Source organism: Kitasatospora purpeofusca (genome assembly GCF_042691725.1).
Lineage (GTDB): Bacteria > Actinomycetota > Actinomycetes > Streptomycetales > Streptomycetaceae > Kitasatospora > Kitasatospora purpeofusca_B.
Window position 1 is genome coordinate 6,447,575 of record NZ_CP170483.1, and the last position, 57,671, is coordinate 6,505,245.

Annotated in this window: 44 protein-coding genes, 1 tRNA gene, 2 rRNA genes and 5 pseudogenes (1 of these 52 cut by a window edge); 37 read left to right on the forward strand and 15 right to left on the reverse strand. The window is 73.8% G+C overall.

Translation table 11 applies throughout. From position 1 onward, the window contains the following. The 4 genes and pseudogenes from ACFCLZ_RS27890 to ACFCLZ_RS27905 all read left to right on the forward strand — a co-directional run. Positions 1-282: ribosomal RNA gene (locus tag ACFCLZ_RS27890) — 23S ribosomal RNA — on the forward strand; it begins 2,838 nt to the left of the window's first position. 107 nt (positions 283-389) lie between these two features. After that, positions 390-506, forward strand: a 5S ribosomal RNA gene (rrf, locus tag ACFCLZ_RS27895). 208 nt (positions 507-714) lie between these two features. Continuing rightward, positions 715-1,635, forward strand: a pseudogene (locus ACFCLZ_RS27900) (hypothetical protein); the annotation flags it as partial. A gap of 426 nt (positions 1,636-2,061) precedes the next feature. After that, a complete protein-coding gene (locus tag ACFCLZ_RS27905; protein WP_380280362.1) occupies positions 2,062-2,934 on the forward strand; it encodes a hypothetical protein in 873 nt (290 codons plus the stop codon). Between the two features lie 84 nt (positions 2,935-3,018). Here ACFCLZ_RS27905 and ACFCLZ_RS27910 read toward each other — a convergent pair whose 3' ends face one another. Next, on the reverse strand, positions 3,019-4,389 hold the full coding sequence (locus ACFCLZ_RS27910) for a DUF1015 family protein (RefSeq protein ID WP_380280364.1): 1,371 nt from the start codon (positions 4,387-4,389) through the stop codon (positions 3,019-3,021). 93 nt (positions 4,390-4,482) lie between these two features. On the opposite strand from ACFCLZ_RS27910, the gene ACFCLZ_RS27915 reads away from it, so the two are divergent. Beyond that, complete coding sequence (locus ACFCLZ_RS27915) at positions 4,483-5,124, forward strand: tetratricopeptide repeat protein (RefSeq protein ID WP_380280365.1); 642 nt, start codon at positions 4,483-4,485, stop codon at positions 5,122-5,124. Between the two features lie 85 nt (positions 5,125-5,209). Then, on the forward strand, positions 5,210-6,253 hold the full coding sequence (locus tag ACFCLZ_RS27920) for an HAD-IIA family hydrolase (protein ID WP_380280367.1): 1,044 nt from the start codon (positions 5,210-5,212) through the stop codon (positions 6,251-6,253). 19 nt (positions 6,254-6,272) lie between these two features. Here the strand turns inward: ACFCLZ_RS27920 and ACFCLZ_RS27925 are convergent, their stop codons facing one another. Next, a complete protein-coding gene (locus ACFCLZ_RS27925) occupies positions 6,273-6,620 on the reverse strand; it encodes an SCP2 sterol-binding domain-containing protein (protein ID WP_380280369.1) in 348 nt (115 codons plus the stop codon). Between the two features lie 199 nt (positions 6,621-6,819). Here ACFCLZ_RS27925 and ACFCLZ_RS27930 point away from each other — a divergent pair, with 199 nt between their 5' ends. The 4 genes from ACFCLZ_RS27930 to ACFCLZ_RS27945 all read left to right on the forward strand — a co-directional run bounded on the left by ACFCLZ_RS27930 (position 6,820) and on the right by ACFCLZ_RS27945 (position 9,723). Further along, the gene (locus tag ACFCLZ_RS27930) at positions 6,820-7,647 is read left to right on the forward strand and encodes a hypothetical protein (RefSeq protein WP_380280371.1); all 828 of its coding nucleotides are present in this window, start codon (positions 6,820-6,822) and stop codon (positions 7,645-7,647) included. Continuing rightward, positions 7,640-7,876 carry a hypothetical protein gene (locus ACFCLZ_RS27935; RefSeq protein ID WP_380280372.1) on the forward strand — a complete coding sequence of 79 codons (237 nt, stop codon included), beginning with the start codon at positions 7,640-7,642 and terminating at the stop codon, positions 7,874-7,876. Before ACFCLZ_RS27930 ends, ACFCLZ_RS27935 begins: the two co-directional genes overlap by 8 nt. Positions 7,877-7,921: 45 nt before the next feature. After that, on the forward strand, positions 7,922-8,728 hold the full coding sequence (locus ACFCLZ_RS27940) for a TlyA family RNA methyltransferase (protein ID WP_380280374.1): 807 nt from the start codon (positions 7,922-7,924) through the stop codon (positions 8,726-8,728). A gap of 92 nt (positions 8,729-8,820) precedes the next feature. Then, the gene (locus ACFCLZ_RS27945) at positions 8,821-9,723 is read left to right on the forward strand and encodes an NAD kinase (RefSeq protein ID WP_380280376.1); all 903 of its coding nucleotides are present in this window, start codon (positions 8,821-8,823) and stop codon (positions 9,721-9,723) included. A gap of 37 nt (positions 9,724-9,760) precedes the next feature. Here the strand turns inward: ACFCLZ_RS27945 and ACFCLZ_RS27950 are convergent, their stop codons facing one another. Next, positions 9,761-11,257, reverse strand: coding sequence for a PLP-dependent aminotransferase family protein (locus tag ACFCLZ_RS27950; RefSeq protein ID WP_380280378.1), 1,497 nt, complete (start codon positions 11,255-11,257; stop codon positions 9,761-9,763). A gap of 138 nt (positions 11,258-11,395) precedes the next feature. Here ACFCLZ_RS27950 and ACFCLZ_RS27955 point away from each other — a divergent pair, with 138 nt between their 5' ends. From ACFCLZ_RS27955 to ACFCLZ_RS27975, 5 genes are all read left to right on the forward strand, one after another. Next, complete coding sequence (locus tag ACFCLZ_RS27955) at positions 11,396-12,181, forward strand: YitT family protein (protein ID WP_380280380.1); 786 nt, start codon at positions 11,396-11,398, stop codon at positions 12,179-12,181. Positions 12,182-12,269: 88 nt separating this feature from the next. Further along, positions 12,270-14,003 carry a DNA repair protein RecN gene (gene recN / locus ACFCLZ_RS27960; protein ID WP_380286307.1) on the forward strand — a complete coding sequence of 578 codons (1,734 nt, stop codon included), beginning with the start codon at positions 12,270-12,272 and terminating at the stop codon, positions 14,001-14,003. 224 nt (positions 14,004-14,227) lie between these two features. Beyond that, positions 14,228-15,409, forward strand: coding sequence for a glycosyltransferase family 4 protein (locus ACFCLZ_RS27965; protein WP_380280381.1), 1,182 nt, complete (start codon positions 14,228-14,230; stop codon positions 15,407-15,409). A 243-nt stretch (positions 15,410-15,652) separates the two neighbouring features. Then, positions 15,653-16,600: a helix-turn-helix domain-containing protein gene (locus ACFCLZ_RS27970; protein WP_380280383.1), complete on the forward strand. Its 948-nt coding sequence runs from the start codon at positions 15,653-15,655 to the stop codon at positions 16,598-16,600. A 70-nt stretch (positions 16,601-16,670) separates the two neighbouring features. Further along, positions 16,671-17,027 (forward strand): hypothetical protein, encoded by a 357-nt coding sequence (locus ACFCLZ_RS27975; protein ID WP_380280385.1) that lies wholly within the window; start codon positions 16,671-16,673, stop codon positions 17,025-17,027. Between the two features lie 143 nt (positions 17,028-17,170). Here ACFCLZ_RS27975 and ACFCLZ_RS27980 read toward each other — a convergent pair. Next, positions 17,171-18,874: pseudogene (locus ACFCLZ_RS27980) on the reverse strand (glycoside hydrolase family 15 protein); the annotation flags it as partial. A gap of 105 nt (positions 18,875-18,979) precedes the next feature. Next, positions 18,980-19,177: pseudogene (locus ACFCLZ_RS27985) on the reverse strand (trehalase-like domain-containing protein); the annotation flags it as partial. Positions 19,178-19,996: 819 nt separating this feature from the next. On the opposite strand from ACFCLZ_RS27985, the gene ACFCLZ_RS27990 reads away from it, so the two are divergent. The 10 genes from ACFCLZ_RS27990 (at position 19,997) to ACFCLZ_RS28035 (ending at position 32,799) form a co-directional block, all read left to right on the forward strand. Beyond that, complete coding sequence (locus tag ACFCLZ_RS27990) at positions 19,997-21,640, forward strand: CTP synthase (protein ID WP_380280387.1); 1,644 nt, start codon at positions 19,997-19,999, stop codon at positions 21,638-21,640. Positions 21,641-21,734: 94 nt separating this feature from the next. Beyond that, a complete protein-coding gene (locus ACFCLZ_RS27995) occupies positions 21,735-22,376 on the forward strand; it encodes an NUDIX domain-containing protein (protein ID WP_380280389.1) in 642 nt (213 codons plus the stop codon). 227 nt (positions 22,377-22,603) lie between these two features. Continuing rightward, positions 22,604-24,694, forward strand: a complete 2,091-nt coding sequence (locus ACFCLZ_RS28000) for a tetratricopeptide repeat protein (protein WP_380280391.1) — start codon at positions 22,604-22,606, stop codon at positions 24,692-24,694. 258 nt (positions 24,695-24,952) lie between these two features. Beyond that, positions 24,953-26,068: an alanine dehydrogenase gene (gene ald, locus ACFCLZ_RS28005; protein ID WP_380280393.1), complete on the forward strand. Its 1,116-nt coding sequence runs from the start codon at positions 24,953-24,955 to the stop codon at positions 26,066-26,068. 474 nt (positions 26,069-26,542) lie between these two features. Continuing rightward, positions 26,543-27,610, forward strand: a complete 1,068-nt coding sequence (locus tag ACFCLZ_RS28010; protein WP_376090262.1) for a ParA family protein — start codon at positions 26,543-26,545, stop codon at positions 27,608-27,610. A gap of 41 nt (positions 27,611-27,651) precedes the next feature. Then, positions 27,652-28,272 carry a hypothetical protein gene (locus ACFCLZ_RS28015; protein ID WP_380280395.1) on the forward strand — a complete coding sequence of 207 codons (621 nt, stop codon included), beginning with the start codon at positions 27,652-27,654 and terminating at the stop codon, positions 28,270-28,272. Between the two features lie 88 nt (positions 28,273-28,360). Next, entirely contained in the window at positions 28,361-29,335 is a 975-nt protein-coding gene (locus ACFCLZ_RS28020) for a segregation and condensation protein A (RefSeq protein WP_380280396.1), read from the forward strand. 278 nt (positions 29,336-29,613) lie between these two features. Further along, positions 29,614-30,207, forward strand: a complete 594-nt coding sequence (locus tag ACFCLZ_RS28025; protein WP_380286308.1) for an SMC-Scp complex subunit ScpB — start codon at positions 29,614-29,616, stop codon at positions 30,205-30,207. Positions 30,208-30,270: 63 nt separating this feature from the next. Continuing rightward, complete coding sequence (locus tag ACFCLZ_RS28030; protein ID WP_380280398.1) at positions 30,271-31,611, forward strand: pseudouridine synthase; 1,341 nt, start codon at positions 30,271-30,273, stop codon at positions 31,609-31,611. A 204-nt stretch (positions 31,612-31,815) separates the two neighbouring features. Further along, on the forward strand, positions 31,816-32,799 hold the full coding sequence (locus ACFCLZ_RS28035; protein WP_380280400.1) for a helix-turn-helix domain-containing protein: 984 nt from the start codon (positions 31,816-31,818) through the stop codon (positions 32,797-32,799). Positions 32,800-32,876: 77 nt separating this feature from the next. Here the strand turns inward: ACFCLZ_RS28035 and ACFCLZ_RS28040 are convergent, their stop codons facing one another. From ACFCLZ_RS28040 to ACFCLZ_RS28050, 3 genes are all read right to left on the reverse strand, one after another. Continuing rightward, the gene (locus tag ACFCLZ_RS28040) at positions 32,877-33,239 is read right to left on the reverse strand and encodes a DUF952 domain-containing protein (RefSeq protein WP_380280401.1); all 363 of its coding nucleotides are present in this window, start codon (positions 33,237-33,239) and stop codon (positions 32,877-32,879) included. A 77-nt stretch (positions 33,240-33,316) separates the two neighbouring features. Next, the gene (locus ACFCLZ_RS28045) at positions 33,317-34,888 is read right to left on the reverse strand and encodes a DUF4139 domain-containing protein (RefSeq protein ID WP_380280403.1); all 1,572 of its coding nucleotides are present in this window, start codon (positions 34,886-34,888) and stop codon (positions 33,317-33,319) included. Between the two features lie 2 nt (positions 34,889-34,890). Next, positions 34,891-37,026 (reverse strand): DUF4139 domain-containing protein, encoded by a 2,136-nt coding sequence (locus ACFCLZ_RS28050; protein ID WP_380280405.1) that lies wholly within the window; start codon positions 37,024-37,026, stop codon positions 34,891-34,893. 261 nt (positions 37,027-37,287) lie between these two features. On the opposite strand from ACFCLZ_RS28050, the gene ACFCLZ_RS28055 reads away from it, so the two are divergent. The 3 genes from ACFCLZ_RS28055 to der all read left to right on the forward strand — a co-directional run bounded on the left by ACFCLZ_RS28055 (position 37,288) and on the right by der (position 41,057). Then, positions 37,288-38,373: a prephenate dehydrogenase gene (locus ACFCLZ_RS28055; protein WP_380280407.1), complete on the forward strand. Its 1,086-nt coding sequence runs from the start codon at positions 37,288-37,290 to the stop codon at positions 38,371-38,373. Between the two features lie 324 nt (positions 38,374-38,697). Next, positions 38,698-39,417, forward strand: a complete 720-nt coding sequence (cmk, locus tag ACFCLZ_RS28060; RefSeq protein WP_380280409.1) for a (d)CMP kinase — start codon at positions 38,698-38,700, stop codon at positions 39,415-39,417. 185 nt (positions 39,418-39,602) lie between these two features. Next, positions 39,603-41,057 (forward strand): ribosome biogenesis GTPase Der, encoded by a 1,455-nt coding sequence (gene der, locus ACFCLZ_RS28065; protein ID WP_380280410.1) that lies wholly within the window; start codon positions 39,603-39,605, stop codon positions 41,055-41,057. A 92-nt stretch (positions 41,058-41,149) separates the two neighbouring features. Here the strand turns inward: der and ACFCLZ_RS28070 are convergent, their stop codons facing one another. Further along, a complete protein-coding gene (locus tag ACFCLZ_RS28070; RefSeq protein ID WP_380280412.1) occupies positions 41,150-41,932 on the reverse strand; it encodes a hypothetical protein in 783 nt (260 codons plus the stop codon). Between the two features lie 132 nt (positions 41,933-42,064). Next, on the reverse strand, positions 42,065-42,946 hold the full coding sequence (locus ACFCLZ_RS28075; RefSeq protein WP_380280414.1) for a hypothetical protein: 882 nt from the start codon (positions 42,944-42,946) through the stop codon (positions 42,065-42,067). Positions 42,947-43,569: 623 nt separating this feature from the next. On the opposite strand from ACFCLZ_RS28075, the gene ACFCLZ_RS28080 reads away from it, so the two are divergent. From ACFCLZ_RS28080 to ACFCLZ_RS28115, 8 genes are all read left to right on the forward strand, one after another. Then, positions 43,570-44,370 carry a transglycosylase family protein gene (locus ACFCLZ_RS28080; RefSeq protein WP_380280416.1) on the forward strand — a complete coding sequence of 267 codons (801 nt, stop codon included), beginning with the start codon at positions 43,570-43,572 and terminating at the stop codon, positions 44,368-44,370. 205 nt (positions 44,371-44,575) lie between these two features. Beyond that, a complete protein-coding gene (locus ACFCLZ_RS28085; RefSeq protein ID WP_380280418.1) occupies positions 44,576-45,262 on the forward strand; it encodes an alpha-ketoglutarate-dependent dioxygenase AlkB family protein in 687 nt (228 codons plus the stop codon). A 209-nt stretch (positions 45,263-45,471) separates the two neighbouring features. Beyond that, the gene (tesB, locus tag ACFCLZ_RS28090) at positions 45,472-46,332 is read left to right on the forward strand and encodes an acyl-CoA thioesterase II (RefSeq protein ID WP_380280420.1); all 861 of its coding nucleotides are present in this window, start codon (positions 45,472-45,474) and stop codon (positions 46,330-46,332) included. A 208-nt stretch (positions 46,333-46,540) separates the two neighbouring features. Next, complete coding sequence (locus ACFCLZ_RS28095) at positions 46,541-47,332, forward strand: DUF1684 domain-containing protein (RefSeq protein ID WP_380280421.1); 792 nt, start codon at positions 46,541-46,543, stop codon at positions 47,330-47,332. Positions 47,333-47,520: 188 nt separating this feature from the next. Further along, complete coding sequence (locus tag ACFCLZ_RS28100; RefSeq protein WP_380280422.1) at positions 47,521-47,973, forward strand: nitroreductase family deazaflavin-dependent oxidoreductase; 453 nt, start codon at positions 47,521-47,523, stop codon at positions 47,971-47,973. Positions 47,974-48,069: 96 nt separating this feature from the next. Further along, entirely contained in the window at positions 48,070-48,549 is a 480-nt protein-coding gene (locus ACFCLZ_RS28105) for a MarR family winged helix-turn-helix transcriptional regulator (protein ID WP_380280424.1), read from the forward strand. 86 nt (positions 48,550-48,635) lie between these two features. Beyond that, positions 48,636-49,997: an MFS transporter gene (locus tag ACFCLZ_RS28110; RefSeq protein ID WP_380280426.1), complete on the forward strand. Its 1,362-nt coding sequence runs from the start codon at positions 48,636-48,638 to the stop codon at positions 49,995-49,997. Positions 49,998-50,132: 135 nt separating this feature from the next. Continuing rightward, positions 50,133-50,209: transfer RNA gene (locus tag ACFCLZ_RS28115), tRNA-Pro, on the forward strand. Between the two features lie 388 nt (positions 50,210-50,597). Here ACFCLZ_RS28115 and ACFCLZ_RS28120 read toward each other — a convergent pair. Beyond that, a complete protein-coding gene (locus tag ACFCLZ_RS28120; protein ID WP_380280428.1) occupies positions 50,598-51,848 on the reverse strand; it encodes a tyrosine-type recombinase/integrase in 1,251 nt (416 codons plus the stop codon). Between the two features lie 403 nt (positions 51,849-52,251). Beyond that, positions 52,252-52,617, reverse strand: a complete 366-nt coding sequence (locus tag ACFCLZ_RS28125) for a hypothetical protein (protein ID WP_380280430.1) — start codon at positions 52,615-52,617, stop codon at positions 52,252-52,254. Positions 52,618-52,657: 40 nt separating this feature from the next. Between ACFCLZ_RS28125 and ACFCLZ_RS28130 the strand changes: the two genes are divergently transcribed. Next, positions 52,658-53,182 (forward strand): hypothetical protein, encoded by a 525-nt coding sequence (locus ACFCLZ_RS28130; RefSeq protein ID WP_380280432.1) that lies wholly within the window; start codon positions 52,658-52,660, stop codon positions 53,180-53,182. Positions 53,183-53,796: 614 nt separating this feature from the next. Here ACFCLZ_RS28130 and ACFCLZ_RS28135 read toward each other — a convergent pair. The 3 genes and pseudogenes from ACFCLZ_RS28135 to ACFCLZ_RS28145 form a co-directional block, all read right to left on the reverse strand. Next, the gene (locus ACFCLZ_RS28135) at positions 53,797-54,150 is read right to left on the reverse strand and encodes a hypothetical protein (protein ID WP_380280433.1); all 354 of its coding nucleotides are present in this window, start codon (positions 54,148-54,150) and stop codon (positions 53,797-53,799) included. Between the two features lie 154 nt (positions 54,151-54,304). Beyond that, positions 54,305-55,308 (reverse strand): annotated as a pseudogene (locus ACFCLZ_RS28140) (IS5 family transposase). 91 nt (positions 55,309-55,399) lie between these two features. After that, positions 55,400-57,057, reverse strand: a pseudogene (locus tag ACFCLZ_RS28145) (ISAzo13 family transposase). Positions 57,058-57,671 lie beyond the last annotated feature (614 nt).

Sequence of the window (57,671 nt, forward strand, 5' to 3'; positions counted from 1 at the left end):
CTGTGCGCGTAGGAGTGTTGAGAAGGGCTGTCCCTAGTACGAGAGGACCGGGACGGACGAACCTCTGGTGTGCCAGTTGTTCTGCCAAGGGCATGGCTGGTTGGCTACGTTCGGGAGGGATAACCGCTGAAAGCATCTAAGCGGGAAGCCTGCTTCGAGATGAGCACTCCCACCTCCTTGAGAGGGTAAGGCTCCCAGTAGACGACTGGGTTGATAGGCCGGATATGGAAGCCCTGTGAGGGGTGGAGTTGACCGGTACTAATAGGCCGAGGGCTTGTCCTCAGACGCTCGCGTTCACTGTGTGGTTCCCGGGTAGCGAACAGCTATCGCCGGCGAACAAGAAACACTTATCAATTAAAAAGTGTGTTTCGCTGAATACCCGATAGGGTTTCGGTGGTCATAGCGTGAGGGAAACGCCCGGTTACATTCCGAACCCGGAAGCTAAGCCTCACAGCGCCGATGGTACTGCAGGGGGGACCCTGTGGGAGAGTAGGACGCCGCCGAACAATTATTCAAAGCCGCGGCCCCCAGCGATTCGCTGGGGGCCGCGGCTTTTTTGCGTATGTGCGCAGGTGTGCACGACCGGCAGAACGGGACTTCCGCCCAGACGCGGGGTGTCCCCGGATGCCGGACAATGGAGACGGTGCACGGTCATAAGGCCGGCGCCGAACCGCGTGAGGGCAGTGGTACTGCCCGGTCCGCGGTGGAGATGAAGCAGCAGAAGGAGTCACCACGATGGCGAACCAGCCTCAGGACCGCCCCGAGCGTCGATCGGACGACGGCCGCGGCTACGAGCCCCGGTCTCGCGGGGGCTGGTCGAACGACCGTGGTCCGCGCCGCGACGACCGCCGCGACGACCGTCGCGATGACCGTGGCGGTCCGCGCCGCGACGACCGCCCGTCCGGTGGTTACGGTCGGGACCGCGACGACCGTGGTGGCGACCGCGGTGGTTTCCGTCGTGACGACCGCCCGTCGGGTGGTTACCAGGGCGGTGGCGACCGTGGCGGTTTCCGTCGCGACGACCGCCCGTCCGGTGGTTACGACCGTGGCGGCCGTGACGACCGTGGTGGCGACCGCGGTGGTTTCCGCCGCGATGACCGTCCGTCCGGCGGCGGTGGCTTCCGCCGCGACGACCGCCCGTCGGGTGGTTACCAGGGCGGTGGCGACCGTGGCGGTTTCCGTCGCGACGACCGCCCCTCCGGCGGCGGTTTCCGCCGTGACGACCGCCCCTCGGGCGGGTTCCGTCGGGACGACCGTGACGACCGCCCGCGTCGTGACGACCGTCCGTCCGGCGGCGGTGGCTTCCGTCGTGACGACCGCCCGTCGGGTGGTTACCAGGGCGGTGGCGACCGTGGCGGTTTCCGTCGCGACGACCGCCCGTCCGGTGGTTACGACCGTGGCGGCCGTGACGACCGTGGTGGCGACCGCGGTGGTTTCCGCCGCGATGACCGTCCGTCCGGCGGCGGTGGCTTCCGCCGCGACGACCGCCCGTCGGGTGGTTACCAGGGCGGTGGCGACCGTGGCGGTTTCCGTCGCGACGACCGCCCCTCCGGCGGCGGTTTCCGCCGTGACGACCGCCCCTCGGGCGGGTTCCGTCGGGACGACCGCCCCTCCGGTGGTTACGACCGTGGCGGCCGTGACGACCGTGGCGGCGACCGCGGTGGTTTCCGCCGCGATGACCGTCCGTCCGGCGGCGGTGGCTTCCGCCGTGACGACCGCCCGGGTGGGTTCCGTCGCGATGACCGTGACGACCGTCCGCGTCGTGAGGACCGCCCGTTCCGCGACCGTGACGACCGTGGTGGCGACCGCGGTGGTTTCCGCCGTGACGACCGCCCCTCGGGTGGTTACCAGGGCGGCGGCGACCGCGGTGGTTACCGTGGCGGGCGCGACGAGCGCGGTGGCGACCGCGGTGGCTTCCGCCGTGACGACCGGGGTGACCGTGGCGGCGACCGCGGCGGCTTCCGCGACGGCCGGGACCAGGACGACCGCCGGGGCAACTACGAGCCGGTCAAGCGCCTGCCGATCCCGGAGGACGTCACCGGCTTCGAGATCGACGCGGACGTGCGCCAGGAGCTCAAGAGCCTGCCCAAGACGCTCGCCGACGACGTCGCCCGCAACCTGGTGATGGTCGCCCGCCTGCTCGACAGCGAGCCGGAGGAGGCCTACCAGTACTCGCGCGTCGCGCTGCGGCTGGCCTCCCGTGTCGCCGCCGTCCGTGAGGCGGCCGGCTTCGCCTCGTACGTGACCCAGCGCTACTCCGAGGCGCTGACCGAGTTCCGCGCCGCCCGCCGGATGACCGGCCGGGTGGACCTGTGGCCGGTCATGGCCGACTGCGAGCGCGGCCTCGGCCGCCCGGAGCGGGCGCTGGCGATGGCCGGCGAGCCCGAGGTCAAGCAGCTGGACAAGGCGGGCCAGGTCGAGATGCGCCTGGTCGCGGCCGGTGCGCGCGCCGACATGGAGCAGTTCGACGCGGCCGTCGTCACCCTGCAGAGCCCCGAGCTGGCCTCGCCCGCCGTGCACCCGTGGACCGCGCGCCTGCGGTACGCGTACGCCGAGGCGCTGATCGCGGCCGGCCGTGGCGAGGAGGCCCGCGACTGGTTCGCCAAGGCCGCCGACGCGGACACCGACGGCTCCACCAACGCCGCCGAGCGCCTCGCCGAGATCGACGGTGTGGAGTTCGTGGACGCCCTCGACCCGGAGCTCGCCGAGGAGGAGGCCGAGCAGGCCGCCTCCGAGCCGGCCCGCCGCAAGGGCGCCGAGGCCTCGGACGAGAAGGTCATCTTCGAGGACGAGGAGGACGTCGAGGAGTACTACGACGAGGACGACCTCGAGATCGACGACGACTTCGACGGCGTGGTCCCCGAGCGCGCCTCCGACGCGGAGCGGGCCGAGGAGGCCGACAAGGCCGCCAAGGCCGGGGAGTCCGACAAGTAGGCGTAGAACCTGACGACGAGTGAGGCCCTGCCGCGCCCCGGGAGATCCCGGAGTGCGGCAGGGCCTCACTGCGTGTCGGCCGGGTCAGCCGAGTTCGAGGTTGCGCAGCACCAGTCCGGTGGCCGGCTTCGGGCCGAAGGAGGTGGACTTGCGCGGCATGGTGACGCCCTGCTCGGCGAGCCGGCGGACCACGCTCTCCCGCACCGGGTGCAGCAGGACGGCCGTCCCGCCGGTGCGGGCGGCCTCGCGCTCGGCGGCGACCGCCGTGTGCAGGTAGCCGATGTCGTCGGGGCCGTCGGGGATCCGCCAGGTGTGGTCGAGCAGGGCGGCGTGCAGCACGGTGGCGTCCAGGTGGCGCCACTCCTCGGGCTTGTCGTGCGGCACGGTGGCGTCGAGCAGGGTCTCGTCGGGGTCCCCGACGAGCCGGTAGACGCCGTCCCCGCCGGTCAGCAGGAAGCCGCTGCCGCCGTGCCGCTTCTGCTCGGCGAGGGCCTGCAGGGCGGTCTCCAGCGGGCCGGGGACCTCCTTGACCCGCCACTGGTCGCCGAGCCGCTGCAGGGCCTCGGCGACCGGCAGGCGGTAGAGCACCCGGTGGATGGCCCGCACCCGCAGCGGGTAGCGGGCGGTGTCGACCAGCAGGACCAGGCCGCGGTCCCACGGGCTGCGCGGCAGGTGGCGGTGCTCGCGCTGGAGGCGCAGGTACATCTCCCAGCGGTGGTGGCCGTCGGCGATCAAGGCCCGGCAGGTGGCCAGGTCGCGGCCGACCGTGGAGATCTCGGCCGGGTCGGTGACCGCCCACAGGCGGTGGTGGGTGCCGTCGGAGGTGGTCGTGGTGAGCAGCGGTTCGCCGAGCACCGCGCGTTCGACCACGTCGGACGCCCCGCCGCCGCCGCGGTAGGTGAGCAGCAGCGGTTCGAGGTTGGCCCGGGTGGTGCGCATCAGGCCGACCCGGTCGGCGACCGGCCGGGGCATCACGTCCTCGTGGGGGAGGACCACGCCGGCCTCGCTGCCGCTGACCGCGAGGGCGCCGATGAGCCCGCGCTGCAGCACCTCGGGGGTGTCGCCGGCGGCGGGCACGCGCTGCTCGTAGACGTACAGGGCCGGGACGGGGTCGGCGGCCAGGACGCCCTCGCGCTGCCACTCGCGCAGCAGCCGGGCGGCGTGCCGGTAGCGGGTGTCGCGGTCGGGGCGGTCGCCGGTGTCCTCCGGCTCGGGGCGGGGCAGGATCAGCCGGACGACGTTGTGCGGGTCGGCGGTCTCCAGGTCGAGCCGGCGTCCGGGGTCGACGACGTCGTACGGCGGCGAGGTGACGGCGGCGAGGGCGCCGACCCGGTCGGGGACGTATCTCAGGCCGCGGAAGGGGGACAGGGACAGACCTGCGGTGGCGACGTGCCCGGGATTGCCGGGGCCGCCGTGCGGAGACTCCACTCCGCTTTCTGCACTGGGTGTGCTCATTCTGGGCATCGTAACCGGGTACGCGTTGTTCAGAGATCGGAACACCCGTGCAGATTCGGCGGGCGGGTGTCGTGACCGAGGGCGAGGTACGGCGTGGCCGAGGGCGACGAGCGGGTGGACGACGTTGCAGGTGACGGCGCCGGTGAGGGCGGTGTGCCGGAGCAGCGGAGGTCCGGGGAGCCGGTGGGGGACGTCTACGAGTGGTTCCGCCGGGGGGCGCAGCTGCTCGCCCAGGGCAACCCGGCGGCGGCCGAGCAGCTGCTGGCGCGGGCGGCCGCGGCGGAGCCGGCCTCGCGCAGCATCCGGGAGGCGCTCGCCCGGGCGCAGTTCGACGCGGGCTCGTACGCGGCGGCGCTGGAGAACTTCCGGGCCGTGGCGCTGGCGGATCCGTCGGACGACTACGCTCAGTTCGGGTGGGGTGTGGCGGCGGCGCGGCTGGGGGACTTCGAGACCTCCGCCGAGCACCTGGCGCTGGCCGTGGCGATGCGGCCGGACGCCGACCACTACCGGGCCGCGCTGCGGCAGACCCGGGCGACGCTGGCGGCCCGGGCCGGGGCGTTCGGCCCGCTGCTGCCGGGTGCGCCGGGGTACCTGGAGCCGCCGGCCGGGGCGGAGGACCCGCCGCGGCGGGCCCGGGAGCGGGCACGGCCGCCGGAGGACCGGGCTTTTGAACGGGAGCCGGGAACCACGGCGGGCCCGGAGCCGACGGGTGAGCGGGACCGGCAGGACGGCTGAGGCCGGACGGCCGGTGCCCGCGGCGCCGACGGCGTCGACGAGCACCGATGAGCACGACTGACGCGATGAGTGAGGTAGAGCAGGCATGACCGAGACGGCCACCACCGTGCGACGGACCGCCCCGGGCGGCAGCGAGCTGCCGCTGACCGAGGCGTACGACACGGCGCTGCTGGACCTCGACGGCGTGGTGTACGCCGGACCGAACGCGATCGAGCACGCCGTGGACGCGCTGGCGGCGGCCCGCGCGGCCGGGATGCGGCTGGCGTACGTGACCAACAACGCCTCCCGCCCGCCCCGGGTGGTGGCCGCGCACCTGAGCGAGCTGGGCGTGCCGGCCGAGCCGGCGGATGTGATCAACTCCGCGCAGGCGGCGGCCCGGGTGCTCTCCGACAAGCTGCCGGCCGGCGCGAAGGTGCTGGTGGTGGGCGGCCTGGGGCTGGAGGAGGCGCTGGCCGAGCGCGGCCTGGTCGCGGTGCGGACGCTGGCCGAGGAGCCGCTGGCGGTGGTGCAGGGCTTCGACGCCTCGGTGGGCTGGACGCACCTGGCGGAGGCCTCGTACGCGGTGCAGTCCGGGCTGCCGTGGGTGGCGTCCAACACCGATGTGACGGTGCCGACCGCGCGCGGGATCGCGCCGGGCAACGGGATGCTGGTGGCGGCCGTGCGGGCGGCGACCGGGGTGGAGCCGGAGGTGGCGGGCAAGCCGCTGCCGCCGATGCACCGGGAGACGGTGCTGCGGACCGGCGCGAAGCGGCCGCTGGTGGTCGGCGACCGGCTGGACACCGACATCGAGGGCGCGTTCAACGGCGGGGTGGACAGCCTGCTGGTCTTCACCGGGGTGACGACCCCGGCGGAGCTGCTGGCGGCCCCGGCCGAGCACCGGCCGACCTATCTGGCGGCGGACCTGCGGGGGCTGCTGACCGGGCACGCGCCGGTCTCGGCCCGGGCGGGCGGCGGCTTCTCCTGCGGCGGGTTCGCCGCGGTGGCGCAGGACGGAGTGCTGCGGCTGGAGGGCGTCGGGGCGGACCGCTGGGACGGGCTGCGCGCGCTGTGCGCGGCGGCGTGGACGGCGCTGGACGCGGACGGCGAGCCGGTCGACGGCCGGAAGGCACTGGCCGAGCTGGGGTTCTGAGGCCTGGTGTCCGGCCGGGTCAGAGCAGGGTGCGCAGCCGCAGCAGGTCGCGGAAGCCGGCCTCCAGCCTGACCCGGCCGGTCGCCCAGGCGGCGGCGAAGTTGAGCCGTCCGCCGACCAGGGCGACCAGGTCGTCGCTGCTCATGGTGAGCCGGATGTCGGCCTTCCCGGCGGGGCCGCCGGGGGCCTCCCGGAGGTCCTGGATGCTGCCCTCGCGCAGCCGCCCGGTGAAGGTGAGGTCGAGGTCGGTGATCCGGCAGCTCAGCGAGCGGTCCAGCTCGGCGGCCTTGCGGACGTCGCCGGTGGCCTTGGCGAGGTTGCGGCTGAGCTGCTCCAGCGCCTCGCGGCACTCCTCGGCGTCGGCCATGGCGGCTGATCCCCTCCTTCGGCGGGCCGCGGCGCCCCGGCGGTGGGCCGGGCCCGGCGGCGGGTGACTGCCGGGCCACGGTACCGCAGGGCGTGTTTGGCGGTAGCGTCGTCTGTGGGATGCCCGGATTCGTCCGGGCGTCGACGTGACGGAGCGATGCGCGCAGGCGAATGGGCGCAGGCGAATGGGAGGCACCCGGATGCTGCCGAGGACGGTGCGAGGAGCGGTGGTGGCCGCGGCCGTACTGGTGGAGGAGGCCGGCAAGCGGGTCGTCGGGACGGCGGCCGGTCTGCTGGAGAAGGGCGGGATCGACGTCGCCGAGGTGGAGCGCCGGCTGGGCGGGCAGTTCCCGCCGTCGGCGAAGTCGCTCCAGACGCTGGCCGAGGAGGCGGTGACCGCCGGCCGGGCCGGGGTGGACCTCGCGGTGGGGGTGGCGCGCGGCGAGGTCGAGAAGGCCTTCGAGCGGGTCGGCGACCAGGTGACCAAGGTGGGGGTGGTGCTGGCCTACCTGGAGAACAAGCTGCGCGAGGTCGAGGAGGACGACGCGGCGGGGCGGGACGGCTCAGCGCCGGCCGCGCCCGCGCCCCGGGCCGGCGGGCTGTTCGAGGACGGCTGGGAGCGGGAGACGGCGGGTCCGGCGGAGGCCGAGCGGATAGCGGTGGACGCGCCGGTGGAGGTCGACCCTCCGGTGCCACCGGCGGCGGGCCCCGTCGCGTGGGCGCCGCAGGCGGCGGCCCCGGCGGTGCGGGCGGTAGCCGAGAAGTCCGCCGCGAAGAAGGCGACGACGGCGAAGAAGACCGCGACGGTGAAGAAGACCGCGGCGGCGAAGAAGGCCACGACGGCGAAGAAGACCGCCGCCAAGAAGACGGCCGCCAAGAAGACCGCGGTGAAGAAGACGGCCGTCAAGAAGACCGCGACCGCCGGGAAGACCGCCGAGGCGGGGCAGGAGCAGCCGCCCGCCAAGCGGACCGCGACCCGGAAGACCACCGTCCGCCGGACCACCACCACGAAGAAGCCCGATGCCTGAACCGGAGATCCCGGCCGGGGCCCCCGCCCCGGCCCCCGTGCCCCTGCCCGGCAGCGGGGAGCCGCTGCCGCTCGGCGTCGAGCTGAGCCCGACCGGCCACCCGGCCGTGGACGCCGGCCTGGCCCGGCTGGAGGCGCTGGACGGGGTGCCGACCGATGCGCACGTCGCCGTGTACGAAGATGTCCATCAGCGGCTGGCCGACACGCTGGCCGCCCTCGACCGGGACTGACCGGCCGAACGAGAACCACCCGTAGGAGCTGAAACACCAGTGGCAGTGGCACGACGCCGACTCGACGCGGAGCTGGTCCGCCGCAAGCTGGCCCGGTCGCGGGAGCACGCCTCCGAGCTGATCGCGGCCGGCCGGGTGACCGTCGGCGGGACCACCGCGACCAAGCCGGCCACCCAGGTGGAGACCTCGGCGGCGGTCGTGGTGGCCAAGGACGACAACGACCCCGACTACGTCTCGCGCGGCGGCCACAAGCTGGCCGGGGCGTTCGCGGCGTTCGTCCCGCAGGGCCTGGTCGTCGAGGGCCGCCGGGCGCTGGACGCGGGCGCGTCCACCGGCGGGTTCACCGATGTGCTGCTGCGCGCCGGGGCGGCGCACGTGCTGGCGGTGGACGTCGGCTACGGGCAGCTGGCCTGGTCGCTGCAGAGCGACGAGCGGGTCACCGTGATGGACCGCACCAACGTCCGCGAGCTGACCCCGGACATGATCGGCGGCAGCAGGGTCGACCTGGTGGTCGGTGACCTGTCGTTCATCTCGCTGGGCCTGGTGCTGCCCGCGCTGGCCGGCTGCGCCACCGAGGACGCGGACCTGGTGCTGATGGTCAAGCCGCAGTTCGAGATCGGCAAGGAGCGGCTGGGCAGCGGCGGGGTGGTGCGCAGCCCGCAGCTGCGCGCCGAGATGGTGCGCCAGGTGGCGGGGCAGGCGTGGGAGCTCGGACTGGGCGTGCGGGCGGTCACCGCGAGCCCCCTGCCCGGCCCGTCCGGAAATGTCGAGTACTTCCTCTGGATGCGCCGGGACGCGCCCCCGCTGGACCCCGCGGAGGCGGACCGGGCCGTCGCCGAAGGCCCCCGATAGGGTGCTCTGCGGACGTCCGGTCCGTCATGCTGGGTGGCGCGGCCGTACCGGGCCGACGGGGACCCGGCCGGCGTAGGGAGAGGGCAGCGGGCATGAGTGATGAACGTACGGTCTTCCTGATCGCGCACACGGGCCGGGAGGCGGCCCTGCGCAGTGTCGAGGGACTGGTGCACGGCCTGCTCAAGGCGGGGATCCGGATCAGACTGCTGGCCGCCGAGGCCGTCGATCTGGACCTGCCGGACGGGGTGGAGACGGTGGCCGGGGGACCGGGCGCGGCGGACGGCTGTGAGCTGATCCTGGTCGCGGGCGGGGACGGGACGCTGCTGCGCGGGGCCGAGCTGGCCCGCGAGCACGGCCTGCCGATGCTCGGCATCAACCTGGGCCGGGTCGGCTTCCTGGCGGAGGCGGAGCGGGACGACCTGGCGGTGGTGGTCGAGCGGGTGGTCGACGCCGACTACGAGGTCGAGGAGCGGATGACCCTCGATGTGATCGTCCGCACCAACGGCGACGTGGTGCACCACGACTGGGCGCTGAACGAGGCCTCGATCGAGAAGGCCTCCCGGGAGCGGATGCTGGAGGTGGTGACCGAGGTGGACGGCCGCCCGGTCTCCAACTTCGGCTGCGACGGGGTGGTGTGCGCGACGCCGACCGGGTCGACCGCGTACGCGTTCTCCGGCGGCGGGCCGGTGGTCTGGCCGGAGGTGGAGGCACTGCTGATGGTGCCGATCAGCGCGCACGCGCTGTTCGCCCGTCCGCTGGTGACCTCGCCGGACTCGGTGCTGGCGGTCGAGGTGCAGCCGAAGACCCCGCACGGGGTGCTGTGGTGCGACGGCCGGCGTTCGGTGGAACTGCCGGCCGGGGCGCGGGTGGAGGTGCGCCGGGGGCAGACGCCGGTGCGCCTGGCCCGGCTGCACCGGGCGCCGTTCACCGACCGGCTGGTGGCGAAGTTCGGCCTGCCGGTGACCGGGTGGCGCGGCCGGGCCGACACCCACTGAGCGACGCGGTCCGACGGTCCGCCGCTCCGGCGGGCCGTCAGACCGCGAGCGGCTGGGTGTCGTCGGAGCCCTGCCAGCGCCCCTCCTCCTCGGCGCGGGCGGCGACCTCGGCCAGCCGGCGGACGGCGTCCGGCACGGCCGGGGCGGCCACCGTGAGCGGGATCCGGAGGTGGTGCTCGAAGGCGCCGTCGGAGCCGAACCGGTTGCCGGCCGCGATCCGGACCCCGGCGCGTTCGCCGGCCCGGGCCAGGGCCGCGCCGGACACCCCGCCGGTGGCGACCCAGAAGGACAGCCCGCCCGGCGGCACGGTGAACCGCCAGTGCGGCAGCCGCTCGCGCAGGGCGGCCGTCAGCGCCTCGGCGGTGTCCCGAAGCCGGGTCAGCTGGTGGGCGCGGACGGCGGGCAGATCCTCGGTCAGCAGCTCGGCGGCGATCAGCTGGTCCAGGACGGGCGCGCCGACGTCGCTGTAGACCCGGGCGGTGGCCAGGCGGCGGACCAGGGCGGGCGCGGCGCGCACCCAGCCGATCCGCAGGCCGCCCCAGAGCAGCTTGCCGGCCGAGCCGATGGTGACCACCTGGGCGGCGCGGTCCAGGGCGGCCGTCGGGCGGGGCGGGGTGACGCCCTCCGGCAGGCCCCAGCCGAGTTCGGCGGTGGTCTCGTCGGCCAGCACGACGGTCCCGGCGGAGCGGGCGGCGGCGAGCAGCTCGCGCCGCTGCTCCTCGTCGATCAGGGCGCCGGTGGGGTTGTGGAAGTCGGGGATCACATAGGCGGCCTTCGGCGCGGCCCCGGTCAGCACCCGCCGCCACTCGGTGAGGTCCCACCGGAACGCGGGGGTGAGCGGGACGGGGACCAGGCGGGTTTCGGCGAGCCGCATCGCCTGGAGGGTGTGCGCGTAGCTGGGCGCCTCGACGGCGACCCGGTCGCCGCGGCCGAGCAGGGCCTGCCGCACCAGGTGCAGGGCGCCCATCGCGCCGATGGTGATCAGGATCTGGTCGGGAGTGGTCGGCAGCCCGCGCTCGGTGAAGCGGTGGGCCACCGCCTCGCGCAGCACCGGGACGCCGGTGGGGTAGTGGCCGTGTCCGGCGGCGTACGCGGGCAGCTGCTCGACGGCGCGGGCGGCGGCCGCGGAGAGGAAGGGCTGCGGGGCGGGCAGCGCGGCGACGCCGAGGTCCAGGGTGCGGCCCTGCTCGTCCGGCGGCACCGGGTGCAGGGCGTCGCTGGGCGGGGCCGAGCCCTCGGGCAGGGCCGTCCAGCTGCCGGCGCCGCGCCGGCTGCGCAGGTACCCCTCCGCCCGCAGGGCCTCGTACGCGGTGGCCACCGTGGTGCGGCTGAGCCGCAGGGCGAGGGCGAGCTCGCGCTCGGCGGGCAGCCGGGCGCCGACGGGCAGCCGCCCCTCGGAGATCAGCAGCCGGACCTGGGCGGCCAGCGTGCGGTAGGCGGGGCGGCGGGCGGCGCCGGGCGGCTCGGGCAGCCGCGCGGTGGCGAGCAGCCGGGCGAGCGCCGGGGAGGTCACGGTGGTCTGCCAGTCGGCCATGGCTCATCAGTCCACTTGCTGGGGATTGGCCCTGTCAAGAGCCGTATTGGCCTGGCCATCATGACAGGGCGGCCGTCGAGGCCGCCACCGCCGGGACCGGGTGTCGCGGCGGTGCAGCACCACCTGCCCGGAGAATCCATGGCCACCACCGCGAGCACCCGCCCGTCCCCGTCCCAGTCCCCGTCCCAGTCCACCGCCGACCCCGGGCGGCCGGGCCTCGCCGTCCGCGTGCTGGGCGACACCCACGCACTGGGCCGCCGGGTGCCGCAGCTGTTCGCCGGCCTCGCGCTGTACGGGGCGAGCATGGGCCTGATGCTCCGCTCCGGACTCGGCCTGGACCCCTGGGACGTCTTCCACCAGGGCCTCCAGGGCACCTTCGGCCTCTCGGTGGGCGCGTGGGTGACGATCTGCGGCGCGCTGGTGCTGCTGCTGTGGATACCGCTGCGCCAGCTGCCGGGCGTCGGCACCGTCGCCAACGTGCTGGTGATCGGCGCCGCGATGGACGCCACCCTGCGCCTCGTCGGCGCGCCGGGCCCGCTGCCGGTGCGGATCGCGCTGATGGTGGGCGCGATCGTCCTCAACGGCCTGGCCACCGGCCTCTACATCGGCGCCCGGCTCGGCCCGGGGCCGCGCGACGGCCTGATGACCGGCCTGCACCGGCGCACCGGCCGCTCGCTGCGGCTGATCCGCACCGGCATCGAGCTGACCGTGCTGGCCGCGGGCGTCCTGCTCGGCGGCACGGTCGGCGTCGGCACCGTCGCGTACGCGCTGGCCATCGGTCCGCTCGCGCAGTTCTTCCTGCCCTGGTGCACCGTCCCGGTCGCGGGACCTGTCGCGGGACCTGTCGCGGGACCTGTCGCCGGACCCGCCGCGGGCCCCGTCGCCGGGCCGGGAACGGCGGTCGAGGACTCCCGGAACGGATGAACTTCGAGGCGCGGAGTTGCCGCGCGGCGTTGTCGCTCGTCGCGCGGCGGGGGCGGAACCTCGTAAGGTCGTCTCCGTGTTGGACGAGATGCGGATACGGGATCTTGGGGTCATCGACGACGCGGTTGTGGAGCTCGCCCCCGGCTTCACCGCCGTGACCGGCGAGACCGGCGCCGGCAAGACCATGGTGGTGACCAGCCTCGGCCTGCTGCTCGGCGGCCGCGCCGATCCGGGCCTGGTGCGCAACGGCAGCGCCCGCGCGGTCGTCGAGGGCCGCCTCGAACTGCCCGCCGGCTCCCCGGCGGCCGCCCGGGCCGTGGAGGCCGGCGCCGAGCTGGACGACGGCGCGCTGCTGATCAGCCGGACCGTCTCCGCCGAGGGGCGCTCGCGCGCCCACGTCGGCGGCCGGTCCGTCCCGGTCGGCCTGCTCGCCGAACTCGGCGAGGACCTCATCGCCGTGCACGGCCAGACCGACCAGCAGCGGCTGCTGCGACCGGCCCGCCAGCGCGGCGCCCTCGACCGGTACGCGGGCGAGTCCCTCGCCGAGCCGCTGGCCCGCTACCGCGAGGTCTACCGGCGGCTGCGCGAGGTCTCCGCCACCCTGGAGGAGCTGACCACCCGGGCCCGCGAGCGCGCCCAGGAGGCCGACCTGCTGCGCTTCGGCCTCGACGAGGTCGCCGCCGCCGAACCGGTGGCCGGCGAGGACGAGGAGCTGTCCGCCGAGGCCGAGCGGCTCGGCCACGCCGACGCGCTCTCCTCCGCCGCCACCCTGGCGCACGCCGCGCTGGCCGGCGACCCGGCCGACCCGGAGGCGCTGGACGCGGGCACCCTGCTCGCCCAGGCCCGCCGCGCGGTGGACGCGGTGCGCCACCACGACGAGCGGCTCGCCGCCCTCGCCGACCGGCTGAACGAGGTCGGCTACCTGCTCGCCGACGTCGCCGGCGACCTGGCCGGCTACGCCGACGACCTGGACGCCGACCCGGTCCGGCTCGCCGCCGTCGAGGACCGCCGGTCCGTCCTGGCCCAACTGCTGCGCAAGTACGGCGGCCCGGAGAACACCCTGGCCGAGGTGATCGCCTGGGCCGAGGCCGGCGCCGCGAGGCTCGCCGAACTCGACGGCGACGACGACCGGATCGACGAGCTCGGCGCCCAGGAGACCACGCTGCGCGCCGAGTTGGCCGACCTCGCGGCCGAGGTGTCGGCCGCCCGGCAGGGCGCCGCCGGGCGCTTCGCGGACGCCGTCTCCGCCGAACTCGCCGAGCTGGCCATGCCGCACGCCCGGGTGACCTTCTCGATCAGCCGGCTCGACGACCTGTCCGGGATCGAGGTCGAGGGCCGGACCGTCGCCTACGGCCCGCACGGCGTGGACGAGGTCGAGGTGCTGCTCGCCCCGCACCCCGGAGCCCAGCCCCGGCCGATCGCCAAGGGCGCCTCGGGCGGCGAGCTGTCGCGGGTGATGCTCGCCGTCGAGGTGGTCTTCGCCGGCGCCGACCCCGTTCCCACCTACCTGTTCGACGAGGTGGACGCGGGCGTCGGCGGCAAGGCGGCGGTCGAGATCGGCCGCCGGCTCGCCAAGCTGGCCGAGAGCGCCCAGGTCGTCGTGGTCACCCACCTGCCGCAGGTGGCGGCCTTCGCCGACCGTCACCTGGTGGTCGAGAAGACCAACGACGGCACCGTGACCCGCAGTGGTGTCAAGGTGCTGAACGACGAGGAGCGGGTGCGCGAACTCTCCCGGATGCTGGCCGGCCTGGAGGACTCCGAACTCGGCCGGGCGCACGCCGAGGAGCTGCTCGCCGCGGCCCGCGCCCCCCGCCGCCGTTAGGGCTTGTCCGACCATTCGCGTCGCCCGCCCGGCGGGAATTGTCAGACACGCCCCGGTCCGCTCGGGCGGCCCTCGCGGACCGGTGACGACGCGCCCCGCCGGGGGCGCCGACTGTCCAAGAGGGCCGCCGACCTGGCATGGTGGCCGCTGGACACTGGCCTACCTGTCCCGAGTGCCGCCGGCGGGAAATCCCCGTCCGGGGCGCGCGTAGTTGATCGAGTCGGATGCGAGACGACGTGGACCATTCCGCCGCCCGGGCCGCCGCGGCCACCCCCGAACCGGGGCAACTGCACGTGGTGCTCGTCCTGGCCGCCACTACGGGCGGCATCGGCGCGCACGTGCGCTCCCTGGCCCAGGGTCTGGTCGCACACGGGGTGACCGTCACGGTGTGCGCTCCCGCCGGCGCGGACGCGCGGTTCGGCTTCTCCCGCACCGGCGCCCGGTTCCACCTGGTCGACATCACCCCGACCGCCGGCGCCCGCAGCGACGCCACCGCCATCGGCGAGCTGCGCCGCGCCTTCACCGGCGCCGACGTGGTGCACGCCCACGGCCTGCGCGCGGCGCTGCTGTCCGACCTCGCACTGCGCACCGCCGGCCGCTTCCCGGGGCTGCGCCCGGAGACGCCGCTGGTGGTCACCGCGCACCACGCGCTGCTCGCCACCGGCATGGAGCGCCGCCTCCAGCGGCTGATGGAGCGCCGGGTGGCGCGCGCCGCCGACCTCGTCCTCGGCGCCTCCTCGGACCTGGTGGCCCGGGCCCGGGAGCTCGGCGCCACCGACGCCCGGCTCGGCCCGGTCGCCGCCCCGCCGATGCCCGAGGGCCGACTGGAGCGGGCCCGGGCCCGGGCCGCCGTGCTCGGCGAGGGGCCGGACCGCCCGCTGGTCCTGGCGGTCGGCCGGCTCGTCCCGCAGAAGGCGTTCGGGCTGCTGCTGGACGCGAGCCGGGAGCTGTCCGCGGCGGACCCGCAGCCGCTGCTGCTGCTCGCCGGGGACGGCCCGGAGGCCGCCGCGCTGCGCGAGCGGGTGGCCGCCGAGAAGCTGCCGGTGCGGCTGCTCGGCTACCGCACCGATGTGCCCGACCTGCTGGCCGCCGCCGACGTGCTGGTGCTCACCAGCCGCTGGGAGGCCCGTTCGCTGGTGGTCCAGGAGGCGATGCGGGCGGGCGTGCCGGTGGTCGCCACGGCCGTCGGCGGCATCCCCGAGCTGGTCGGCGACGCCGCCGTGCTGGTCCCGCCCGGGGACGCGGCGGCGATCGGCCGGGCGGTGCGCGGGCTGCTGGCCGACCCGGCGGCCCGCGAGCGCCTGGTGGCGGCCGGCCGGCAGCAGGCCGGGACCTGGCCGGACGAGGCCGCCACCGTCGCCCAGGTGCTCAGCACCTACGACGAACTGGTGCAGCGCAACCGGTAGGACCCGCCGGGCCGGCGCCGACACGGCAGGAACACGCCACGTCGGCCTCCCCCGCGAGAGCGCTCTTCGGTGGCACGATGCCCCCCGGCGGAACCGGTGTTCCGCATGGGACGGGAGTCCCTGTCGTCCACTTTTCGGGGGGAAAGCGGTATGTGGATTTCTCTGCTGCCAAAAACCGTGCGGCCGAGCGAACGGTTCGATTGGTTCAACGACACGGTCACGCAGACGGTGATGCCGACGGTGATGAGCCCGGAACCGTCCGCCGAGTTCCGCGCCGAGGCCGAGACGCTGGACCTGGGGCCGCTGGGGATGGCCCGGTTCACCTTCTCGCCGCTGCGGTCGCGGCGGACCCCGGCCCTGATCCGGCGCGGCGACCCGGAGCAGTACCAGCTGGCGCTGATCCGCGGGGGCGCCGCGGTGCTGTCCCAGTCGGGAAACGAGAACCGCATCGGGGCCGGTGAGTTCGTCCTCTGGGACACTTCGCGCCCGTCCGACACCCGGATCCTGCCCGGACCCGGCCCGGTCCGGCTGACGATGCTGCAGTTCCCGCGCACCCTGCTCCCGCTGCCCGGCCGGCGCCTGGAGCGGCTGCTGGCCGGGCGGCTCACCGGCGGACACGGGGTCGCGGCCGTGCTGACGAGCTTCCTCGACGGCCTGGAGGCCCACGGCGACAGCTGCGAGGCGGCGGAGCTGCGCAGGCTGGGCACGGTCGCGGTGGAACTCGCCGGAGCCCTGCTCGCCCAGCGGCTCGACGACGCGGGGCAGCTGCCGGCCGAGGTCCGCGCGCGGGTGCTGCTGGAGCGCATCCGCGCCTTCATCGAGGACAACCTCGGCGATCCGCAGCTGACCCCGGGCGCCGTCGCCGCGCGGCACAACATCTCGCTGCGCAGCCTCCACCAGCTGTTCCGCTCCCACGACTCGCAGCCGGAGACCGTCCACGCCTGGATCCGCCGCCGCCGGCTGGAGCGCTGTCGCGAGGACCTCGCCAGCACCCGGCTCCAGGCGTACCCGGTGCAGTCGATAGCCGACCGCTGGGGGTTCAGCAGCGCGACCGTCTTCAGCCGGACCTTCCGTCAGGCCTACGGGCTCACCCCCACCGAGTTCCGGGGGCTGAGCCTCGCCGGGGCCCTCGCGCCGAACGTCGAGGATCCCCGCACGGAGCGCACATCCGGAGGGGCGCCCGCTTCCTAATCTCGAAGTCGTGTCCGGGCGGTGCAGACCGGCGGAGCACAACAGGACATCGAGCGAACGGAGTCGAAGCATGCTGAAGAAGAGGATCGTCAAGGTGGTCGCGGCCACCGCCGCGGTGGCGGCGTTCGGGCTGTTCAACGCCTCCTCGGCGAGCGCGGCCAACTCGACCTGCGAGAGCTGGGGCGGCATCTGCTACTCCGGCATGGTCGCGGCCAACAGCAACCACCAGGTCTGTTTCTCGGGCACCCACAAGGCGCTGGCGTACTGGGGCCGGGCGGAGCTGTGGGACTCCGACACGAGCGTGATGGTCGGCTCCTTCCCCACCAACCCGACCGAGACGAAGAGCATGTGCGTGGGCGGCCTCTACGGCGACCACTACTACGAGCGCGGCACCGGTGGCTACTTCAAGGGCATGGTCTGGAACTGACCCGGCGCGCCACGGGGGCCGTGCGGTGCTCCGATCCGCCACCCGTCCGGTGAGCTGATCGGAGTTCCGCCGGGAGCGCGTACGAGGGCGAGGGCCCGCACCGACCGGTGCGGGCCCTCGCCCTGTTCGCCGCCGGGCACCGGTCAGACGGTGGCCTGCTCGCCGGCCCGGTCGGCGGCCAGGCCGTCCGGCTGGGCGGAGAGGTAGGCGCCGCCGCAGGCGGTCAGCCGCAGGGCGGTGTCGATCAGCGGGACGTGGCTGAAGGCCTGCGGGAAGTTGCCGACCTGGCGCTTGAGCCGGGGGTCCCACTCCTCGGCGAGCAGGCCGAGGTCGTTGCGCAGCGACAGCAGCCGGTCGAACAGCTCGCGTGCCTCCTGCACCCGGCCGATCATGGCGAGGTCGTCGGCCAGCCAGAACGAGCAGGCGAGGAAGGCGCCCTCGTGGCCGGAGAGGCCGTCGACGTTGTTGCCGGATTCGTCGTGGGTCGGGTAGCGCAGTACGAAGCCGTCCTCGGTGGCGAGTTCGCGCTGGATCGCCTCGATGGTGCCGATGACGCGCTTGTCGTCCGGGGGCAGGAAGCCGACCTGGGGGATGAGCAGCAGCGAGGCGTCCAGTTCCTTGCCGCCGTAGTACTGGGTGAAGGTGTTGCGGCCCGGGTCGTAGCCCCGCTCGCAGACGTCCCGGTGGATGGTCTCGCGCAGTTCGCGCCAGCGCTCCAGGTGGCCGCCGGGCGGCGCGTCCTCGGGGGTCTGCTCCAGCAGCTTGATGGTGCGGTCGACGGCCACCCAGGCCATCACCTTGGAGTGGACGAAGTGCCGGCGCGGGCCGCGCACCTCCCAGATGCCCTCGTCCGGCTCCTGCCAGTGCTCCTCCAGGTACTCGATGAGCCGCAGCTGGAGGTGGTGGGCGTGGTCGTTGCGGACCAGGCCGGTCATGTGGGCCAGGTGCAGCGCCTCGACGACCTCGCCGTAGACGTCCAGCTGGAGCTGGCCGGCCGCGCCGTTGCCGACCCGCACCGGCTGGGAGCCCTCGTAGCCGGGCAGCCAGTCCAGCGAGGACTCGGTGAGCTCGCGCTCGCCGGCGATGCCGTACATGATCTGCAGGTTCTCCGGGTCGCCGGCGACCGCGCGCAGCAGCCACTCGCGCCAGGCCTTGGCCTCGTCGCGGTAGCCGGTGCGCAGCAGCGAGGAGAGGGTGATCGCGGCGTCGCGCAGCCAGGTGTAGCGGTAGTCCCAGTTGCGCTCGCCGCCGATGTCCTCGGGCAGCGAGGTGGTGGGGGCGGCGACGATGCCGCCGGTGGGGGCGTAGGTGAGGCCCTTGAGGGTGATCAGGGAGCGGACCACGGCGTCCCGGTAGGGGCCCTGGTACGTGCACTGGCCGACCCACTCGTGCCAGAAATCGGCGGTGGCGTCGAGCAGTTCCTCGGCGTCCGGGGCCTTCGGCGGCTCCAGGTGGGAGGCTTGCCAGGTGAGCGCGAAGGCGATCCGCTCGCCGGCCGCGACGGTGAAGTCGGCGTAGGTGGTGAGGTTGCGGCCGTAGGTGTCGGCCTCGCCGTCCAGCCAGACCGAGTCGGGGCCGGCCACGGCGACGGTGCGGTGGCCGCCGTCGGGCTGCTCGACCCGGTGCACCCAGGGGACGACCCGGCCGTAGCTGAACCGCATCCGCAGCGCGGAGCGCATCCGCACGGTGCCCGCCACGCCCTCGACGATCCGGATCACCTGCGGGACGGCGTCCTTGCCGGCGAGCGGGCGGGGCGGCATGAAGTCGATCACCCGGACGGTGCCGCCCCGGACGTCCCACTCCTGTTCCAGGATCAGCGAGTCGCCCCGGTAGCGGCGGCGGTCGGCGGGCACGGCGGGGGCGGCGGCGGTGGGCGGGATCCGCAGGTCGCCGGTGTCGGTGAGCGGGAGCCGCCCGGCGGCCGGGGCGGCGGGGACGGGCTCGGCGACGGGCGCGGGCAGGTCGACGGCCGCCGCCTCGGCGGGACCGATGCGCCAGAAGCCGTGTTCATCGGTGCCGAGCAGTCCGGCGAAGACCGCCGGCGAGTCGAATCGGGGCAGGCAGAGCCAGTCCACTGCGCCGTCCCTGCTGACGAGGGCGGCGGTCTGCATGTCCCCGATGAGTGCGTAGTCCTCGATACGGCCGGCCACGTGATCTCCAGTTCGCAATGTGGTCACGACGCATCGGCGATCCGAGGGGGAGCCGGCGGGTACGGCGGGACCGGTGCCACCCCAGGACGTCCGGCCCTCCGCGGGGTGGTGGCGGGCCTTGCTGGAGTGTCCGCGAGGGCTCGGTCGAGCCTCTGGGTGGGTGGGGGGAGCGGGAAATCACGGGGAGGTCCGGTCGCGCATCGGGGACCGAGAGGTTCCTGACCCTCCCACGCCCTCCGCGGCTCGTGTTGTCGGCGATGCGTCCGAGCAGCTTACGACGGACGAAAGGGGCGAAGCACGCGGGCGCAGCGCGAGGTGGCGCCGCATTTCGGCGGAAATACCGCGCATCGCGGGGGCCGTCGTCAGGATGGCTCGGAAGGATCAGCTCCGGATGGCACGAAGTGGGGATCCGCGATGGCCCGGCCGAGCCGGTCCGGAGCGCCGTGAGGTGGCCCGCTCGGGCCGGTGGTGCGACGCGTGTGACATCTGCGCCGGGTGGTGCGCCGGCGGCGCGCCCGGCGTACGCCCCGGGAGCGCCCCGGCGGATCCCGCCCGGGAATCCGGGCCTGCGACGCCGCGCGGGGGCGGCCCGGAACGCGTCCGAGCCGGGTCACTGTTACCCTGGTATCCCGTGGACCGGTGGGATCAAACGCCCCGGACCGGCCGAACCGACGACTCTCAGGGCGCTGTGCCCCGCACCGCCCCTCGTTCGTCGGGACGGCAGCCGCGAGCCTCCCACCACGTCATCTTCGACTCGCGACCCACGGGAGCCCCCTCTTGGCACAGCCCCATTCCGGCAAGGCATCGAACGGCCGCGCCGTGACGACCAAGCACCTCTTCGTCACCGGGGGTGTCGCCTCGTCGCTCGGCAAGGGCCTCACCGCCTCCAGCCTCGGCGCCCTGCTCAAGGCCCGCGGCCTGCGCGTCACGATGCAGAAGCTCGACCCGTACCTCAACGTGGACCCGGGCACCATGAACCCGTTCCAGCACGGTGAGGTCTTCGTCACCGACGACGGCGCCGAGACCGACCTCGACATCGGCCACTACGAGCGGTTCCTGGACACCAACCTGCACGGCTCGGCGAACGTCACCACCGGCCAGGTGTACTCGACCGTCATCGCCAAGGAGCGCCGCGGCGAGTACCTGGGCGACACCGTCCAGGTCATCCCGCACATCACCAACGAGATCAAGTCCCGGATCCGCCGGATGGCGACCGAGGACGTCGACGTGGTGATCACCGAGGTCGGCGGGACCGTCGGCGACATCGAGTCGCTGCCGTTCCTGGAGGCCGTCCGCCAGGTCCGCCACGAGGTCGGCCGGGACAACGTGTTCTTCGTGCACGTCTCCCTGCTCCCCTACATCGGCCCCTCGGGCGAGCTGAAGACCAAGCCCACCCAGCACTCCGTCGCCGCGCTGCGCAACATCGGCATCCAGCCCGACGCCATCGTGCTGCGCGCCGACCGGGAGGTCCCGCAGGCCATCAAGCGCAAGATCTCGCTGATGTGCGACGTCGACGAGGAGGCCGTGGTCGCCGCGATCGACGCCAAGTCGATCTACGACATCCCCAAGGTGCTGCACGGCGAGGGCCTGGACGCCTACGTCGTCCGCCGCCTGGACCTGCCGTTCCGCGACGTGGACTGGACCACCTGGGACGACCTGCTGCGCCGTGTCCACGAGCCGCAGCACATCGTCAAGGTCGCGCTGGTCGGCAAGTACATCGACCTGCCGGACGCCTACCTGTCGGTGACCGAGGCGCTGCGCGCCGGCGGCTTCGCCAACAACGCCCGGGTCGAGATCAAGTGGGTCACCTCGGACGACTGCGAGACCCCCGAGGGCGCCCGCGAGCAGCTCGGCGACGTGGACGCGATCTGCATCCCCGGCGGCTTCGGCGACCGCGGCGTCAACGGCAAGGTCGGCGCGATCACCTTCGCCCGCGAGAACAAGGTCCCGCTGCTGGGCCTCTGCCTGGGCCTGCAGTGCGTCGTCATCGAGGCCGCCCGCAACCTGGCCGGCCTGCCCGAGGCCAACTCCACCGAGTTCGACGCCGCCGCCAAGCACCCGGTGGTCTCCACCATGGCCGAGCAGCTGGCCATCGTCGACGGCAAGGGCGACCTGGGCGGCACCATGCGCCTGGGCCTGTACCCGGCCAAGCTCGCCGAGGGCTCGATCGTCCGCGAGGTCTACGACGGCGAGCAGTACGTCGAGGAGCGCCACCGCCACCGCTACGAGGTCAACAACGCCTACCGGGCCGACCTGGAGAAGACCGGTCTGGTCTTCTCGGGCCTCTCCCCGAAGGGCGACCTGGTCGAGTACGTCGAGTACCCGCGCGAGGTGCACCCCTACCTGGTGGCCACCCAGGCCCACCCGGAGCTGAAGTCCCGGCCGACCCGCCCGCACCCGCTCTTCGCGGGTCTGGTGAAGGCCGCGATCGTGATCAAGACGGCCCCGGCCGACGCCGAGTAGGTCATCCGCGTTCCCTCGGACGGCGGCCCCGCGATTCCTGCGGGGCCGCCGTCCGGCGTTAGATTGTGTCGCACTGACGAAAAGGGGAGACGTGATGGACGACCGCAGCACCGCCGATGTCGCCGACCGGGCCGAGGAGTGGGAGGTCCGGGGGAGCACCACGCCGTTCCAGGGCCGGGTCACCGGCGTGCGCAGCGAGGAGGTCCGGATGCCCGACGGCAGCTGGGCCCGCCGCGACTACCAGACCCACCCCGGCTCGGTCTCCGTCCTCGCCCTGGACGACCAGCGGCGGGTGCTGATCCTGCGGCAGTACCGCCACCCCGTGCGCCAGCGCCTCTGGGAGCTGCCGGCCGGTCTGCTCGACGTGCCCGGCGAGAACCCGCTGCACGCCGCCCAGCGCGAGCTGTACGAGGAGGCGCACTGCAAGGCGGACACCTGGCGGGTGCTGGTCGACTTCTACACCTCGCCCGGCGGGACGGACGAGGCGCTGCGGCTCTTCCTCGCCACCGACCTCGCCGAGGCGGAGGGGCGGCGCTACGAGGCGCACGGGGAGGAGCTGGAGCTGGAGTCCGCCCGGGTGCCGGTGGAGGAGCTGGTCCGGCTGATCCACGCCGGGAAGCTGCACAACCCCACCCTGATCACCGGCACCCTGGCGGTCTACGCGGCCCTGCACGGGCCGGGCGGCCTGGACGCCCTGCGCCCGGCGGATTCCCCCTGGCCCGCCCGGGCGTTCTAACCGGGCTCGGCGTGCCCCTTCGGCTCGCTCGCATCGTGCCGGGGCGGGCGGAGGGGCGGGCCGGTTCTGCTTGTTCGCGGGTGGGGCTTCGGCCGGCGGGGTGATTTGCCGGTTCGTACGACCGGATGTCACCTCGGCCGGAGCGGACGGTCGAACTACGCTTCGCAGACGGGGCGTCCGCTGCGGGCCGCCTCCGGTGAGCGCTGGCGACGTCGGGAGTGGCACGGGTGGCGAGGAAGACCGTGACGATGGAGGCCGGGCCCGGCGCGCCCGCCGAGCGCGTTCCCGGGTTGGACCGGCTGCCCGGCGGCCCCGCCCTGTTCGTCGGCCGGCGCACCGAGCTGGCCGCGCTGCGCGCCGCCGCCGCGCGTCCGGCGGAGGGCCGCAGCCCCGTCCTGGTGCTGGCCGGCCGGCCCGGCTCGGGCCGGACCGCGCTGGCCGTGCGGTTCGCCGTCACGGTCGCCGCCCAGTACCCCGACGGGGTGCTCTTCGCCCGGCTGTCGGCCCCCGACGGCGGCCGGGTGCCGCCCGCGCGGGTCGCCCGCCGGCTGCTGGAGCAGCTCGACGCGGACACCGCCGGCGTCCCGCTGCCCGGTGCCGTCGAGGACGGCCGGGACGACCCGGCCTGCGTCGCGCTGCGCGGGGCGCTGGCCGGGCGGCGCGTCCTGGTGCTGCTGGACGACGTCCGGGACGCCGGTCAGCTGTGGCCGCTGCTCGCGGACGAGCCGGGCTGCCTGGTGCTGGCCACCACGGCCGGACCGCTCACCGGGATCGAGGGCATCGACCCGGTGATCCTCGGCGGGCTCGACCGCCCGGCGGCCGCCGAACTGCTCGGCGACCTGGTCGGCGGGACGCGGATCGGCTGCGACCCGGTCGGCGGGGCCGACCTGGCGGAGGCCTGCGGGTCCCAGCCGGCGGCCCTGCGACTGATGGCCGGGCGGCTGCGCGGCAATCCGGAGCTGGCGGTGACGGAGGCGGCGAAGGAGCTGGTGCGGGCCGTCGGCGAGGCCTCCGCGCCGGGGGCCGGGGCCGCGGGGGAGGCGCAGGCCGGGAAGTCCGCCGGGGAGGCGAAGGCCGCGAAGCCCGAGAAGCCCGCGCAGGGCAGGAGGAAGAAGGGGAGCGGGGCGGAGCCGAAGCCCGCCGAGCCGGGGCCCGCAGCGCCGGGGCCCGTCGCGACGCCCCCGGCCGAGCCGGTCCGCGACCCGGCCGCCTGGGTGCGGCCCGCACCGGAGCCCGTCGAACCCGTCCCGGTGCCGGACAACGACCCGCTGGTGGGCGCCTTCACCCTCGCCTACGCGGGCCTGCCCGCCGCGCAGGCGAGGATGCTGCGCGCACTCACCCTGGCCCCCGCCCAGTGCGCGGACCTGCGCACCGCCTCCGCGCTGGTCGGCTGCCCGGCCCCGGAGGCCGCCGGGACGCTGGCCGCGCTCGCCGAGCGGGAGCTGCTCACCGAGGAGCCGCCGGCCGCGGACGGCACCGCCCGCTACCGCGTCCCGGGCCGGCTGCACCCCCGGCTGGTCCGGCTGCGCGAGCGGGAGGACCGTCCCGCCGAGGTCGAGCTGGCCCGGGCCCGGCTGCTGGAGCGGATGGTGCGGCTCACCGAGTCGGCCCGGGCGCTGCTGGACCCCGCCGGAGGCCCGGGCCCCGACCCGCTGCCCGGCCCGCTGCGGCTGACGTCCGCCGCGCACGCCCGGCAGTGGCTGCTCGGTGAGCGCGACCCGCTGCTCGGCGCGGTCGCCGACGCGATCGGCCAGGGCGACCTCGACGGCTCGGCCGGCCGGCTGGTCACCGCCCTGCTCCGGGCGCTGCCGCTGACCGGCGCCGCCGCCCCGGCCGACCTCTACCGGCTGCACGAGCTGGTGCTGACGGTGGCCGAGCGGCACGGCCGTCCGCGCCGGGCCTCCGCCGCGCTGCTCAACCTGGGGGACCTGCAGGCCGCCGCGGGCCGCTGGGAGCAGGCCTCCGGCCACTACCGGGCCGCCCTGGAGCACGCCAGGAGCGCCGACGACGAGGCGCTCTGTGCCCGGGCGCTGGAGGGCGCGGCGGGCTGCCACCGGGCGCTCGGCGACGCGGTGCGCGCCGCCGACTGGTACGGCCGGGCGCTGGGCCTGCGGCAGTCGATGGGGGACCACGCCGCCGAGGCCCGGCTGCTGGCCAGGGTCGCCGAGGCGCACACCGCCCAGCGCCGGTTCGAGGAGGCCGAGCGGGAGTACCGGGCGTCCCTCGCGGTGCTGCGCAGGCTCGGCGACGAGCACGGCCGGGAGGCCGTCGCCACCGCCCTCGCGGAGCTGCGCGAACGCGTCTCCGCAGGGTGGTAGCGGGCGGTTCGGGAGTATTGTCGAAGGTGCCCGGTCGGTGCTGCTTTGGCAGGAAGATCGCGAGGGAAGCCTACGAACTTGCCAATGCATCCGGCAGATTTATTCACATTGGAAGGCTGACAGGCCGCCTGGGCTTCATTACACTCGACTCAGCGCGCAGCAATCCGTGCCCCGGTGTCGTCCGGAGGCTTCCCCCGTGCGCGTCGCCCGCCGGTCTTCTCCGGTAGGGACCCCCATGGCAAGAGGACGTGTTTAGCCGTGAAGGTCGGCATCCCCCGCGAGGTCAAGAACCACGAGTACCGCGTGGCCATCACGCCTGCCGGTGTGCATGAGCTGGTCCGCAACGGACACGAGGTCTACATCGAGGACAACGCCGGTGTCGGCTCCTCGATCCCGAACGAGGAGTACGTGGCCGCGGGTGCCACCATCCTCCCCACCGCCGACGAGGTGTGGGCCACCGCCGACCTGGTGCTGAAGGTCAAGGAGCCCATCGCGGAGGAGTACCACCGCCTGCGCAAGGGCCAGACGCTCTTCACCTACCTCCACCTGGCGGCCGACCGGCCCGGCACCGACGCGCTGCTCGCCTCCGGCACCACCGCCATCGCGTACGAGACCGTGCAGCTCGCCAACGGCGGCCTGCCGCTGCTCGCCCCGATGTCCGAGGTCGCGGGCCGCCTGGCCCCGCAGGTCGGCTCGTACCACCTGATGCGTCCGGCCGGCGGCCGCGGCACCCTGCCCGGCGGCGTGCCCGGCACCCACCCGGCCAAGGCCGTCGTCATCGGCGGTGGCGTCTCCGGCTGGCACGCGGCCACCATCGCCATCGGCATGGGCTACGACGTGACCCTGCTGGACCGCGACATCAACAAGCTGCGCGAGGCCGACAAGATCTTCGGCACGAAGATCAAGGCCATCATGTCCAACGCCTTCGAGCTGGAGAAGGCCGTCGTCGAGGCCGACCTGGTCATCGGCGCCGTGCTGATCCCGGGCGCCAAGGCCCCGAAGCTCGTCACCAACGAGCTGGTCTCCCGCATGAAGCCGGGCTCGGTGCTCGTCGACATCGCCATCGACCAGGGCGGCTGCTTCGAGGACTCGCACGCCACCACGCACGCCGACCCGACCTTCCAGGTCCACAACTCGGTGTTCTACTGCGTGGCCAACATGCCGGGCGCCGTCCCGAACACCTCCACCTACGCGCTGACCAACGCGACGCTGCCGTACGTCGTCGAGCTGGCCAACCGCGGTTGGAAGGAGGCGCTGCGCCGCGACGCCGCGCTGGCCAAGGGTCTGAACGTGCACGAGGGCCAGATCACCTTCGCCGCCGTCGCCGAGGCCTTCGGCCTGGAGTCGGTGACCCTGGAGTCCGTCCTCGCCTGAGTGTGACGTGTGTTGCCCCCGGCCCGGTGCTCTCCGGGCCGGGGGCTTCGCCGTGCCCGTGCACGGGGGGTCACCGGGGGGCCGGGGCCGTCGTGTGAACGAGGGGTGAATCCGGTGGTGACATCGGGAGTGGCGGGGGCGGGTCGCTCTGTCGTCAATTTCCGTCGGTCGTGTCACCCGACCCCGGGAACCCCGGAGTCACGGGCCCTCGCGTCCCTTGACAGAGGGCCGCCCGATCGTCGACACATCCTGCCCACTACCGTGGATTGTGTTGCTGCGAACGCCTTGAACGGCCTAGAGTCGCAAACCGTCGGCATGCTGCCACGCTGACGAATCGACATAGAGTCCTGGATGCCCAAGGAGGTAAGACGACTTGTGAATGAGTCGACATTTGCTCCCGGGGGTGGTCAGCCAGGACTGGCGGCGCACACCGCCGGCCAGCCGAGTGAGGAGTCCGGGGCCAGGCAGCCCTCCGTGGGCTCGGCCGAGGTCGGCTCGGTCGCTCTCCGTACTTTCGAAGCACGCCAGAACACAGCACAGGTGACCACGGTGACCGACTACGACGCCGAACTGCCGGCCCACGGCCTGGCCTACGGCGAGTTCGCCTACGGCGCCTACGACGACCCCGACGCCGAGTACGAGCCGGACCCGGAGTACGCGGCCACGCTCGCCCCCGACGCCGCCCGCCAGCGCCGCGAGCGGATCGGCCCGACCGGTCGCCCCCAGCCCTACTTCCCGATCCCCGCGCCGGTGGCCGAGCACGGCCCCGCGCAGATCATCGCGATGTGCAACCAGAAGGGCGGCGTCGGCAAGACCACGTCGACCATCAACCTGGGCGCGGCGCTCGCCGAGTACGGCCGCCGCGTGCTGCTCGTCGACTTCGACCCGCAGGGCGCCCTCTCCGTCGGCCTCGGCGTCAACCCGATGGAACTCGACGTCACCGTCTACAACCTGCTGATGGAGCGCGGGCTGACGGCCGACGAGGTACTGCTGAAGACGGCCGTGCCGGGCATGGACCTGCTGCCGTCCAACATCGACCTCTCCGCCGCCGAGGTGCAGTTGGTCAGCGAGGTGGCCCGGGAGTCCGCGCTGGCGCGCGCCCTGAAGCCGCTGCTGCCCGACTACGACTACGTCATCATCGACTGCCAGCCCTCGCTGGGCCTGCTGACGGTCAACGCGCTGACGGCCGCTCACAGCGTCATCGTCCCGCTGGAGTGCGAGTTCTTCGCGCTGCGCGGCGTCGCGCTGCTCACCGAGACCATCGAGAAGGTCTGCGAGCGGCTCAACCCCGAGCTGCGGCTGGACGGCATCCTCGCCACCATGTACGACTCGCGCACCGTGCACAGCCGCGAGGTGCTGGCGCGGGTCGTCGAGGCGTTCGGCGACCACGTCTTCCACACCGTCATCGGGCGGACCGTGCGCTTCCCGGAGACGACCGTCGCCGGCGAACCGATCACGACGTACGCGACCAACTCGGTCGGTGCCGCCGCCTACCGCCAGCTCGCCAGGGAGGTGCTCGACCGGTGCCGCCCCGCCGAGTGAGTCTCCCGGGTGCCGACGAGCTGTTCCGAACCACCGGTGGGATGGCGCTGTCGCCGTCCCTCGCGTCGCGTTCGGCCGCCGAGGCGCCCAGACCGGAGACCGCGCGGGCGGTCAACGGCGTCGGTGACGCGGACGGCGCCGGGGGCGTCGACGGCGCCGGCGCCACCGGCTCCGCCGCCGGCGGCGAGGGCCCGGAGCACACCGAGGGCGGCGCCGGGGCGGGCGGGGACCAGGCCGGGGCCGGGCGCGTGCCGCGCCGCGCTCCCGGCGTACCGGGAGCGGCCACCGTGCCCGCCCCCGCACAGCCGGGCGGCGCCACGACGGCCGCCGCCAAGGCCGCCCAGGGCGGCCGCGCCACGGCCCCGGCGCCGCGTCAGCACGCCGGTGCGGCCGAGGACCAGACGGGTGCCGGGCGGCCCCGTCCGCGGGGCCGTGCCCCGCGCCGCCCGAGCGGGCGCGAGCGGCACGACGAGAAGATCACCGTGTACGTGTCCGCCGAGGAGCTGATGGACCTCGAGCACGCCCGGCTGGTGCTCCGCGGTGAGCACGGCCTGGCGGTGGACCGCGGCCGGATCGTCCGGGAGGCCATCGCGGTGGTGCTGGCGGACCTGGAGCAGCGCGGCGAGGCGAGCATCCTGGTGCGGCGGCTGCGCGGGCGCTGAGCAGGCACTCCGGGGCCGCGGGGGGTCCGGGGTCGTTCGGTGCGGCGCGGTGCGGCGTGCGCGGTGCGCCGCGGTGGATCGGGCCGGGGTGGCCCGGCGTGTCGATGGGCCCCGGTGCGGGGCGGGCGGCGCGGGCGGGCGAAGATGGACCGTCATGCCGAGTACGCCCGAGAGCCCCGTCGTCGACCGGACCGCCGCTGGAGCGGCCGGGCCGGATGCGCCGCAGGGCGGGCCGCAGGGCGGCTTCCGGGTCCGGCTGGACAATTTCGAGGGCCCGTTCGACCTGCTGCTGAGCCTGATCGCCAAACATCGGATGGACGTCACCGAGATCGCGCTGGCGACGGTCACCGACGAGTTCATGGCGTACATCCGCGCGATGGGGCCGGACTGGGACCTCGACGCGGCGACCGAGTTCCTGGTCGTCGCCGCCACCCTCCTCGACCTCAAGGCGGCCCGGCTGCTGCCCGCCGCCGAGGTCGAGGACGAGGAGGACCTCGCCCTGCTGGAGGCGCGCGACCTGCTCTTCGCCCGGCTGCTCCAGTACCGGGCCTACAAGCGGGCGGCGGCGCTGTTCGGCGAGCGCTGGGCCACCGAACTGCTGCGGCGGCCGCGCACCGTCGGCCTGGAGCCGCGGCACGCCGAACTGCTGCCCGAGGTCGTGATCAGCGTCGGCGCCGAGCGCCTGGCGCAGCTCGCCGCCCGGGCGATGGCGCCGAAGCCCGAGCCGGTCGTCTACGTCGACCACATCCACACTCCGCCGGTCAGCGTGCGCGAGCAGGCGGGCCTGGTGGCCGGGCTGCTGACCGAGCTGGGCGAGGCGACCTTCCAGCGGCTGGTGGCCGACGCCCCGGACACCATGGTGGTGGTCGCCCGGTTCCTGGCGCTGCTGGAGCTGTACCGGGAGCGGGCGCTCGCCTTCGAGCAGCCGGACGCGCTCGGCGAGCTGGTGGTGCGGTGGGTGGCGCAGGCGGACCGGGGCGCGGTCGAGGTGACGGACGAGTTCGACCGGCCGGCGGGCGAGGCCGCGGCGCGGGCGGCGAAGGGCGAGGAGGACGGGCGATGACGGCCGGGAACGGCGGCGCGGGCGGCGGACGGCCGGCCCGGCGGACGCTCGGGCTGCCGGGGCAGCCGCGCGCCGGGGAGTGGCTGGAGCCGGTGCCCGGCGTGCTGGGCGAGGCGGAGCCGGGGGCGGTGCCGGGGGCGGTCGCGGTGCCGGAGACGGTGCCGGAGGCGGTCGTGGTGCCGGAGGCGGTGCCGGTCGCGGAGCCGCAGCCGGTCGCGGAGCCGGTGCCGGAGGCGGACGGCGGTCCCGGGCTGCGGGCCGAGCTGGAGGCGATCCTGATGGTCGTCGACGAGCCGGCCGCCGAGGCCCACCTGGCGTCGGTGCTGGAGCGGCCGTGCGCGGAGGTGGCCGCGGCGCTGCGCGAGCTGTCCGCCGAGTACACCGCCCAGGGGCGGGGTTTCGACCTGCGACTGGTCGCCGGCGGCTGGCGGTTCTACAGCCGCGCCGCCTGCGCGCCGGCCGTCGACCGCTTCGTCCTGGACGGCCAGCAGGCCCGGCTGACCCAGGCGGCGCTGGAGACCCTGGCGGTGGTCGCCTACCGGCAGCCGGTGTCCAGATCGCGGGTCTCGGCCGTCCGCGGTGTGAACTGTGACGGCGTGATGCGTACCCTGGTACAGCGAGGACTGGTGGAAGAGGCCGGATCCGAGCCCGAAACAGGTGCGATCCTGTATCGGACGACGAACTACTTCCTGGAACGGATGGGGCTCCGCGGCCTGGACGAGCTGCCGGAGCTCGCTCCCTTCCTGCCCGAGGTCGACGACGTGGAAGCGGAGTCCCTGGAGGGCACGATGATCGCGGAGGCGGTCGCCGCCGCTGCCGCTGAGGCCGCGGACGGCAGTGGCGAGGCCGGTCGGGCTGCGCCTGATCGGTAGGGGGCGGTGAGGTCGGCCGAAACGACCGCACAGCCCAGACGGTAACGACGTACGGACACTTTGATGCGTAGCAGTGGCAACGGCAGGAACAGCAGCGGCGGCGGCAGCGGTCGCGGCGGACAGGGCGGGGGCGGCCGGGGCGGCTCCTACGGGGGCGGCTCGGACCGCGGCGGCTCCGGAGGGCGCGGGGGTTCGTACGGCGGCGGGTCCGGCGGGTCCGGCGGCGGCCGGGGCGGCTCGGCCCCGCGTGGTGGCTCGGGCTCGGGCTCGTACGGCGGCTCGGCTCCGCGTGGCGGCTCGGGCTCGTACGGCCGCGACGACCGGCGTGGCGGCTCGGCCCCCCGTGGTGGCTCGGGCTCGTACGGCCGCGACGACCGGCGCGACAGCCGTCGGGACGACCGCCGCGACGACCGGCGCTACCCGGACCGCCCGCTGCGGCCCGAGGAGCGCAGGTACGACCGCCCCGAGTACGGCGGCGGCCCCAACGCCACCCCGGCCCGCGGCGGCTTCGCCGGGCGCCGGCCCGGCCCGGCCCCGCGGCCGCGCCGCGAGGGCCAGGGCGCCCCGGGCGACCCGCGCCGCCAGCCGCAGCGTTCGCGCGAGCTGCAGGCCCGGATCGAGGACGCGGTGCTGGCCCGGCACGACAAGCCGGCCGTGAAGCTGCCGAAGACCTTCGGCGAGCCCGAGGGCGAGCGGCTGCAGAAGGTGCTGGCCCGGGCCGGCATCGGCAGCCGCCGCGCCTGCGAGGAGCTGATCGAGCAGGGCCGGGTCGAGGTCAACGGCAAGCGGGTCACCGAGCAGGGCAAGCGGGTCGACCCGCAGAAGGACGAGATCAAGGTGGACGGCCTGACCGTCGCCACCCAGTCCTACCTGTTCTTCGCGCTGAACAAGCCGGCCGGCGTGGTCTCCACCATGGAGGACCCGGACGGCCGCCAGTGCCTCGGCGACTACGTGACCAACCGCGAGACCCGGCTCTTCCACGTCGGCCGCCTGGACACCGAGACCGAGGGCATCATCCTGCTCACCAACCACGGCGAGCTGGCCCACCGCCTCACCCACCCCCGGTACGGCGTGACCAAGACCTACCTGGCCGCCATCCAGGGGCCGATCCCGCGCGACCTGGGCAAGCAGCTCGCCAAGGGCATCGAGCTGGAGGACGGCTACGCCCGCGCCGACAGCTTCAAGGTCGTCTCGAACGTCGGCAAGAACTACCTGGTCGAGGTGACCCTGCACGAGGGCCGCAAGCACATCGTCCGCCGGATGCTGGCGGAGGCGGGCTTCCCGGTCGAGAAGCTGGTGCGCACCCACTTCGGTCCGATCGCGCTCGGCGACCAGAAGTCCGGCTGGCTGCGCCGGCTGACCAACCCCGAGGTCGGCCAGCTGATGCGCGAGGTCGGGCTGTAACAGCCGCCCCGCAGGGCCTCCCCGTCGTTCGGCGGGGAGGCCCTGCGTCGTTCGGCGGATCCCGCTGTGAAGCGGGCCGCATCGGCGGTGATCACCTTGTCAGCCCGATGATCCGTGGCCGAGGATTGCCACCTGACCACGACCCGCCCGGTGGCGGGACTGCGCCACCCGGCGCGGGGCGAGAGGCGAACGGGGAGCGACGCCGTGTCCGATGCACCACTCAGCGCTCTGGGACTGGCCGGACCGGACGGGCGGGTCTACGCGGCGCTGGTGGCCAACCCGCAGTCGACGGCCGAGGACCTCGCCGCGCTCTGCGACCTGACCGTCCAGCAGAGCCTGCGGGCCCTGGACCGGCTCGCCCAGCAGGGCATGGCCACCCGGGCCCCGGTGGACCGGCAGCGGTTCCTGCCGGTCGCCCCGGACGTCGCCATCGGCACGCTGATCGGCCACCGGGAATCCGAGCTGCGGCACGCCCGGGCCGAGATGCACCGGCTGATGGACGCCTTCCGGGAGGCCTCGCGCTACACCGACCCGGCGCACTCGGTCGAGGTGCTGACCGGCGGCGAGGCGATCGCCCAGCGGCTGGAGCACATCACCGGGACCAGCCAGTACCAGATCCGCGGCTTCGACTGCCCGCCCTACATCCAGGACCCGGTGGCCAACATCCCGCTCCAGCGCCGGCGGCTGAAGGAGGGCGTGCGGTTCCGGACCGTCTACGACCGGGAGGCGGTGGCCTGGCCGGGCCGGCTGGAGAAGAACATCCTGGTCGGGGTCGCCGACGGCGAGGAGGCCCGGGTCCGGCCGGTGCTCCCCATGAAGATGGTCATGTCGGACGACCGGATGGCGATCATCCCGATCAGCGTCGGCGACAGCGTCCTCGACGCCGCCTACGTCATCCACCCCTCGGCGCTGCTCCAGGCGCTGGACACGCTGTTCGAGGCCGAGTGGGAGCGCGCCGTCCAGCTGCAGGCCGCGATCGGCGCGGCGGACGGGGTGCTGGAGCCGGAGGCCGACCACCGCAAGCTGCTCGGGCTGCTGGCGGCCGGCCTCACCGACGAGTCGATCGCCCGCTCGCTCGGCTGGAGCGCCCGGACCACCCAGCGACGCCTCCAGTCGCTGATGCGCGAGCTCGGCGCCACCACCCGCTTCCAGGCGGGCATGGCGGCCCGGGAGCGGGGCTGGCTGTAGGGCGTGTCCGACACGCCCTGGGTGCCGCCGGTGGCGTGTCCGACACCCTGGGTGCCGCCGGGCCGGTGTGCCGGGCGTCAGCTCCAGGGGGAGAGCGCCGCCCAGCGGCCGTCCGGGCCGCGCTCGACCTTCTCCAGGCCGACCACCGCCGTGCGGTTCAGCCGGCCGTAGATGTGCGGGAACAGCACACCGGGGGTGGCCCCGGGCGGCGGTGCGCCGTGCGGGGCCTCCCACTTGACCATCGGTTCCACCAGCGACTCCTCGATCAGCAGCACCATCAGCGGTTCGCGGGCGTCGGCGAAGAAGGCGTTGGCCACGGCGAGCGCGGTCGGCTCGTCCGCCGAGCAGTGGATGAACCCGTCGGTGAGCAGCGAGGCGGTCGCGTACGGCCGGCCCGGGTCGGCCAGCCAGTCGTCCAGGGGGGCGAGGTGCAGGATCATGCTCCTGTTGTACCCGCTCCGGCCGGGCCCGGGCGGTCGCCCGGGCGGCGGTTCGCACGCCCGGGCCCGACCGGTGCTCAGAGGCCCGCGACCTTCCCGGAGGCGGAGATCTCGTACACCAGGGTGAGCGTGCGGCGGGCGCCCGGGCCGAGCGGGACGTCCCAGCGGACGATGCCCTCCGCGTCGAAGGCGTCCGGCGCGGGCGAGCACTCCTCCTTGCGCAGCCGCACCTCCACCGCCGACACCTCGGAGACCGGCACCCGCTCGCGCACCGCGACCAGCTGCTCGTCCCGCTCCTCCGGTCCGGAGAACCGCGACAGGTGCAGCCGCACCGTGCGGGTGGTCACCGACCGCTGGCTCAGAGCGGCCGTCGAACGGCGCTCGTCGGTCTCGCGCACCACCCGGTAGCCGTCCGAGCTGCCGAAGGACAGCTCGACGTCGGCGCCCGGCGCCGTGAACGGCAGCCGTCCGCGGCCGGTGAAGCCGCTGCCGCGGACCAGCTCGACCGGCCCGGCGAGCAGCGGGTGCCCGGCCGTGTTGCGGAACCGGACCACCTGGGTGACCAGCGGCGACAGCTCCGGCGCGCAGGCGTACTCGCTGTGCGCCGGTCCTTCGGAGGAGCCCAGCGGGATCCGGTGCGCCCGCCCGTCGGAGGGCACGGTGGCCGGCGCCGGGGCGGTCAGCACCCGCACCTCGCCGCCGTCGTCCACACCCGGCAGCACGCCGTCCGGGCGGAGTTCGGAGATGGTCTCCTCGCGCAGCTCCACCTCGACGGTGCGCCGTTCCTCGGCGGTGCGCTCGCGCAGCGTCAGCACGTCCTCGGCGAGCGCGGGCGGCTCGGTGGCGAGCGCGGAGCGGGCGGTGGAGAAGGTGAGCTCGGCGCCGGTCCACGGCTCGCCGGTGCGCTGCCAGACCACCGCCTCGGAGTCCAGGCGCAGCACGCCCTCGGCCAGCGTGGCCCGGTAGGACGGCCGCCACAGGGCGCAGGGCACCAGGTGGTGCACGGTCAGCCGGGCGGGCCCGGCCTCCCGGGCGTCGACGGTCAGGTCGAGGTGGGCGACCAGTTCGGCGGGCTGCTCCTCGGCCTCCGCTGCGGCGGAGAACGCCGCGGTGCGCTCCCGCTCCAGTGCGCGCAGCCGGGAGCGGGCGGCGCGCAGCTCCTCGCCGGCACGCTCGCGCCCGGCGTCGACCCGGTCCAGCTCGCGGTGCCAGCGGACGCGTTCGACCTCGCCGACGCCGGCGCCCTCGCCGACCTCGCGCAGCAGGTCGGCGGAGAGCTGGGCGAGCAGCGCCAGCCGGGCCTCCAGCCGGTCGGCGAGCTGCTCCTCGGCGCGGCGGCGCTCGTTCAGCGCGTGCAGCCGGTGGCGCAGCTCGGAGTCCTCCGGGCCGGGCGGCAGCGGGGCGCGCGGTGTCCAGAGGCGGGTGATCCGGGCGTCCAGGACGCGCACGCCCGCGGTGCCGGACTCGGCGCGCAGGGTGCGGTCGACGGCGAGCGCGGTGAGCGGGCCCAGCCGCAGCCGCTGGACGCCGGCGGCCAGCTCGGCGGTGGCGGTGCGTTCGACCTGGGCGCGGTCCTCCAGACAGGTGACGGCGGTGACGGGCAGCGGCGTCGCGGGCCCCGGGGGGACGGGGAGGGGGGTGACGGTCACGTTCAGTTCCTCCGGTTTCCGCCGACGATGGCCTTTCCGGCCGGGATCCTGATCTGGTAGCCGGCGTCCAGCTCGGCCCGGCCGCCCGGTGGCAGCTCGACCCGCCGGAGCCGGGTGCTGGGCGGACACTCGGTGGACGGTTCGTCGGGCGCGTGCCAGCCGGGGCGTTCCTCGATCCGGATGTCGGCGTCGGAGCTGACCGGCACCCGTTCGCGGACCTCGACGGTGACCGGGCGGCCGAGCCGGTTGGCCAGTTCGACGTGCACCCGGTGGTCGAGCACGGTGCTGCTGTTCAGCATGCCCGCGGTGGACTCGCGCAGCTCGGTACGGCGCGTCACCTCGACCGACTCGGCGACACCGATGCCCAGTCGGCGCACACCGCCGGGGGCGAGGGTGGGCAGGGCGGCGGTGAGCAGGAACCGGTCGTCGACGCTCACCTCGACTGGTCCGGCGAGCACGGCCTGCGCGGTGCCGTTGGCGATCACCAGGGTGGCGTAGACCCGCTCCTCGACCGCGGGCACGGTGACGTACTCGGGGCTCACGCGTACCGGGATCTCGCCGATGGTGACGGTGTGCCAGGTGGCGTCGGAGGGGAGGTCGGCGGGCGCGGCGGCGTCGAAGCGGTGGTCGAAGGAGCCGGCCGAGACGCGCGGCGGCACGGCGTGGTGCGGCAGCGGGAGGTGCGGCAGTCCGGGGGCCGGGCGGCCGGTAGCGCGCTGCGCGGCCGGGGGGTGCAGGGTGCCGCGCCGGTCGGCGGGGGCGTCCGGGGCGGAGAGTTCCAGCGCGGGGTAGTCGAGCAGCTGTTCGTCCGGGACCGGCGGGCCGGGCGGGGGCGTGAGCGGGGCGGGGGCGTCGAGCTCGGCGAAGGCCGCAGTGTCGAGGCCCCGGGCGGCGCCGCCGGGGGCGGGCGGGGGCGCGCCGTAGGCGGCGAAGGCGACCGGCTCGGCCTGCCCGTACGGGCCGCCCGGGCCGCCTGGCCCGCCCGGCTCGATCGATTCAGTCGGCTCGTCGGCGGAGCGCAGGCCGCCGGTGCGGGCCCGGGCGCGGGCGGAGAGCCGGGGCTCGGCGGCGAACGCGCCGCCGGCGGCTCCGGCGGCTCCGGCGGCCACGGGTCGCAGCGGCAGCGGGCGGGGACCCGCCGCGTCGTAGCCGGTGAACAGGTCGGCCAGGCCGGCCGGGGGCTCGCGCCAGCCGGAGGGCGGCGGGGCCGGCTGGCTGCGGCCGATCCGCAGCGAGCGCAGCTTGGGCAGGTCGGTGCGGCGGTCGAGGTCGGCGGTGGAGAGGGCGAGGCGGACGCCGGTCCAGTCCTCGCCGGTCTGCTGGGCGACCGAGGCGCGCAGCAGGAGGTGGCCGGTGTCGGCGCCCTGGCGGTAGGAGAGCCGGTAGGAGGGCACCCAGCGGGCGGCCTGGACGGTGTACTCCAGTTCGATGTCCAGCTCGGTGCCCAACTCGGCGGGGGCGTCCTCGGGAGCGGCGGTGGTGAGGGTGAGCAGGGCGGTCGTCGTGGTCTCGACGGGCTCGTGCCACTCGTCGGGGGACAGCCGGGCGACCTGCTCGACGAGCACCTGGATCTCGTGGTCGGCGAGTTCGATCTCGCGGTCGAGCCGTCCGGCGCGCTCCTGGAGGGCGGTGAGGCGCTCGTCGACGAACTCGGCCAGCTCCAGCCAGGCGTCGGCGGGTGTGCGGCGCAGTGGTTCGTCGCGGCGGCGGGGCGGCGGGACGGCGCGCAGCGCGGTGGTCTCGGCGATGGCGGCGAGGACCTGTCGGCGCTGCTCCCGCAGGGCCGCGCCGTGTTCGTCGGCGGCTTCCAACCGGTGGTGCAGCTCGGGCAGTTCGGAGGGTTCGCGGAGTTCGGCGACGGCCTCCAGTCGGGCCTCGGTGACGGCGGTGCCGGCCGGGCCGGCGAGGACCCGGGCGCGCAGCGAGCGTTCGTCGAACCCCTCGGGCAGGCCGGTCAGCCGCAGCCGTCCGCCCGGAGGCAGGGCCGCCCGGGCCCGGCGGCGGCAGACCGCGCCGACGGCGTGGACGACCACGGAGTCCAGCACCGAGGGGACGGCGGGGACGGCGGTGCTGTCGGTGTTGTTGGTGTTGTCGTCGTCGTGCGGTCGATGCTGGTCGCTGCTGTGTCGATCGTTCACCCGGCCAACCCCTTCGTCGCGTACCGTCGGCGGCCCATCCTGCCGTGCGGCGTCGCCCGCGTCGCCGGTTTTCCACCGTGCGCGGCGTGCGGGCGGCGCGGCGGGCGCCCGGTGGCGCGGGCCGCGTGAGGGGGGACGGCCGGGGGCGTTGGTGCGGTTGCGGCACGGGCGGTGGCGGGGATGGGGGAGGATGGGGGCGACCCGTTCCACGCCCCGCAGTCGCCGCGTTCCGCGCAGTTCCGTGAGGAGATCCACCCCGCCATGCGCACAGCCGCCGTCGTCGGTACCGGACTCATCGGCACCTCCGCCGCGCTCGCCCTCACCGGACGGGGCCTGACCGTCCATCTGGAGGACGCGGACCCGGACGCCGCCCGCACCGCCGCCTCGCTGGGGGCCGGGACCACCGAGCCCGCGGACGGGCCGGTCGACCTCGCGATCATCGCCGTGCCGCCCGCGCTGGTCGGCAAGGTGCTCGCCGACTGCCAGCGTCGCGGCCTGGCCCGCTGCTACACCGACGTCGCCAGCGTGAAGGCCGGCCCGCGTGCCGAGGTCGCCGCGCTCGGCTGCGACACCACCCACTACATCGGCAGCCACCCGATGGCCGGGCGGGAGCGGTCCGGCCCGCTGGCCGCGCGTGCGGACCTCTTCGAGGGCCGGCCGTGGGTGCTCACCCCCACCACCGACACCGACACCGAGACGCTGAACGCCGTCCTGGAACTGGTCGCGCTCTGCGGTGCCGTGCCGATCGTCATGGACGCCGCGGCACACGACCGTGCCGTCGCCCTGGTCTCGCACGCGCCCCAACTGGTCTCCTCGCTGGTCGCCGCCCGGCTGGAGAACGCCGACGAGACCGCCATAAGGCTCTCCGGCCAGGGCGTGCGGGACGTGACCCGGATCGCCGCCTCCAACCCCGCGATGTGGGTCGACATCCTCTCCGCCAACGCCGGCGCGGTCGCCGACGTGCTGGAGGAGGTGGCCACCGACCTCGGCGAGACCGTCGCCGCGCTGCGCGCCCTGCAGGCCGCCGAGGAGGCCGAGCGGCGGGGCGGCGTGGCGGGCATCGAGGCGGTCATGCGGCGCGGGAACACCGGCCAGGCCCGGATCCCCGGCAAGCACGGCGCCCCGCCCACCGGGTACGAGACGGTCGCCGTGGTCCTCGGGGACCAGCCCGGCGAGCTGGGCCGGCTGTTCGGTGAGGTCGGCGCGGCGGGCGTGAACATCGAGGACGTCGTCATCGAGCACTCCACCGGGCAGCAGGTGGGCTTCGTCCAGCTGTCGGTGGCGCCGACGGCGGTGCGGTCGCTGACGGCGGCGCTGCGGGCGAGCGGGTGGAGCGTCCGGGACTGAGTTCTCGGGTCTGGTGGTGTGCGCGCTGTTCTAGCGGTGCTCGTGGTTCTGGCGATGCTCGCTTTCGTGGCGGTGTCGGCACGGTGTCGGCAGGGTGCTCGCTGTCCTAGCGGTGCTCGCAGTGCTTCACGGTGATCTCAGTGCGTCGCGGTGCTCTCAGTGCTTCAGGGCGCTCCCGCGAGAGGGGTGGGTCCGGTGAGGATGCAGCCGGCCGGTTACCGGCGGGGCCGGGCGGGTCGGCGGTCCATTAACCTTGGAGGGACCATCCCCGGCTTCCCCGCAGTTCGGGTTGCCATGCTCAGAGATCAGAGAGAGGTTCGCGCCGTGGACACTGCCGACCGAGCGCACGCCCCGGTCGTCGTCGCCATCGACGGACCCTCCGGCTCCGGCAAGTCGACCGTCTCCCGGGCGGTCGCCGCCCGGCTGGGCCTGAGCTTCCTGGACACCGGTGCCATGTACCGGGCGATGACCTGGTGGATGCTGGCCAACGACGTCGACGTGAACGACCCGGAGGCGGTGGCCGTCGCGTGCGGCAAGCCGGTCATCGTGTCCGGCACGGACGCGGACGGCCCGACCATCACCGTCGACGGCCGGGACGTCGCCGCCCCGATCCGCGGCCCCGAGGTGACCGCCCACGTCAGCGCGGTCGCCGCGGTGCCGGCGGTGCGGGTCCGGCTGGTCGAGCTGCAGCGCGGCTGCGCCCGGGTCGCCGAGCGCGGCATCGTCGCCGAGGGCCGGGACATGGGGAGTGTGGTGTTCCCGGACGCCACCGTCAAGATCTTCCTGACCGCCTCGGAGGCGGCCCGCGCCGAGCGCCGGGCCGCCGAGCTGCGGGCCAAGGGCGTGGACGAGGCGACCATCGTCGCGATGGCCGCCGACCTCGCGCGCCGGGACGCGGCGGACTCCTCGCGGGCGACCGCCCCGCTGACCCAGGCCGCGGACGCGGTCCTGGTGGACACCAGCGCGCTCAGTCTGGAGCAGGTGATCGACCGGATCACCACGCTGGTGGCTGAGCGGGCGGGGGCCGCGCTCTCGGCCGCCTGAGGACGGAACGGGGACGGCTGAGGCCACTGAGAACGGCCGAGGACGCCTGAGAACCGTCAGCCGGCCGATCATCCGATGAACGGGGTGCCATGGTGGCACCCGGAACCATTCGCGCTGCCCCGGAGGGGCAGGTACGCACGGCACGCCCCTGGGAAGGGCCGGGCCGGGAAACGGACAGTACGAACATGACCGCAGAGCACTCCACCGCCGGCCACGGCGAGCTGGACGCCTCCGAGTACGCCGAGTTCATGGCGCTCGCCGCCGAGGAGGGCTTCGACCTCGACGACGTCGACGGCCTCGGCGACGGCAGCCACGCCCCGCTGCCGGTGCTGGCCGTCGTCGGCCGCCCGAACGTCGGCAAGTCGACCCTGGTGAACCGCATCATCGGCCGCCGCGAGGCCGTCGTCGAGGACAAGCCGGGCGTCACCCGCGACCGCGTCACCTACGAGGCCACCTGGAACGGCCGCCGCTTCAAGGTCGTCGACACCGGCGGCTGGGAGATCGACGTCCTCGGCATCGACGCCATGGTCGCCGCCCAGGCCGAGCTGGGCATCGAGCAGGCCGACGCGGTCCTGTTCGTCGTCGACGCCACCGTCGGTGCCACCGACACCGACGAGGCCCTGATCAAGATCATCCGCCGGGCCGGCAAGCCGACCGTGCTCTGCGCCAACAAGGTCGACGGCCCGTCCACCGAGGCCGAGGCCGCCTACCTCTGGTCGCTCGGCCTCGGCGAGCCCTACCCCGTCTCCGCCCTGCACGGCCGCGGCTCCGGCGACCTGCTCGACGCCGTGATGGCCGCGCTGCCCGAGGCCCCGCCGCAGACCTTCGGCGACGCCGCCCCCGGCGGCCCGCGCCGCATCGCGCTGATCGGCCGGCCGAACGTCGGCAAGTCCAGCCTGCTCAACAAGGTCGCCGGCGAGGAGCGGGTGGTCGTCAACGAGCTGGCCGGCACCACCCGTGACCCGGTCGACGAGATGATCGAGCTCGGCGGCAAGACCTGGAAGTTCGTCGACACCGCCGGCATCCGCCGCCGGGTCCACCTGACCGCCGGCGCCGACTTCTACGCCTCGCTGCGCACCACCGCCGCGCTGGACAAGGCCGAGGTCGCGGTCGTCCTGGTGGACGCCAGCGAGACCCTCGCCGAGCAGGACACCCGGATCATCTCGATGGCCGTCGAGTCCGGGCGCGCCGTCGTCATCGCCTACAACAAGTGGGACCAGCTCGACGAGGAGCGCCGCTTCTACCTGGAGCGCGAGATCGAGCGCGACCTCGTCCAGGTGCAGTGGGCCCCCCGGGTCAACGTCTCGGCGAAGACCGGCCGGCACATGGAGAAGCTCGTCCCGGCGATCGAGACCGCGCTGGAGGGCTGGGAGACCCGCATCACGACCGCCCGGCTGAACGCCTTCCTGGGCGAGCTGGTGGCCGCTCACCCGCACCCGATCCGGGGCGGCAAGCAGCCGCGCATCCTGTTCGGCACCCAGGCGGGCATCCGTCCGCCGCGATTCGTCCTGTTCGCCTCGGGCTTCCTGGAGGCGGGCTACCGCCGGTTCATCGAGCGCCGGCTGCGCGAGGAGTTCGGCTTCGTCGGCACGCCGATCTCGATCTCGGTGCGCGTGCGGGAGAAGCGCAAGAAGAAGTAGGGCGCAGGAGCCAGAGGTGGACGGTGCGGAAGGGCCCCGTCGGCCGGTCTCGGGACCGGGCGGCGGGGCCCTTCCGCGTTGTGGGGGCGGGGTCAGCGGTGGTCGCCGCTGCGCCCCGGGGGGAGCGAGAGCAGGCTGCGGTGCCGGCCGCCGCTGTTCGTGCCCCGGCCGCCGGGGCCGAGGGCGGCGCCCACGGCCGGGGCGGGCGCGGGGACCGGAACCGTCACCGGGGCCGGCGCGGGGACCGGTGCGGCCACCGGCGGCGGGACGGGGCCGAGGTAGCCGGCGGCGACCCAGCCCTGGCCGGTGCCCGCCGGGGCGCCCGGCTGGGGCCCAGCCTGGCCACCCGGCGGCCGGCCGGGGGCGGGGGTGGCCTGGAAGCCGGTCGTGTACGGGCTCGCCGGGTGGCCGGCGGTGTGGCTCGCGTGGGCGGGGCCGTGGTCGTGCGGGTGGCTCGAGTGGCTCGGGTGTCCCGGGTGGGCGGCGCCGCCGGTGTGCGCGAAGGGCTGGTCCGGCTGCCCGGAGCGGTCGGGGCCGCCCGGCCGGCTGGGCATGAACTGCGGGATGCCGATCGCCTGGCCCGCGTAGGTGTGGAAGGACTGGTGCTGCGGCGGGTACGGGCGGGGGTCGGCGCGCGGGTCGGTGCGCGCCGGGGCGGTGTCCCGGACGGCGAAGCCGGTGAACGTCAGCTCCTCCTCGCCGGAGCGGTCGCCCGGCAGCGCGCGGAAGAGCCGGCGGTACTCGGAGTACAGCTCGTCGTAGATCGGCGTCGCCGAGTGCGGGTGCTCCGCGTCGTACGAGGGGCGCATGCCCGGGATCGCGCGGGAGGCGGTGGTGGACCGCCGGGAGGAGGCGGGGCCGTCGTAGCTGTACACGCAGGGCCCAACGAGTGAGGGCGCCCGGGGGATGCGGGTGCGGGGGCGAGGGCGGGCACGGCCGTGGCCGCGGGGCCGGCCGGAAGGCGGCCCCGCGGCGGAGGTGGGGCTCGCGGCCGGCCGGCTCGCGGCTCAGGTGCCGGCGAGCGGGAGGGAGGCGGCGACCACCTGGCCCAGCGCCACCGCCCGCTCCAGCGCCTGGCGCAGCAGGTCCTCGCGCGGCTGCCGGCCCACCGTCCCGGCCGGGACGGCGTACATGGTGACCTCGCCGAGCTGGTTGGCGGCGAACCGCCAGGCGTCGGTCACCTGGAGCGGCTGGTGGGCCTGCCACCAGCCGGTGCTGCCCCCGGCCGCCGCGGGCTGGAGGATCGCGTGCAGCTTGCCCATCGCGACCAGCACGGACCAGCCGGGCAGTTGGTCCGGCGTCTTGTCGAGGTCGGTGACCGGCTGGAAGCCCGCGTCCTGGAGCAGGTCGAGGAACTCGTCCTCGCCGGTGGTGTTGCCCGGTCGGCCGACCGGCCCGGTCGGCTCGACGACCAGGGAGGCGTGGCCGGCGTCGCCGTGCAGGACCAGCCCGCAGGTGATGCCGAGAATCGCGGCCTGGCCGGGCGCGCCGGGCCGAGCGGCGGCCGGGGCGGAGGCAGCGTCCGGCGCCGGTGCGGGGGCAGGGACGGGGGCCGGCACCGGAGGCTGCGGGTGGGTGGCGGCGGCGTCCGGTCCGGCCGCCGGGGCGTCCTGGGACTGGCTGATGCTGCGGACGGCGCCGGCCAGCTGCTCCTCGGAGACCGGGACCACCTGGGAGGGGATGCAGCGGGCGTGCGCGAAGGCCAGCACCGCCGTCTCCTCGCCGACGAACAGCACGGTGCTGGTGGGCTCCTGGAACGCGTCGCCGGGGGTGCGGCAGGAGGTGCACTCGTAGCTGTCGGGCGCGTGGGCGCCGCCGAGCAGGCGGTCGGCCTCGTCGTCGCCGATCTCGGAACGGACCTCGTCGCTGACGTCGAGCATGCGCGGCACTGGGTGTCTCCTCGGTGCGGTGTCGGGGGTCGAAAGGGGTGGGCAAAGGGCCGGGTCTGTTCGAGCCGGCGGCGGGTGCTGCCCGGCCGCCCTTTCCAACGGGCCCTTGTGGCAGGGGTCACGGGTGGGGGGCCGGGGTGACGGGAATTGCCTCGGATTCGATCGCGGAGGGTGCCGGTGGCATCGCAATGTGTCGATCTCGGTGGCGGGACTGCCGAAATGGAAGTGTGAGGTGAGCCACGGCCCGTGGATGTTTGATCTAGGAAAGGAGGCCTAAAACGGACATTTAGGGCATGAATGCCAGGAGGTTACCGTCGGTAATGCCCTGCTGAGCTGGGCAGACGCGAATGTGTTTGGCTCCCCGGCAGCCGACTCGTAGCTTCTTTGGCGGTGCAACGAGCACCACCCGGGTTCACCCCCGACGCACAGCCCGCCGGTTCGCCGGTGCCGGCCGTGCCCGCCGATGCGACCGCTCGAACAGGTCGCCGGTGCGTGGCGGGTGGCCAGGGGCGGCGCGGGACGTCCGACACGTCTCCGGCCGCCCGACGGACGCGGCGAGCGATTCCAGTCCTCTTCCAGGGCTTGGTTCCGCATGCCCGCCCGGGGCTGTCGAGAGGAACCCCATGACCTTCCGTAACGAGACCGCCGCTGCCACCACCGCCGCCACCAAGCGCAACCGCGTCCGGATGGCTGTCGTGGCGGGCGCCGCTGTCGCGGCCCTGCCGGTGGCCGGCCTCGTCACGGCCACCTCGGCCTCCGCCGCCTCCGTCTCGACCTGGGACGCCGTCGCCCAGTGCGAGAGCGGCGGCAACTGGGCCATCAACACCGGCAACGGTTTCTACGGCGGTCTGCAGTTCACCTCCAGCACCTGGGCCGCCTTCGGCGGCACCGCCTACGCCCCGCAGGCCAACCTGGCCACCAAGGCGCAGCAGATCTCGGTCGCCGAGAAGGTCCTCGCCTCGCAGGGCCCGGGCGCCTGGCCCGTCTGCTCCGTCAAGGCCGGTCTGACCAAGGGCGGCGCCCCGGCCGCGGTCGACACCTCCGCGTCGGCGACCACCGCCCCCGCCGCGAAGCCGGCCGCCCCGGCCGCCACCCCGAAGCCGGCCGCGCCGAAGGCCGCCGAGGCTCCGAAGGCCGCCCCGAAGGCCGCGGAGGCCCCCAAGGCCGTCGCCGCCCCGAAGGCTGCCGTCGCCCCGAAGGCCGCCGCCGCGCCGAAGGCCGACAACGCCGCGCCGTCGGGCAAGGGCTGGGCCGCGAAGGACGCCAAGCAGGCCAACGGCTCCTACACCGTCAAGGCCGGCGACACCCTGAGCACCATCGCCGCCGCGCAGGGCGTCGACTGGCACGACCTGTACAACCAGAACGCCAAGGTCATCGGTGCCAACCCGAACCTGATCTTCCCGGGCCAGACCCTCGCCGTCTGATCCGACCGGTTCATCGGCCGCCTTCCCGCCGCACCGCGGGGAGGCGGCCGTCGGCGTGCGGGCCGCTCCGGGGCCGGGGCGGTCGTCGGGCCCGGGCGGTTGCCGGACCGTCGGCGGTTGCCGGACGATCGGCGGTTATCGGGCCCCGGGTTGTTGTCGGGTCGGGCCCGGGGCCGCTGTCGGAGGGGTGCGCGAGGATGGGGGAGTGACCCAGGGCGAGTTGTTCGGCGGCTCCCACGACGCCGCCCCCGGGCGCGGGCGCTCGGAGCCGGCGCCCGGCGCCGTGCTGCTCCCGGGCTGGCTGGACCCGGCGGCGCAGCTGCGGCTGGTCGCCGCCTGTCGCGCGTGGGCCCGCCCGCCTGCCGGGATGCACGCCGTCCGGATGCCCACCGGCGGGCTGATGTCCGTACGGATGGTCGGCCTGGGGTGGCACTGGTACCCCTACGGCTACTCCCGCACCGCCGAGGACGGCGCGCCGGTCAAGCCGTTCCCGCCCGAACTCGGCGGGCTCGCCCGGCGGGCGGTGGCCGAGGCGTACGGTGCGGCCGCCGGCGAGGTCGCGGGCGCGGCCGGCTACGCGCCGGACATCGCGATCGTCAACCACTACCCGCACGGCGCGCGGATGGGCCTGCACCAGGACCGCGACGAGCGGACGGACGCCCCGGTGGTCTCGCTGTCGCTCGGCGACTCCTGCGTCTTCCGGCTCGGCAACACCGAGACCAGGACCAGGCCGTGGACCGATCTGGAACTGCGCAGCGGGGACCTTTTGGTGTTCGGCGGTCCGGCCCGGTTCGCGTACCACGGCGTGACCCGGACCCTGCCGGGGACGGCGGACCCGGCGCTGGGGCTGACCGGGCGGCTCAACATCACCGTGCGGCAGTCGGGGCTCTGAACGCGCCCTGCCGTGCACTTGCCGGTGTGCGGTGCGCTTCGGCGCTCCGTGTTCGACCTCGTTCGAGTGAATCGGCGCCTGTGGCCCCCCGGCGGGGAATGCCCCGGCTCGCTGAGGAATTCGATTGAGCTGGAGAATTCGAGAGAACGGGTTGCGGCAGCCGGGCGGAAGACCTCCGGCCGGGCGGCGGCCCGGAGAGGACGTGTTCCATGGGTACCCCGGTCGACGATCTCGTCGCGCTGCTGGACCTCGAGCAGATCGAGCTGAACATCTTCCGCGGGCGCAGCCCCGAGGAGGCGCTGCAGCGCACGTTCGGCGGGCAGGTCGCCGGTCAGGCGCTGGTCGCGGCGGGGCGCACCGTGGACGGTGACCGGCCGGTCCACTCGCTGCACGCCTACTTCCTGCGCCCCGGCGTGCCGGGTGTGCCGATCGTCTACCAGGTGGACCGGCTGCGCGACGGCCGTTCGTTCACCACCCGCCGGGTGCTGGCGATCCAGGGCGGTCGGTCGATCTTCGCGCTGACCGCCGACTTCCACGCCCCGGAGCCGGACAGCATCGAGCACCAGTTCCCGATGCCCGCGGTGCCGGCCCCCGAGACGCTGCCCAGCGCGCTGGACGAGGTCGGCTCCCGGCTCGGCGAGCTGCCCCCGTTCATCAGCCGGCGCCAGCCCTTCGACATCCGCTACGTCGACCGGCTGCGCTGGAGCACCGAGGAGCTCGACGGAGTCGAGGCGCGCAGCGGCGTCTGGCTACGGACCAACGGCGCGCTGCCCGACGACCCGCTGATCCACGTCTGCGCGCTCACCTACGCGAGCGACATGACCCTGCTGGACGCCGTCCGCGCCCCCGTGGAGCCGCTCTGGGGCACCCGCCACTTCGACATGGCCTCGCTCGACCACGCGATGTGGTTCCACCGGCCGTTCCGGGCCGACGACTGGCTGCTCTACCAGCAGGAGTCCCCGATCGCCCACGGCGCCCGGGGCCTGGCGCGCGGGGAGATCTTCGACCGCAGCGGTCAGCTGGTGGTCTCGGTGGTGCAGGAAGGCCTGTTCCGCCGGATCAAGGGCTGAGGGGCGGATGGTGGAACGGGTGTGACCGGTGTGTTGCGCGGTATGACTGAGACATCGAGCGGTGTGACCGGAGCGTTGAGCGGTGTGACGGTCGTACGACATGATCCGGCGCGGGGGATGCCCGGGCCGGGTGTCGGATGTTCGATGGAGTGACGGAGTACGGACGGCCCGCCCGGCGGGCCCTGGAGCACTGTGGGAGGGCGAGCCGATGACGGCGACGGCCGCGGAGGAATGGAAGCACTGGAGCGATCGGCGGGCTGCGACGGTCAGCGCCCCGCACGGTCAGCTGGCGCTCACCGGCACGTACTGGCTGGAGCCCGGGCCCACGGAGATCCCCGGTCTGCCCGGGGTCTGGTGGGCCGACGCGGAGGGCGTCCGGGTCCGCGCGGCGGCGTCCGACGGCCTCGCCGTCGCGGGCTCGGCCGCTCCCGTCGACGGTGAGGTGCTGCTGCGTCCGGACACCGACCCGGCGGCGGACACCGCCTCGCTGGGCGAGGTGCTGCTGGTGCCGATCGAGCGCGAGGGTGAGCTGGCGCTGCGGGTTCTCGACCCGGAGTCGCCCCGGCGGGCCGCGTTCGCCGGGATCTCCGCCTATCCCTACGCGCCGGAGTGGGCCGTCCCCGCGGTCTTCACCCCGTTCGAGGACGAGCAGGCGCAGTCGGTCGTCGTCCCGAACGCCGACGGCAAGGAGCGCCCGCTGGCCGTCACCGGGCGGATCGAGTTCACCGTCGCCGGCGAGCACCGCACGCTGACGGTCAGCGGCTCGGCCACCGGCCTGAGCGGCGTGATCGCCGACGCCACCAGCGGCCGGGACACCTACCGGTTCCGCTTCATCACGCTGCCCGCGCCGGACGCCGACGGCCGGACGGTGCTGGACCTGAACCGCGCCTACCTGCCGCCGTGCGCCTTCGCGGACCACTTCATCTGCCCGTTCCCGCCGCCCGGCAACCGGCTGGACTTCGCGGTGGAGGCGGGCGAGAAGCAGGTCCTCACCCGGTAGCACGGGCCGGCCGGCCGGCCGACCGGCCACGGGCCACCGGGCGTTACGCGCCACACCCGCGACACCACCCCCGTCGGTACCTTCCGGTACCGGCGGGGGTTTTCGTTGACAGCCCCGGGGGAGCCTGCCACTCTAACTAAGTAGCAAGCTATCTATGTTCTAGTGTTCCCCAGGGAGGAGCGCCGCTCATGTCCACCACCACCGCCCGCGTCCGGGTCACCGGGTTCCAGAGGTTCGGCAACAAGATGCTGGAGGTCTTCCACGGGGTCGGCCTGCCGGTCGGCCCGATGCGACTGCTGAAGGTCAAGGGCCGCAAGTCCGGCCGGGAGTACACCAATCCGGTCGCCCCGGTGAAGGTCGACGGCGCGCTGTACATCCTGCAGGCGTTCCCCGGGTCGGACTGGGTGAAGAACGTCCGGGCGGCGGGGGAGGGGGTGCTGCTCCGCGGACGCAAGGCGCAGCGGGTCCAGTTGGTGGAGGTGCCGCCGCACGAGCGCGGGCCGATCGTCCGACAGTTCCCGACCCAGGTCCCGATGGGCGCGGGCATCTTCGTGAAGAACGGGGTGGTGCCGGACAAGCGCCCGGAGAGCTTCGAGCGGGCCGCGCGCGACATCCCGGTGTTCCGCGTCGTCCCGCTCTGATTCGACCCCCCCGCTTCCTGCCGTTGCCCGGGGCTGGTCACGACACCGGGCGGCGATACGCTGCACGCGGGGGTTTCGTGACGATAGGAGATTCGGATGCCCGGCCGGCCGAGCGCAGAACAGGTCGCCGCCGAGGCGGACGCCGGCCCGATGTGGCTGCGGAGCAGCGTCGCGCCGAAGCTGCACCTGACCGCGAAGTCCTGCCGGGCGTTCTTCGAGGAGCGACTCGCCGAGTCCGGCGCGACCTTCGCGGCCTGGACGGTGCTCGCCGCCCTGAAGCTGGAGGGTCCGATGATCCAGCGCGTGCTCGCCCAGTACCTGAGCATCGAGGGCCCGACGCTCTCCCGTCACCTGGAGTCGATGGAGCGGCGCGGCCTGGTCGTCCGCAAGCGCACCGGCGCCGACCGCCGGGCGGCGACCGTGGAGATCGCGCCCGGCGGCGAGGAGTTGTACAACCGGATCTCCTCCGTCGCGGTCCGCAGCCAGCAGGACATGCTCGAGGGCCTCAGCGACCAGGAGGTCGCCCAGCTCGCTACGCTCCTGGACCGGATCCTGGAGAACGTCGGCCCGCGCTGACGCCGGGCGCGCCGGCCGGGCGCGCCACCGTGGCCACCCCACCCCGGTGTCGTCGGCGCGGGCGGGCGGGGCGACGATGGGGGACTGTGTCGACCAATCATCCTGCCAATTCCGCAGCCGACGGGGACTCACCGCCCGCCCCCTCCGACGCCCTCCCCGCCGCCTCCTCCCCTTCCTCCTCTCTCCCCCCTCCCTCCTCCTCGGCCCGGTACCGGCGGCTCGCCCGCGGCGCCTTCGCCGACCTGAGCCCGCTGCGCGACCACGCCGACTACCGCCGGGTCTGGTTCGGCCAGTCCGTCTCCTCGGTCGGCCAGCAGATGACGGCCGTCGCCGTCTCCGTCCAGGTCTACGACCTGACCGGCTCCACCTTCGCCACCGGCCTGGTCGGCCTCTTCTCCCTCGTCCCGCTGGTCGCCTTCGGCCTCTACGGCGGCGCCATCGCCGACACCGCCGACCGCCGCCGCCTCGGCCTGATAGGCGCGGCCGGCCTCGCCGCCGTCTCCGCCGTCCTGGCCGCCCAGGCGCTCGCCGGCCTCGGCCTCGTCGCGATCCTCTACGCCGCCGTCGCCCTCCAGGCCGCCTTCTTCGCGCTCGCCTCCCCCGCCCGCTCGGCGATGATCCCGCGCCTCGTCCCCGCTCACCAACTCCCCGCCGCCAACGCCCTCAACACCGTCAGCATGAACCTCGGCCTCACCGTCGGCCCCATGCTCGGCGGCGTCCTCATCGGCGCCTACGGCGTCCAGGCCGCCTACCTCGTCGACACCGTCGCCTTCGGCGCCACCCTCTACGCGATGTGGCGCCTGCCCACCATGCGCCCGCTCGGCGAGCGCAAGGGCCGGGCCTCCGTCCTCGACGGCCTCCGCTTCCTGCGCGAGCAGCCCAACCTCCGCACCAGCTTCCTCGCCGACCTGGCCGCCATGATCTTCGGCATGCCGCGCGCCCTCTTCCCGGCCCTCGCCGTCACCTTCTACGGCGGCGACGCCCGCACCGTCGGCCTGCTCGCCGCCGCCCCCGCCGTCGGCGCCCTGGCCGGCGCCCTCTTCTCCGGCTGGGTCGGCCGCATCCACCGCCAGGGCGCCGCCGTCCTGGCCGCCGTGATCGCCTGGGGCCTCGCCATCGCCGCCTTCGGCCTGGTCCGCAACCTCTGGCTCGGCCTCCTCCTGCTCGCCGCCGCCGGCTGCGCCGACACCATCAGCATGATCTTCCGCAACACGATGATGCAGGTCGCCGCCCCGGACGAGATGCGCGGCCGCCTCCAGGGCGTCTTCATCGTGATCGTCGCCGGCGGCCCCCGCCTCGGCGACTTCGAGTCCGGCGCCGTCGCCTCCCTCACCAACCCGACCGTCTCCGTCGTCACCGGAGGCCTCGCCTGCGTCGCCGCCATCCTCCTCCTCGCCGCCCGCCGCCCCGCCTTCCTCCGCTACGACGCCCGCCACCCCACCCCCTGACCCCCACCCCCACAACCCTGCAGCGAGCACCCCCCGACGTGCTGTATTGTTTTCCTCGTCGCCGGGACAACCGGCCGACAAGGTCGAGAAACCCGAAGCAGAGCCCCCCAGGCTCCGCCCAGGGCCACGAGACCACGGGACGTGGCGCAGCTTGGTAGCGCACTTGACTGGGGGTCAAGGGGTCGCAGGTTCAAATCCTGTCGTCCCGACCAGCATTTCTGCAGGTCGGAAGTCACTTCTATCAAAGCGATAGGAGTGGCTTTTTCCTTTGGTGGTCGCAATGTGGTCGTGAACGCCCGTTCACATCGCCTCGCTGAGCACGTTTCCGCAGGCCTGGCCCCTCCGGCCTGGTCGTGACGGGGCATCTGTTCATTCATCCGGGAACCCGCGTGCCGTCGATCGCGGACCGGTCGCCTCTTCGGCGCGGAAATGGGCCAGGAATCGCGGGAAATAGGCATGCCGACAGAACCTGCGGCGTCATCTGCTTCGACGGGCCGCACGTTTATCGGGTGTCAGCTCTGAGCCGGGAATCCCGGCTGCTTGTCGGCCCTGGTGGCCGGAGCGGCCAGGAGCGCCGGGCCGCCCGCAGCGGTGGGGCCGTCAGGCCGCGTGGCTGAACAGCGGGTTCGGCAGGCCGACGTCGTGGGCGGGGGCGTCCGGGTCGTGCCGGGTGCGGGCTTCGACGAGGTGGAGCCTTGCCTCGATGGTGTTCACGGCGGCTCTGGCGACGTCCCAGGTCAGGTGGCTGTAGATGTTCGCGGTGGTCGACAGCGTGGAGTGCCGCAGGGTCTTGGAGATGACGGCCATGGAGACGTTGCCCTCCAGGGCGAGGGTGGCGGCGAGGTGGCGCAGGTCGTGGATGGTGACGTGGGGCAGGCCAGCCTGCTCGCGCAGCTCGTGGAAGCGCCGGCGGACGGCGGCCGGGTGGAGGGGCTGGCCGTCGGGGCCCTGGAAGACATGGCCGTTGATGCTGGCGGTGCTCCGGTCCATGGCGCGCTGAAGGGCGGCGGCGACACGCTCGGACAGGGGCACCCAGTTGCGGCTCTTCCTGGTCTTCGGCGCGGTCAGGACGAGTTCGTGGTTGTCGACCGCGGACAGGGTGTGGCGGATGTACATGACGCGGTCGTCGAGCCGTACGCACGGGCGCTGGAGGCCGAGTGCCTCGCCCTTGCGCAGGCCGGTGCCGATGATGACCTCGAAGAGGTCGGCGAAGGCGGGGTCGACGTTGCGGCAGTGGGAGAGGAAGGCGACGGCCTGCTCCGCGGTCCAGGGGACGCGTTCGTCGGGGCGGGGCCTGCGCATGGGCAGGGGCTGGGCGGCGTTGAAGGGCAGGCGGTGGGTGCGCACGGCCGTGCCGAGGGCGCTGGAGAGGGTGGCGAGGCAGTGGTAGACCGCCTGGCGTCCGCGGCCGGCTTCGAGCTGCTCGTGGGCGTAGGCGGAGATGTGGTCGTGGGCGAGCTCCTCCAGGCGCAGCTTGCCGAAGACGGGTATCAACTCGCAGAGCACGTAGGTGCGGTAGCGGGCGTAGGTGGTGGGCTTGAGCAGGAACTCCATGCCCTTGAGCCACTTGGTGAGGTAGACGGCGACCGTCTCGTGCGGGTCTGCGTCGAAGCCCAGCTTCCGGCCTTCGAGGAGACGCCGCAGCGCGCTCTCGGCGGCGAAGTCGTCCTCGAACCCGCCGCGACGTATCGTGCGCCGGCGACCGCTGAGCGAGGGAATGTCGACGGCGAACGTCCACGTACCGTGCCCCTCCTCGGCCAGGCGCGGACACGCTGCGCCGAGCTGGCGCCGGTCGGCGTCTCGGCACCCGCAGCGGCGGTAGACCCGGCCTGGCCGTCCTGACTTGCGCACTTCCCCAGCCTCCTACGGCGGTTGATCCTTGATCGGCTCGCGGAGGCTACCGGTGCAACGGGCGGGAGGGCCGTCTGCGACCACTATGCGATCACCAATGCCGAATCAGGCCTCTGACCTGCGGCTCGCGGTGAGAACCCGCGCCGGTCGTGCGGGAGGCTTCGGCTTGGCCTTTCTCGGCTGTTCGGCTGCCTGCGGAAGGGAGTGCGGACGCCCAGATTCGCTACCGTGTGTAACCAGCCTGGGATTGTGACCCAGAGGCTACGCGGGTTGCACCCGCATTGCAGGCGCTTGACGGATGGCCATGTTCAGGATATTGAGATTGGCTGACCTGGCGGGTGTGTGGTGCGGCCTTCGAGCGCCCCTCCATCCGCAGATTGGTCACATAGCGTTACTGGAGTCGTCAGATGAGCCGGTCGCGGTGGGCGGCGGCTTCGCGGACGAGCTGGGCGAAGCGCTCGCGACTGCGCCGCTGGTGCTGTTCGGCCTGTTCGTCGTCCCAGTCCTCGGCGTCGCCGAGGTCTTCGTCGTCGAGTTCGTCGTACTCGGTGTGGAGGAGCCAGCAGGCGTGGATGCCGGTGAGGAGGTCTTCGAGGAGGTCGCGGGCCGGCCGTTGGGGGTCGAGTGGGGTCAGGCGCAGTTCGACGTCGGCGAGGTCGGGCGCGTCGTCGCCGTAGTCGGCGAGGGTCTTCTCCAGGTCGTCGAGCTGCTCGCGCAGGGCATTGGGGTCGGACAGGAGGCCGTCGGTGATGCGCAGGGCGTGGCGCACGAGGCCAGTGACGGCTTCGTGTGGCGTGGCGCCGGCGTCGATGAGTCCGAGGACGAGGGTCGGGGTTTCATGGGAGGAGGGCCTCGATGTTGTCGGCCTCCTGGACGACGTCGACGGCGTCGTGTCCGGAGACGTCGGCGATGACCTCGGCCGCGGCGACGAGCCAGTGCGCCGCGGCGACGGCGGCCGCGGTGGGGTCGATCGCGGAGAACAGCTCGGCCCGGCCGAAGGGGTCCTGTTCCAGGAGTCGGTCGGCGGCTGCGACCTGGACGGGGGAGGCATCCTCACGGCTGAGCAGGACGGCCTGCTGCGCGCGGCCGGCCAGGTCGCCGAACTCGGCGTTCTCGACGGCGGCGAGCTCGGTGGCGGCCTCGGCGAGGACGACCTTGGTGAGGTCGGGGTTTCGAGCAGGCGGCTGTGGGAGACGAGCATCGAGCCGCCGCTGGGCAGGTTCGGCTTGGCGATCGCGTCAGGGACCTCGGTGAAGCGTCCGCGTTCCTGTTCGCTACGCCAGCCCTCGGAGTTGGGTTCCAGGGAGCCAGCGGCGCTGGCGGGGTGGGTGTAGGTGCGCCAGGCGGCGTCGGACAGGTGGCTGAGCGCGCGGGCCAGGCCCAGGATGAGGGAGGTATCGGCCCCGGCAGTGAGGGAGGCCACTTGGGTGGCGAGGTCGCCCTTGCCGGTCGGGGTCGATGCTGTAGCGGGTCACGAATCCGTACCTACAGGACTGCCGTCGTGTCCGTCGCTCTGCTGTGCCCCATCCTGGCCTACGTCGAGCACAGCTTCGGACAGGTCGCTGGCGTGGTGTTCAACGACCATGCCACCGTCACCGGGGCCTGAGCCAACCACGGCGGTGGCCAACCCTATTGCCTCCGGAGTTTACTCAGGTCCGTGCAGACACTTGCCGCAGCCATGTGCCGGGCCAGAACCGCGACGGCTCCGCCATCGGATAGGCCCACTTGAACGGTTCCCTGCCCTGACCCGTCGTCCGCTCGCTTGTCGACCACCTCGGCTGGTCCAGGCGTCGCCGCCCCTGCAATCCCGCCCAAAGGAGGGCATCAACCATCTGCAAGCCATGCATTTGGCGAGCATGAGTGCGAAGCCGAAGACCAAGCGGCCGCCGCGATGCAGCAGGGAGCCGAGGCTGCTGTGTGTCGCGGCGGCGCCGGATCCGCCCTGGGCTCAGGGCTGATCGATGTGGAAGCTCCCTGTGACGCCCTCGATCTGCGGCTTGGCCAGCATGGCCGCCGTCAGCATGAAGTAGCCCTTGTGCGGGTCGTCCTGGGATTCGGTCCCGATGACCTGGATGACGTGCATCGGGATCTTCCCCTGGCTATCCGTCACGGCGATGAACCGCCGACTTCCGTCATCGAAGACGGCCAGGTCGTTACTGAGCTCGATGAGCAGCTCGACCCCCTCGACCCCTTTGCTTGACTCGTCTACCAGCGTCGGAGAGTCGGGCGCGAACTTGTCGCCGACGTGGACCTTTTGGACTCCGACAGCCCAGTTGTTCCCGGGCAGTAGCTTCTTTGCCATGAATTGCACGCTTTCTACTAGTTTTGCCATATGGCTGCATGCATGATTACCCGCTGAGCCGACAGCGCACTCGGAACCGTCCGAGTGACGTTCCGGGCGCCGCTCACTGGTCTAGACGCAATACCGGTGATTTAGGGCGCGTATTTGGTTGTGATCAATGGATGGTGCTGGTGAGGTCCTTGATCCAGATCATCGCGCCGCGACGGTGGAGGCCGGCGAGGTAGCTCGCAGGGGTTTTGTCGCAGCGGGTGGCGATGCCTCGCCAGGCCTTCAGCTTGTTGATCAGGCGCTCGACGGTGTTGCGCTCTTTGTAGAGCTCGGCGTCGTGGCCGACGGGCCGCCCGCCCCTGCTGCCCTTCTTCTTCCGGTGGGCGACCTGGTCCCGCTTCTCCGGGATGACGGCCTTGATACGGCGGCCACGCAGGTGGGCGCGGTTGCCGCGGGACGAGTAGGCCTTGTCCCCGGCGACCGCGTCGGGTCGGGTGCGGGGGCGGCCGACGGGCCCACGGACACGGACCTTCTTCAGCACGGGGATGAACTGCGGACTGTCGGCCGCCTGCCCCTCGGTCAGGACGAATGCCAACGGACGGCACTTGCGATCACCTGCGACGTGGACCTTGCTGGTCTGCCCGCCCCTGGAGCGTCCGAGCAGGGCTTCCTTCAGGCGGAGTCTGCGCCGCCGTCGGATGCGTCGCCGTTCTTCCCGTTCTGCGTCGTCGACGGCATCCTGCCCGGCCTGTCCTTCCGGGCCGCCCCCTTTTGCCGGGCGTTCTCCGCTTCGTCGGCGGCCTTCCCCAGGGCGGTCAGCGTGTCGGGGTCGAGGTGCATCCCAGCGGCATCGTGGTGGGCTCGGACAGTCGTGGAATCCACGCCGACCAGGGACAAGTCCACCTCACCGCGCTTCGCGGCCTCGGCGATCACACCTTCCAGCAGCGCCTCGAAGACGCCGGCGTCACGCCACTGACGGAAGCGGTTCGAGACGGTCGACCAGGCACCGAACTCCTGCGGCATCTCCCGCCACTGCGCGCTCGTCCTGAAGCGCCAGATCACACCCTCGAACTGCTGCCGCAGCCGCTCCGGGTACGGGCCGTACTCGCCGATCGGCAAGTACGGCCCGATGAACTCCCACTCCGCATCCGACAGTTGCGCTCGCGTCACGCAGCATGGTCTACCGGATCAGGACCTGCCCACGCAGGCGAATCACCCAAATTGATCACAACCAGATACGGGCCCTAGGGCCTGCAGAGCATTAACTCGCTGTTTTGATCTTTGCGAGGAGGGCGATGCCCTGAGCTGCGGCGAGGTCGTGGAGGGCGTCCAGGTCGGCAAGCCGGGGTCCCGTGGGGTCGATCGTGTGCCCGGTAGTCTGGAGGAGCTGGCGGACGTCGCGGATGCGCCGGTTGACGGTTTCGGGCGTGACCTGGAAGAGCCGGGCGACGGCGACTTGCGGGAGGCCGTGTCGCTGGTGGAGCAGGACGGCCAGGAGACGGTCGGCGAGGGTGAGGACCGGGCAGCGGCCGGTGGTGCCATCGCCCTTGATACAGGGCCGGCAGCCGCGCCGCAGGTCGAGCTGGCCCTCGCGCTGGGCGTCATGGAGGGACAGGAGCCGGGTGATCAGGGTGTCCCACTCGGCTGCGGTGAGCCCGGTGAGCGCTGGGTGCCGGAGCCAGGCAAGGTCGGGGCTGGGCTGGTCGAAGGGGTCCGGGGCTTCGTTGATCTCGGCGTAGGACTCGGGCCGCAGCGTGTAGTTCCAGTCACCGTGCCAGGTGTGCCAGTCCAGCGGCAGGGCGTCCATCTGTCGGTCGCCGACGGTCATGCCGGTGGGGTAGGCGCCGGTGTCGAGTTCGGCGTGGACGGTCAGGCCGGTGCGGGTGGTGGTCGCGGCGATGCTATTCACGACCACTTCGTGGCTGGTCAGCGGCCTGCCGCGCCAGTTCATCGTGATGTGCGAGAACAGCCGATGTTCGACCTTGTTCCACTTCGAAGTAGCGGGCGGAAAGTGACACACGGTGATCTCCAGGCCGGTTTCCAGGGCCAGGGCGGCGAGTTCCGTCTTCCAGGCGGGGTGCGGTAGCCGTTGGAGCCGCCGGCGTCGGCGGTGATCAGCAGCCGGGACGCGGCCAGGTAGTCGAGGCTGCCGCGGCTCTTCCACCAGCGGCGGATCGACTCGACCGCGAACGCGGCGGTGTCGTGGTCGGTGCCGACGCTGACCCATCCGGTGTTGGCGGCCAAGTCGTAGACGCCGTAAGGGATCGCCTTGCCGAGTTGCTGGTCCGGGAAGTCGTGGGTGGACACCTCGACCGGCTGGCCGGCGCGTTCCCACTCGCGGCCGCCATTCTTGTAGGGGCCGACGAGTTCCTTTTTCTTCGTGTCCACGCTGATCACCGGATCGCCGCCGGCCTGGTGTGCCTTGGCCTGCTCGTTGATGTAGTTGAACTGGGCGTCGCGGTCCGGGTGTTGCCGGCCCTCGATGGTCTTGGCGTTGGCCTGCGGGCTGAAGCCCTCCTCGCGCAGCAGGTCGCCGACCGTGTCGGCCGAGACGCGATGTCCCCTGGCGGTCAACTCGACCGCCAGGGCACGGGTCGACTTGCAGGTCCACCGCAGTGGCGACATCGGATCCCCACGCTCGTTCGGCTCCACCAATGCCAGCATCGCGTCCCGCAGGCCGGGATCCAGGTCGGCGACCCGCTTGCGGCCACCGCCCGGCCGCCTCGCCCGGCCCAGCGGCGGATCGCCGGAATCCAGCTCGCCCACCCCCAACGACACCGTCGCCTCACGGACTCCGGCGGCCCGGGCGACCAGCCTGATCCCGCCGTGACCGATCGACCTCGCCTCTGCGCCCAACAACAGACGGCGCTGCCGCTCATCCAGATGCGGCAGGATCGTCTCGAACTTCGCTGCCAGCATGGCTTGTTGCTCACTCGGAGTGCCCTTACCACATCAACGAACTCAAAACCCGGAAGCTACGGGTTAATGCTCTGCGGGCCCTAACTGAACGGCGTTGGTACTAGTGCCGTAGGCGCCGGCAAAGAAGCGGTCCCGGCGCCAGATTGAGGTTTTCCCGAGATACGGAAGGTTGCCGGAGGCGACCTGATTGGCCATGAGAAGGGAGCCATGATTCACACGCTTTCTGTTGGATTGTGCCGATTGGCTGCACTTATCGCTACCCACTGTTCCTTCGGTGCAAATCCAGCCGTCCGAGCGAGATGCATGCAGCGCACGAGTTCCCCGCGTCGCATGCCTTTGCTCCGATGATGGCCATAACCTTTCATCGGCAAGGGCCATCAGGAAGGGCAGGCCAGGGTTTGGGAGGGCTCTGCCCCGAGGGCCTGAGTGGGGAATTGCAGCACCTCGACGTGCAGGAGAGCGCTAGGCTCTCCTGCACGTCACCCAGATCGTCAGCGGATTGGCGGCAGGGCTTCCGGAAAGCCACGTGCGACAACGTCGCGGCGCCCGCTGTATTGGTCCGAGCTCTATACGGACACGGTGGCCGCAGCCCGCACCTGACCTGTGCTGCCGGA

Coding starts and splice junctions, on each gene's coding strand:
- ACFCLZ_RS27910 (WP_380280364.1), bottom strand. CDS start 4,389: ATGAGCACACCCAGTGCAGAAAGCGGAGTGGAGTCTCCGCACGGCGGC.
- ACFCLZ_RS27920 (WP_380280367.1), top strand. CDS start 5,210: ATGACCGAGACGGCCACCACCGTGCGACGGACCGCCCCGGGCGGCAGC.
- ACFCLZ_RS27925 (WP_380280369.1), bottom strand. CDS start 6,620: ATGGCCGACGCCGAGGAGTGCCGCGAGGCGCTGGAGCAGCTCAGCCGC.
- ACFCLZ_RS27930 (WP_380280371.1), top strand. CDS start 6,820: ATGCTGCCGAGGACGGTGCGAGGAGCGGTGGTGGCCGCGGCCGTACTG.
- ACFCLZ_RS27935 (WP_380280372.1), top strand. CDS start 7,640: ATGCCTGAACCGGAGATCCCGGCCGGGGCCCCCGCCCCGGCCCCCGTG.
- ACFCLZ_RS27945 (WP_380280376.1), top strand. CDS start 8,821: ATGAGTGATGAACGTACGGTCTTCCTGATCGCGCACACGGGCCGGGAG.
- ACFCLZ_RS27950 (WP_380280378.1), bottom strand. CDS start 11,257: ATGGCCGACTGGCAGACCACCGTGACCTCCCCGGCGCTCGCCCGGCTG.
- ACFCLZ_RS27955 (WP_380280380.1), top strand. CDS start 11,396: ATGGCCACCACCGCGAGCACCCGCCCGTCCCCGTCCCAGTCCCCGTCC.
- recN (WP_380286307.1), top strand. CDS start 12,270: ATGCGGATACGGGATCTTGGGGTCATCGACGACGCGGTTGTGGAGCTC.
- ACFCLZ_RS27965 (WP_380280381.1), top strand. CDS start 14,228: ATGCGAGACGACGTGGACCATTCCGCCGCCCGGGCCGCCGCGGCCACC.
- ACFCLZ_RS27970 (WP_380280383.1), top strand. CDS start 15,653: ATGAGCCCGGAACCGTCCGCCGAGTTCCGCGCCGAGGCCGAGACGCTG.
- ACFCLZ_RS27975 (WP_380280385.1), top strand. CDS start 16,671: ATGCTGAAGAAGAGGATCGTCAAGGTGGTCGCGGCCACCGCCGCGGTG.
- ACFCLZ_RS27995 (WP_380280389.1), top strand. CDS start 21,735: ATGGACGACCGCAGCACCGCCGATGTCGCCGACCGGGCCGAGGAGTGG.
- ACFCLZ_RS28015 (WP_380280395.1), top strand. CDS start 27,652: ATGGCGCTGTCGCCGTCCCTCGCGTCGCGTTCGGCCGCCGAGGCGCCC.
- ACFCLZ_RS28025 (WP_380286308.1), top strand. CDS start 29,614: ATGGTCGTCGACGAGCCGGCCGCCGAGGCCCACCTGGCGTCGGTGCTG.
- ACFCLZ_RS28030 (WP_380280398.1), top strand. CDS start 30,271: ATGCGTAGCAGTGGCAACGGCAGGAACAGCAGCGGCGGCGGCAGCGGT.
- ACFCLZ_RS28040 (WP_380280401.1), bottom strand. CDS start 33,239: ATGATCCTGCACCTCGCCCCCCTGGACGACTGGCTGGCCGACCCGGGC.
- ACFCLZ_RS28055 (WP_380280407.1), top strand. CDS start 37,288: ATGCGCACAGCCGCCGTCGTCGGTACCGGACTCATCGGCACCTCCGCC.
- der (WP_380280410.1), top strand. CDS start 39,603: ATGACCGCAGAGCACTCCACCGCCGGCCACGGCGAGCTGGACGCCTCC.
- ACFCLZ_RS28080 (WP_380280416.1), top strand. CDS start 43,570: ATGACCTTCCGTAACGAGACCGCCGCTGCCACCACCGCCGCCACCAAG.
- tesB (WP_380280420.1), top strand. CDS start 45,472: ATGGGTACCCCGGTCGACGATCTCGTCGCGCTGCTGGACCTCGAGCAG.
- ACFCLZ_RS28095 (WP_380280421.1), top strand. CDS start 46,541: ATGACGGCGACGGCCGCGGAGGAATGGAAGCACTGGAGCGATCGGCGG.
- ACFCLZ_RS28100 (WP_380280422.1), top strand. CDS start 47,521: ATGTCCACCACCACCGCCCGCGTCCGGGTCACCGGGTTCCAGAGGTTC.
- ACFCLZ_RS28105 (WP_380280424.1), top strand. CDS start 48,070: ATGCCCGGCCGGCCGAGCGCAGAACAGGTCGCCGCCGAGGCGGACGCC.
- ACFCLZ_RS28130 (WP_380280432.1), top strand. CDS start 52,658: ATGAGTCCGAGGACGAGGGTCGGGGTTTCATGGGAGGAGGGCCTCGAT.
- ACFCLZ_RS28135 (WP_380280433.1), bottom strand. CDS start 54,150: ATGGCAAAGAAGCTACTGCCCGGGAACAACTGGGCTGTCGGAGTCCAA.